We start from the raw sequence: 57,671 nt of genomic DNA on the forward strand, positions 1-57,671 counted from the left end.
TCTTTGTTGATGACCGGCTGGATCGCCGGGATGTTGTCGATTCGGTCTTTCAGCGAATCGGCGGTTTGTTCGAGGGTCGCCAGCGTGTACAGGTGTTCGCCGGCGCGTTTTTCGAGGGTATTGAGTTTCCCGAAAAACTCCTTGCCCAGTTCCTTGTTGGATTTGGTCAGCAGTTTTTCATGGGTTTCCCAGCGTTTTTTCTCGAATTCCGTGTCGAAATTGTACGGGTCGGATTCGAACAGCGTCCGGAACACCTGCTTGTCGCGGTCGATGACGTTGTACAGCACTTTCTCGACCGTCGCATAGCGTTCGCTCAGCGAATCGTATTCCTGACGCAGCTTGCGCGTGGAGTGTTTCATCTGGTACTCCAGCGGCGTGTCGAAAAAAAACGAGAAGGCGGCGTAATAGATGACGGCGATCCCGATCCACGCGAACAGATGGATTACGCCGCGCCAAAATTTCTTCTTGAATTTTTCGCGTTGCTCGTGCCAGCGGGGAACCAGCTCCTTGAATTTCGGGGTTCGTTTGTTATCCATCGGATTAATCGCCTTCGTAAGTCGTGTACTGCGCCGATTCGATGATCTTCTGGAATTCGGCTTCGGTCATGTCGCGGCTCAGGTAGTTGATCGGGTCGACATGGACACCTTTATATATAACTTCGTAATGCAGGTGGGGGCCTTTCGACAGTCCCGTATTGCCGACCTCCCCGATCTTCTCGCCGCGCTTCACCTTTTGCCCCGGCATCACTTCGATTTTGCTCAGGTGGGCGTAACGGGTTTTGTAGCCGAATCCGTGGTTCAGCAGGATCTGACGCCCGTATCCCCGCGTCCCTTCGTTGTTGAAGGCGACGAATCCGTCCCCGGTGGCATAAACCGGCGTTCCGATGTTCGATCCCAGGTCGACGCCCTGGTGTCCTTTCACCCGTCCTGTGATCGGGTGTACCCGCGTGCCGAACGCGCCGATGTTGCCGCGCAGTTTCCGGCGGTCGAGCGGCCAGATCGCGGGAATCGCTTCGGCCATCAGCGCTTTGTTTTTGGACAGCACCTCGAGTTCGTCGAGCGATTTGGACTCCAGGTACAGCATCCGGGTCATTGCGTCGAGGTCTCTCCACGTGCCGATCATCTCCGGCGTGTACATGTCTCCTTCCAGGAAGCTGTATTTCGTGTCGGGATAGGGCGTATAGATTCCGTGCAAGTTCAGCGAGTCGGCGGCGAACAGCGAGCGGTACACGTTGTTGTCGCGGTGACGCAGTTCCTGCAGTTTGGCGGTCGCCGCGCGGATTTTGTCGTTCAGGATGTTGTACTTCAGCATCAGTTCGTTGTTCCGTTCGCCGATGCGGTACATCTTCGGCGTGTAGAAGAAAAAGGAGAAAAGCAGGTTGACCACCGAAGCCAGGATAAAGCCGATCAGCACCTTCCGCAGAATCCGGTAGAACCGGATGCGGAACGGGATCGCCATCACCTCGTAGGTCAGGGTTTGTGGATTGAATTTATACCGCTTTTTTGCCATGCATTCGATGATCGGTCAGATATTGGGAGGCTTTCTTCCGGATGCCGCCGCAAGTTCGGACACTAAAAAAGTATTTTATCAACGGGAAATGTGACAAAATTAGACTAATTTACTTAATTTTGCAATTTCCTACAAGATAACGCATCGCAGTACGCAGATATTATAAGTAAGGTATGGATTCTAATCAAATCAGAAAAACTTTTCTCGATTTTTTCCGCAGCAAAGGGCATGTGATCGTGCCGTCGGCTCCGATGGTCGTCAAGAACGACCCGACCCTGATGTTCACCAACGCCGGGATGAACCAGTTTAAAGATTTGTTCCTGGGGAACTCTCCGATCAAAGACCGCCGGGTGGCCGATTCGCAGAAATGTCTGCGCGTGTCGGGCAAGCACAACGACCTGGAGGAGGTCGGCCACGACACTTACCATCACACGATGTTCGAAATGCTCGGCAACTGGTCGTTCGGGGATTATTTTAAGAAAGAGGCGATCTCGTGGGCGTGGGAGTTGCTTACCGACGTGTACGGCCTGCCGAAAGAGCGTTTGTACGCGACGATTTTCGAGGGGAGTCCCGATGAAAATATCGACCGTGACAACGAGGCCTACCAGTATTGGAAGCAGTTCCTGCCCGAAGACCATATCATTCTCGGAAACCGTCACGATAATTTCTGGGAAATGGGCGATACGGGGCCTTGCGGCCCGTGCAGCGAAATCCATTACGATCTGCGCTCGGACGAGGAGCGGGCCGCGTTGGACGGACGCGAGTTGGTGAACCGGGGGCACCACCTGGTCATCGAGATATGGAACCTGGTTTTCATGCAGTTCAACCGCAAGGCCAGCGGCGAACTGGAACTGCTGCCGGCCCGCCACGTGGATACCGGCATGGGCTTCGAACGGCTTTGCATGGTGTTGCAGGGCAAACAGAGCAATTACGATACCGACGTATTCCAACCGACGATCCGGCGTCTGGCCGAACTGTCCGGAAAAGTTTACGGTCAGGATCGCAGGGCCGATATCGCGATGCGGGTGGTTGCCGACCACCTGCGGGCGATTGCTTTCTCGATTGCCGACGGGCAGCTGCCGTCGAACGTGAAGGCCGGGTACGTGATCCGGCGTATCCTGCGCCGCGCCGTGCGGTACGGATATACTTACCTCGGTTTCAACGAGCCGTTTATCTGCCAGTTGGTCGACGGACTCGTCCGGCAGATGGGCGAACAGTTCCCCGAACTGGCGGCGCAGCAGGATCTGATTACCAAAGTGATCGCCGAGGAGGAAGCCGCATTCCTGAGGACATTGGCTACCGGGATCAATCTGCTCGACAATGTGATCAAAAAGGAACAGGCCGCCGGCAGCCGGGTGATCAGCGGCAGCGAAGCGTTCCTGCTGTACGATACTTACGGATTCCCGATCGACCTGACCGAACTGATCGCTCAGGAAAACGGCATGACGGTAAACGGCGAGGAATTCTCTGCCGAACTGCAGAAACAAAAAGAGCGTTCGCGCAACGCGGCGGCGGTCGATACCGACGATTGGGTCGAACTGTTCCCGATCGCCGAGAGTCGCTTCATCGGTTACGATACGCTCGAAAGCGACGTGCGGATTTCGCGTTATCGTCGCGTTACCGCCAAGAACAAGACTTACTATCAGTTGGTTTTCGACCAGACGCCTTTCTACGGTAATTCGGGCGGGCAGACCGGCGACCGCGGGTACATCGAGAGCGACGAACAGAAGATTCCGGTCACCGATACCCAAAAGGAGAACAACCTGACCGTCCATCTGGTCGATCGGCTTCCGGACGATCTTTCGGCGAAGTTCCGTGCGGTAGTGGACGGCGAAGCGCGGGCGAACACGGCGGCTAATCACACGGCCACGCACCTGTTGCATAAAGCGCTGCGTACGGTGCTCGGCGATCATGTCGAACAAAAAGGGTCGCTCGTATGTTCCGATTACCTGCGTTTCGACTTTTCGCATTTCCAGAAGGTAACCGACGAGCAGATCCGCGAAGTCGAAAAGTTGGTCAACCGGGATATCCGCAGCAACTTTCCGTTGCAGGAACGCCGCGAATACCCGATCGAAGAGGCCCGTAAACTCGGGGCCATGATGTTGTTCGGCGAAAAATACGGCGACCGCGTGCGGGTGATCCAGTACGGAAAGTCGGTCGAACTCTGCGGCGGAACCCATGTTCCTGCGACCGGCAGCATCGGTTTTTTCAAGGTCGTTTCCGAAAGCGCCATTTCGGCCGGCGTGCGGCGTATCGAAGCGCTGACGGGCGACCGGGCGATGGAATACGTCTATTCGCTTGAGGATACCCTGCGAGCTGTTCAGCGGTATGTGAATAATCCTTCGGTGACTCAGGCGATCAAAAAGCTGGTCGAGGAGAATTCGGAACTGAACAGACAGATGGAGCAGCAGCGCAAGGAGCGTATCCAATCGCTGGTGGCATCCATTGAGCCGAACCTGACCGAGGAGGACGGCGTCGTACTGGTCGCTCGCCAGTTGGATTTGATGCCCGACGTCATTAAAGGAATCGCTTTCGGGCTGAAGCCGAAATTTCCGAATCTCGTGTTCGTGACCGGATCGGCCTTCGGCGACAAGGTGACGTTGACGATTATGCTGGGCGACGAGATCGTGGCCCGGGGTGTGAATGCGTCGAAAGTGATCCGCGAGGCGGCTAAAGAGATCGGCGGCGGAGGCGGCGGGCAGCCGTTCTTCGCGACGGCCGGCGGTAAGAAACCCGAAGGACTCGAAAAGGCTATTTTCAGAGCCGTGGAATTGATCAAAGGAGAATTGAAATAAGTGGAAGAGCGGGAAACGGACAGGTTTCCCCGAAAAAAGAAAGACGATGGCAAACAAAGTATTACTGATGATTTTGGACGGCTGGGGCAAAGGCGATCACGGCCACGACGATGTGGTTTATTCGGCCGACCCGGTCTATATCAACGGCCTGGAGGCCAAATATCCGTCGGCGCAGTTGCTGACCGACGGCGAAAACGTCGGCCTTCCCGACGGACAGATGGGTAATTCGGAAGTAGGTCACCTGAATATCGGCGCCGGACGCGTCGTATACCAGGATCTGGTGAAGATCAACCGGGCCTGCCGCGACAATTCGATTCTGAAGAATCCGGAGATCGTGAAGGCGTTCACCTATGCGAAGGTGAACGGCAAGCAGGTGCATTTCATGGGCCTGCTGTCGGACGGCGGCGTGCACAGTTCGCTCGATCATTTGTTCAAGTTGTGCGATATTTCGAAAGAGTACGGGATCGACAAGACGTTCGTACACTGTTTTATGGACGGCCGCGATACCGACCCGCGCAGCGGAAAGGGATTTGTGGAGAAATTGCAGGGGCACCTGAAGCATTCGGCCGGAAAAATCGCTTCGGTCATCGGCCGTTATTATGCGATGGACCGCGACAAGCGCTGGGAACGGGTCAAGGAAGCTTACGACCTGATCGTGAAAGGCGTGGGCGAAAAGGCGACGGACGCCGCCGCCGCCGTGCAGAAATCCTACGACGAAGGGGTGACCGACGAATTTATCAAGCCGATCGTCTGCGTTGACGGACAGGGCGATCCGGTCAGTACGATCCAGGACAGGGACGTGGTGATCTTCTTCAATTTCCGCAACGACCGGGCGAAGGAGCTGACGGTCGTGCTGACGCAGGAGGATATGCCCGATTACGACATGAAGAAGCTGTCGCTGTACTATTGCTGCATGACCCCTTACGACGCCAAGTTCACCGGCCTGCGCATCCTTTTCGACAAAGACAACGTGGCCAATACGATCGGCGAATATGTATCGTCGCAGGGCCTCAGTCAGTTGCGCATCGCCGAAACGGAGAAATACGCGCACGTGACGTTTTTCCTGAACGGCGGCCGCGAAGAGACTTTCGGCGGAGAGGAACGGATTCTGATCCCTTCCCCGAAAGTGGCTACTTACGATCTGCAACCCGAGATGAGCGCTTATCAGGTAAAGGACGCTCTGGTCGAGCAGTTGAACAAGAAAAAATTCGATTTCATCTGCCTGAACTTCGCCAACGGCGACATGGTGGGACATACCGGCGTTTACGATGCGATCGTCAAGGCGGTCAAAGCGGTGGACGCCTGCGTGCGCGACGTGGTCGAGGCGGCGAAGGCGAACGGTTACGAGGTCGTCGTTATCGCCGATCACGGTAATGCCGACCATGCCGAGAATCCGGACGGAACCCCGAATACGGCTCATTCGTTGAATCCGGTGCCCATTATAGTGGTGTCCGACCGCGTCAAGAGCGTCCGCAACGGCGTGTTGGCCGATGTGGCCCCGACCGTGCTGAAATTGATGGGCCTGTCCCAGCCACCCGAGATGACCGGGAAAGTTTTGGTCGAAATGTAACGCATGAACGCCGTTTTTGATCTCTTGATTGAAAACGGCGTAATTTATACCTGCCGGATGGATCGCGTCATTGGGTATTTATAATTGGACGATCGGAGTCGTCTCGGAGAAGGGCGAAGGCAGCGCTTTCTGGGTCGAACTGCCTTGCCGGGTCAAACCGATCGAAAAGTAAGAGTAAAGGAACGGTTTTTGGGGCCGCCGCCGGTATTTTTTATCGAAGCCGGTTATAATTCCCCGATCAGCCCCCGGATGACGACCGATGCGCAGTGACAGCCGAACAGTGCGGGCATGTAGGATATCGTGCCGACATTGGATTTTTTGTTGGTTTCCTCGCATAGGATCATGGCGCCTTCGCGGACCGCTTCGGGTGAAAAAACGACCCGGAACCCCGTCCGGATTCCCGCTTTATGCAATCTTTTTCGCAGCATGTGCGCCAGCGGACAGTGATGCGATTTCGCAATGTCTCTGATTTCGATCAGCGTAGGATCGGTTTTGGCTCCGGCCCCCATCGAACTGACCAGCGGAATCCCGCGGTCGAGGGCTCCCTTGATCAGATTTACTTTCGGCGACAGCGTATCGATCGCATCGACCGCGTAATCGAACTTTCCTCCGTCGAGCAGCCGGTCGGTCGCTTCGTCCCGGACATACTCCCGGAGTACGGTCAGGCGCAACTGCGGGTTGATATCTTGCAGGCGAGCAGCCAGTATTTCCGCTTTCGGCCGTCCGACCGTACTATGCAGGGCGACCAGTTGCCGGTTGATATTCGTTTCCGAAACGTCGTCGGCGTCTACGATCGTCAGCGCGCCGATGCCGCTGCGGGCGAGCATTTCGGCGGCATAGGCACCCACGCCTCCCAGCCCGACCACCAGTACGCGCGCGTTTTGCAGCCGTTTCATCTTTTCGCTGCCCAGCAGCAGTTCCGTTCGTTCGAGCCAATGAGTCATGCGGCGAATATTTTTCGATAGTTTTTACGGATTTCGGCGGCCAGTTCCGCGACGGAGACTCCCCGGATCGCCGCCGCTCGTTCGTAGATGGAACCGATCCCGGCCGCGCTTTCGTCCGTTTCGAGGAAAAGACGGTCGGATGGGGTATTGCGCAGCGCGTCCGCCGTTTTCGAAGAACGGAATGCCGTTTCGCCGAACGACAGGTAATATCCCGCTTTCAACACCTGTCCGGCCAGTTGTTTCGATCCGGCGAATCCGTGGAAAACGGCCGGTATGTCGAACGGGCGCAGGGTCGGCAGCATTTCGTTGTAGGCTTTGACACAGTGCAAGATAACCGGCAGCCCGCGTCTGCGGGCGATCTCCAGTTGCCGAACCAGCCATTCGCGTTGTGCCGTTCGGTCGACCGATACGGCGTAGTCGAGCCCGATTTCGCCGATCGCCGCGCAGGGCAGCGTTTCGAGCTGCCGCAGTCCTTGCGGATCGGCTTTTTCGCTGTCCCACGGGTGGATGCCCGCCGAAAAGAGCGAACCGTCGGAAGGCACGGCATCCGTGCCGAGCCGTATCGACCGCAGGGCGGCGGCGTCCGGTTCTTTCCGGTGCGTATGGATGTCGATAAGCGGGTACATCTGCGAAAAATGATTAGCTTTGCGGAGCAAAGGTAATAAACGGTATCCAATGAGCAAACGGTCCCTCGTCTGGTTGGTGTGCGCGATCATCGTTACGGTTTCGGTCGGAACGTTTTCCGTGTACCGGATAATCCGGCATTCCGGGGCGCCGGACATCCCGGCGTGCGTTGCCGTTCCGGCTGAGGACGACCGACAGTTGACGCTGATCTTTACCGGAGACCTGATGCAACACCTTCCGCAGGTGCAGGCCGCCTTCCGACGAGACGGCGGAATCGACTACACCGCCTGTTTTTCGCGGTTGAAAAATTATTTCGCTTCGGCCGACTTCGTAATTGCCAATTTGGAAACCACGCTCGGCGGGGAACCCTATTCGGGGTATCCTCAGTTTCGCTCGCCCGGCGCGTTGGCCGGGGCGATGCGCCGGGTCGGTATCGACGTGGCCGTCGCGGCGAACAACCATATCTGCGACCGCGGCGGGGCCGGAATCCGTTCTACGCTCGATACGCTCGTGCAGGCCGGCCTGGAGTATACCGGGGTATTCGCCGATACGCTTCCCGATCCGGCCCGCCACCCGCTTTGGTTGCGGAAAGGGGATTTTCGGGTGGCATTGCTGAATTATACTTACGGGACCAACGGACTGTCCGTCCCGCGCGGTTATACGGTGAACCGGATCGATACGCTCCGTATCCGGCAGGATATCGCCGGCGCGCGCGGCAACGGGGCGACGCACGTGGTGCTGTTTCTGCACTGGGGCAACGAGTACGAGACGTTGCCGAATCGCTGGCAGCGCGACTTGGCCGCCCGGAGCCATCGCTGGGGGGCCGATCTGGTGATCGGTTCGCATCCGCACGTCGTTCAGTCGGTCGAAACGGTATCCGATTCGTCGGGCAGGATTTGCGGGGCGACCGTTTTTTCGATGGGCAATTTTGTTTCGAACCAGCGTTTTCCCGGTACGGACGGCGGCATATCGGTGCGGATCGGGCTGTCGCTCGGCGCAGACGGGCGGACGGCTTACCGTCCCGAGTACCTGATCCACTGGACGTCGATCTCATCCGACCCGGGGAGCCGCTCGGGGCATCGTTACGAGATCGTTCCGGCCTATTCCCGCGAAACGGTTTCGCCGCAACAACGGCCGGGGCTGGATCGCTTCGTCCGGCGGACGAGGGATTATATGCAGCGTTACAGTCGCGGCTTTACCGAGATAACGGACGATTACCGGAAAAGCGGGGACGCCGGAACGTTGCCCGGCGATTGACGATCGATTGTTGATAAATAGCGCCGGATTCGGCGACTGCATCCGTCCTGGAAAAGAAAAATAAAATAATTATTGTTATATTTGTAACGCAAAATTAAATTTTGTGTCGAACGCATGAAAAAATATTTGCTGTGTGGGGTGTTGTGCGCACTGCTGATCGGTGTCGCCGGTGCGAAAAATACGTCGAAACAGACCAAGGAGGACGGAAAGGATACCGGAGCCTATGTATTTGCCGATAAAGTGCTGGTGCCCGTGACGCCGGTGAAGGATCAGGCGAAGTCCGGCACCTGCTGGAGCTTTTCGGGCACGGCGATGGCGGAGAGCGAGTTGCTTCGTCGCGGGAAAGGCGTTTACGACCTTTCCGAAATGTGGATCGTCCGCCATACTTACCTCGAAAAAGCGATCAAATACGCCCGCCTGCACGGTAAGGCCAATTTCTCCGAGGGGGGGACGCTGGATGACGTCGTATACATCGTCGACCGTTACGGAATCGTGCCCGAGACGGTCTATTCTGGATTGAAGGACGGCGCGTCGAGGCACTCGCACGAAGAACTGAGCGTTGCTCTCAAAGCCTATACGGATGCGGTGATCGGGAATCCGTCCAAACGGCTTTCCGCGTCTTGGATCGACGGTCTGAACGGGATACTGGACGCTTACCTGGGCCCCTGTCCCGAAAAATTCGTTTACGACGGAAAAGAATATACTCCGAAAAGTTTTGCGCAGGAGCTGGGTATTCGCCGCGACGATTACGTAGTGCTCACGGCAATGACGCACCATCCGCTTTATACGGCTTTCCCGCTCGAAATACCCGATAATTGGAACTGGTCGCCGTTCTACAACGTGACGATGGAGGAGCTGGGCCGGATCGTCGACGTTTCGCTGCGGAAAGGATATGCGGTCAACTGGGCGTCCGACGTCAGCGAGAACGGATTCGGCTTCCGGGAGGGCCGTGCGATCGTTCCGGTCGAGTCGGCGGCGGAAATTCCTCCGGCGGACAGCGCGCGCTGGAAAGGGCTTACCGACGACGAGATCCGGAAACGGACGCTACTGAAAACGGGCGTGCTTCCCGAACGCCAAATCACGCCCGAAATGCGGCAACAGGCTTTCGATCGTTACGAGACGACCGACGATCACGGGATGCTGCTGGTGGGGATCGCGGCGGACCAGCACGGCCGGAAATTCTACAAAGTGAAAAACTCCTGGGGCGAAACGGGTTTGTATAAAGGTTATTTTTACGCTTCGGAACCTTTCCTGCTTTATAAAACGGTCGGTATCCAGGTACATCGCGAGGCGATTCCGCAGGATATAAAGGATAAGCTGGGAATCCGCTGACCGAAAAACGAATGAAAAAGACACCTTAATAAATTACTATCAATAATCTACCGAATATGTCGCAAGTCATAAAGTTGAAAAAAGGCCTTGATATCCGGTTGCAAGGGGAAGCCCGACGCGAGTTGACCCGGCTGCCGCTGGTACATGCCTATGCGCTGAAACCGGACGATTTCAAGGGGGTCATCCCGAAGATGCTGGTTCGGGTGGACGACGTCGTGAAGGCCGGAACGCCGCTGTTTTACGACAAGTACCGTCCGCAGGTGTTGTTCACCTCGCCGGTCAGCGGGAAGGTGACCGCCATAAACCGCGGGGATAAGCGTAAGATCCTCGACGTGGTGATCGCTCCGACCGCTGAACAGGTTTACGAGCCGTTCGAGGTTCCCACCGAAGAGTCCGCCGACAAGGAAAACGTCACTTCGGCGCTGTTGAGTTCCGGTCTGTGGCCGATGATCGTTCAGCGTCCTTACGGAATCATCGCCGATCCGGGACAGACGCCGAAAGCCGTTTTCGTTTCCGGATTCGATTCGGCGCCGCTGGCTCCCGATATGAATTACGTATTGGAGAAAGAGTTGGATAATTTGAATACCGGTTTCGCCATGCTGTCGAAGCTGACGCCGGGGAAAGTCTACCTGGGTTTGAAAGCCGGAGCATCCGGGGTGTTGGATCGGGTGAAAGGCGTGGAAGTGCGCGCGTTCGACGGGCCGCATCCGGCCGGGAACGTGGGCGTTCAGATTCACCATATCGATCCGATCAACAAAGGCGACCTGGTGTGGACGGTCGATATTCAGCACGTGGCGATGATCGGACGGTTTTTCCGTACCGGCCGGGTCGATATGAGCAAGATCGTTGCGCTGACCGGTTCAGAGACGACCGATCCGCGCTATTTTAGCGTGCTGTCGGGCATTCCGGTCGGCAGCATCGCGCGCCAGGTCGAGATCCGTCCGCAGCGCGCGGGCGATCGGGTGCGCCTGATCAGCGGCAACGTGCTGACCGGTAAAAAGGTGGAACCGGACGGATACCTCGGATTTTACAGCAACCAGGTGACCGTGATCCCCGAAGGGAACAAATACGAGTTCCTCGGTTGGGGTATGCCGCGGCTGGATAAGTTCTCGGTGTCGAAGAGTTATTTCTCGTGGCTGACGCCCCGCAAGCGTTATAATCTCGATACCAACATGAACGGCGGCGTCCGCGCTTATGTGGTAACCGGGCTGTATGACAAATACCTGCCGATGGACATCTATCCGCTCTATCTGTTGAAGGCGATTCTCGCCGGAGATATCGACAAAATGGAGAACCTGGGCATCTACGAGGTGGTCGAGGAGGATTTCGCGCTGTGCGAATTCGTCGATCCGTCGAAAACCGAGATGCAGGATATCGTCCGCCGCGGGATCGAACTGATGATCAAAGAGCTTAACTAACCTGAACGACCCATGAAAGGATTAAGAAATTTTATAGATAAGATCAAGCCGAACTTCGAAAAGGGCGGCAAGTTCGAAAAACTTCATTCGACGTTCGATGCTTTCGAGACGTTCCTGTTCGTACCGAATCACGTAACCCGCAGCGGCAGCCATATCCGCGACAGCATCGACCTGAAACGGGTGATGATCGTGGTGGTCGTGGCATTGATGCCGGCTTTGCTGTTCGGGATGTACAATACCGGATTGCAGCATTTCCGGGCCATCGGCGCGGGTGACGCTCCGTTCTGGACGTGTTTTTGGTTCGGTTTGCTGAAAGTGCTGCCGATCATCATTGTCTCGTACGTGGTCGGTCTGGGGATCGAATTTATTTCGGCGCAGATTCGCCATCACGAGGTGAATGAAGGGTTTCTGGTCAGCGGAATGCTGATTCCGCTGGTGATGCCGGTCGACGTGCCGCTGTGGATGGTGGCCGTTGCGACCGCTTTCGCCGTGATTATCGGCAAGGAAGTATTCGGCGGTACCGGAATGAATATCTTCAACCCGGCCTTGCTGGCCCGGGCGTTTATTTTCTTCGCTTATACGCCCTATATTTCAGGCGAAAAGATCTGGATCGCCGGCCTGACCAAAGGCGAGGGCGTCGTAGACGGTTTTTCGGGGGCGACTCCGCTGGCCGATGCGGCGTCGGCCGTGCTGACCGGCTCGCAGCAGATACACTGGACGCAGGGCGGTCCGCTGGACTGGTTCCTCGGGACGATACCCGGATGTATCGGCGAGACTTCGACGCTGGCGATCCTGATCGGCGCGGCGATCCTGCTGTGGACGGGCATCGCCAGTTGGCGCGTGATGCTCAGCGTGTTTGCCGGCGGCTATCTGATGGGCTTGCTGTTCAACTTGATCGGCGCGAATGCCTACATGGATATTCCGGCATATTACCACCTGATTATCGGCGGGTTCGCCTTCGGTGCGGTCTTTATGGCGACCGATCCGGTGACCGGCAGCCAGACGAACGTCGGCAAGTACATTTACGGATTCCTGATCGGGGTGATGGCGGTGCTGATCCGGGTGCTGAATCCCGGTTATCCGGAAGGCATGATGCTGTCGATCCTGTTTATGAACGCGGTGGCTCCGCTGATCGACTACTATGTGGTGCAAGCCAATATCCGTCGCCGGAACCGTCGTTTGAAATTAGCTAAATAGAGTAGGGGTATGAATAAGAACAGTAATACGTATATTATCACTTATGCTTCGGTCATGGTGGTGATCGTGGCGGCGGTGCTCTCGTTTGCTTCGCTGTCGCTGAAAAATATTCAGGCCGAGAACGTGAGAATCGAGAAAATGGGCGATATCCTGCGCTCGATCGGCGAAGGCGGCGATGCGGACAAGGCGCCGAACAAAGCGGCCTATATCAACGAGCAGTATAAAAAATACATCGTGGACAGTTATGCCGTCAACGTCGAAGGAGATAAGGTCGAAGGGGCGGACGCGTTCGCTCTGTTGACGAACCTGAAAGCCGAATACGACAAACCGGCCGCCGAAAGGGAACTGCCCGTATTCGTCAGCAAAAACGACGAGGGGAGTGTCAGCTACGTGATCCCGGTCTGGGGCGCCGGACTTTGGGGGCCGGTCTGGGGATATGTCGCGCTGGCGGACAACTGGGACACGGTCGAAGGTATCGTATTCGACCACAAGAGCGAAACGCCGGGGCTGGGCGCCGAAATTTCGACTGCGCAGTTCCAGGCTCAGTTCAAAGGGAAACAGATTCTCAAGGACGGTAAAGTCGTGGCGATCCGCCTGCAGAAAGGCGGCGCGCAACAGGGCGATCCTTATGCGGTGGATGCCGTTTCGGGCGGTACGCTGACCAGTATCGGCGTCGAGAACATGCTGAAAAGCTGCCTCGGCGATTATGACGCCTATATCCGGAAACAGCTTGCGGCGTCTCCGGGTAAAACGGCGGAAGTAGTAACCAATAATTCGGAAAACAATGAGTAGCCAGGAAAAAGAGCCGATTTTTTCGGTTAAGAATTTGAAGTTGCTGACCTCGCCGTTCGGTCAGAACAACCCGATCACGGTGCAGATACTGGGTATCTGTTCGGCGCTGGCGGTCACGGCGAAATTGAAACCCGCTTTCGTGATGGCGTTGTCGGTAATCGTCGTCACCGGGTTTTCGAGTCTGATTATTTCATTGATCCGCAAAGGGATCCCGTCGCGGATCCGGATCATCGTGCAGTTGGTCGTCGTGGCCGCGCTGGTGATTCTGGTGGATCAGGTGCTCAAGGCGTTCGTTTACGACGTCAGCAAACAGCTTTCGGTGTTTGTCGGGCTGATTATTACCAACTGTATCATCATGGGGCGGATCGAGGCGTTTGCGCTGGGTAACAAACCCTGGGCGTCGTTCCTCGACGGTATAGGCAACGGCCTGGGATACGGGCTGATCCTCGTGATCCTCGGCTTTGTCCGCGAGTTGCTGGGATCGGGCAGCATCTGGGGGTATCCCATTTTCGAGAAGCTCGGGCTTTACAGCGTAGGTTACGTCAACAACGGTCTGATGATCCTGCCGCCGATGGCGTTGATCTGCGTCGGCCTGATTATCTGGGTGCAGCGCAGCCGTAACAAGAACCTGATCGAGAAATAATAAAGCGAAGCACGTATGGAAAACATTATCAGCATATTCGTAAGGTCTATCTTCATAGACAACATGGTGTTCGCGTTCTTTTTCGGCATGTGTTCGTACATTGCCGTCAGCAAGAGCGTCAAAACCGCGATGGGACTCGGTATCGCCGTTATCTTCGTGATGGTGATGACCGTGCCGATCAATTACCTGCTCAACGAGTTTATCCTTTCTCCGGGAGCCCTCGGCTGGATAAATCCGGCTTACGGGCCGGGCGGCGAGAGCGAGATCGACCTGAGCTTCCTCAGTTTCATCGTTTTTATCGCCGTGATCGCGTCGTTCGTGCAGTTGGTCGAAATGGTGGTCGAGAAATTCGCGCCGGCATTGTACAATCAGTTGGGAATTTTCCTGCCGCTGATCGCGGTGAACTGCGCGATCATGGGCGGTTCGCTGTTCATGCAGGAGCGCGATTACGCTTCTCTGGGCGAAGCTACCGCGTTCGCGGCCGGTTCGGGGATCGGCTGGTGGCTGGCGATCATTCTGATGGCCGCTATCCGCGAGAGGCTGTCTTATTCGAACATTCCCGCCCCGCTGCGCGGCGCCGGGATTACGTTCATCCTGACCGGCCTGATGGGGATCGCCTTCATGACGTTCATGGGGATTCAGTTGTAAACCGTAAAATAGTGAAATAGAGATGGGATTATCAATCATTATAGCGATCGTAGCATTCCTGGTAGTAACCTTGATCCTGGTGGCGTTGCTGCTGTATGCCAAGGCGAAACTGACCCCTTCGGGAGAGGTTAAAATCGATATTAACGACGGCGAAAAATCATTGACCGTGGAACCCGGCAGTACGTTGCTGTCGACGCTCGGCAACAACGGCATATTCCTGCCTTCGGCTTGCGGAGGCGGCGGTTCGTGCGGCATGTGCAAATGTCAGGTGCTCGAAGGCGGCGGCGATATCCTACCGACCGAGGTGAACTTTTTCACCCGTAAGCAACAGGCCGAGAAGTGGCGCCTCGGATGCCAGGTAAAAGTGAAGGAAAACCTGAAGATCAAGGTGCCCGAAGCTGTCCTGGGCGTTAAAAAATGGGAGTGCGAAGTGGTGTCGAACCACAACGTGGCCACCTTTATCAAGGAGTTCGTCGTGAAGTTGCCCGAAGGCGAACATCTGAAATTCCGCTCGGGCGGTTATATCCAGATCGACATTCCGAAATACGATGAGATCAAGTTCAGCGATTTCGACATCGAACAGGAATACCATGAGGACTGGGATCACATGAAGATGTGGGGGTTGGTTACGAAAAATCCGGAGCCGACGTTCCGCGCTTATTCGATGGCTAACCATCCGGCCGAAGGGAATATCATCATGCTGAATATCCGTATCGCCACGCCGCCCTGGGATCGGGCCGCAGGGGCCTTTATGAAGGTGAACCCGGGAATTTGTTCGTCGTATATTTTCTCGCGCAAGCCGGGCGACAAAGTGACGATTTCGGGACCCTACGGCGAATTCTTCGTGAAGGATACTCCGAACGAAAAAATGTTTATCGGCGGCGGCGCCGGTATGGCGCCGATGCGCTCGCATATCTTCCATTTGTTCAAGACCGAGAAAATCGACACTCCTGTAACATTCTGGTACGGGGCGCGTTCTAAGCGTGAAATTTTCTACGAGGAGCAGTTCGAGGAGATCGAAAAAGAATTCCCGAACTTTAAGTTCCACATCGCGCTGTCGGAGCCGAAGGAAGAGGATAACTGGAAAGGCTACACCGGATTTATTCACCAGGTTATTTTCGAAAACTACCTGAAGAATCACGACGCGCCGGAAGATATCGAATACTACCTGTGCGGACCGCCGATGATGACGGCCGCAATGACCAAGATGCTCGACGGACTCGGCGTGCCGGAAGAGAATATTATGTACGATAACTTCGGGGCTTAATGTCCGGAAGGCGTTTGAACTGGAAGGCTGCCGGCGGTTGTTTATCGCCGGCAGCCTTCGTATAAATCGAGGGATTATTATGAAACGATTTTTAGGATTGTTTATCGTCGGGTTCTGCTCGGTGCTCTGCGCCTGCGGCTCCCGGCCGGAATCGCGGGTTCCGGTGATCGGAATTTCCGATTTTTGCAACGGAGGCACGGTGACCGTGTCGCGCACCTATTTCGATGCGGTATTGCGGGCCGGGGGAGTCCCCGTGTTGATTCCGCTGATCGGGGACGAACAGAAGCTGGACGGACTGTTGCAGTCGATCGACGGACTGATTCTGACCGGCGGCGGCGATGTCGATCCCGCCTATTTCGGCGAGGAGCCGTCTCCGCATCTCGGGCATGTCAATGCGCCGCGCGATACGTTCGATTTCAGGCTGATCGAACTGGCCGCCCGACATAAGATCCCGGTGCTGGGCATTTGCCGCGGAATACAGATGATCAACGTGGCCTTCGGCGGAACGCTGTATCAGGATTTGCCGTCGGAATATGCCGATACTTCGGTGTGTCACATGCAGGCGGTGCCGGGGTACGTACCGACGCATACCGTGCGTGTCGAGAAAGGCTCGTTTGTTGCAGTGGCGACCGGTATGGATACGTTGCGGACGAACAGTTTCCACCATCAGGCCGTCAAACGGGTGGCCGATGGATTCCGTGTGGCCGCTACGGCGACGGACGGCGTGGTCGAGGCGATCGAGGACCCGGACAGGGGGTTCTTCGGTACGCAGTTCCATCCGGAGGATCATACGGTCGCCGGGGATACCGTGATGGTGAAATTTTTTGAATTTCTGGTTCGCGAAGCGGGCAAAAAAGCCCGTTGATCCGCGGGCGTTAAAAAATGATACGATGAAAATTCTGACAGGATCGCAGATACGCGAGGCCGACCAGTATACGATCGAACACGAACCGATCGAGAGTCTCGCGCTGATGGAACGGGCTTCGGAAGTGATCGCCCAGTGGATTTGCAACAACATTCCGCAGGAGCAGCCTTTGGCTTTTTTTATCGGAAAAGGAAACAACGGCGGAGACGGCCTGGCGGTTGCGCGCATGTTGCACAACGTGGGGTATTCCTGTTCCGTGTACGTTTTGTTCGATAAGCGGCAACTGTCGGTCGAGTGCCGCTACAACCTCGAACGGCTGCCGCACGGCGTGCGGGTGCAGGGCATGGATCGGGTGGAAGTTGCCGAGGATGCGGTGGCGATCGACGCTTTGCTCGGTACGGGCGTCCGCGGCGGGCTCTCGGAGCCTGTTCGCGGCGCGATCGCCCTTGTCAACGGGCTCGGCTGCCGGGTGATTTCGATCGACCTGCCTTCGGGAATGTTGTCCGAATACGGCAATGCGGGGCGCGAGATCGTGTATGCCGACGTTACGCTGACGCTGGAGTTCCCGAAGCTGGCGCTGTTGCTGTCCGAGGCGGGGGAGGCTGCCGGCGAAATCGTTATTCTGCCGATCGAACTGGACGAGAACTATAAACGACAGGCACGGTCGCCGTATTATTATGCGGACGGTCGGTACGTATCGGAACTGGTATTGCCCCGTAGCCGTTTTGCCCACAAAGGAACCTATGGGCACGCCTTGCTGGTTTGCGGCTCGCAGGGCATGATGGGGGCTGCCGTATTGGCGACAGGGGCCGCGCTGCGTTCCGGATGCGGGTTGGTGACGGCGCATGTTCCTGCCGAAGAACGGTTCGTTCTGCATACGTCTTGCCCGTCGGCGCTGGTCAGCGGCGATCCGATGTCCGTGTTCTCCCGGTTGCCGGACGATATGACGAAGTACGCCGCCGTAGGGATCGGCAGCGGGGTGGGGAGGCACGACTTGTCCGTGCGGGCTTTCGAGGCGTTGTTGTCGTGCGGGATGCCGATGGTGATCGATGCCGATGCGTTGAATATGTTGGCGGCCCGTCCCGAATTGGCCGGGTCGATGCCTCCGGGATGCGTACTGACTCCCCATTTGGGCGAATTGCGCCGCTTGGTCGGAACGTGGAACGACGATCAAGACCGAATCGAAAAGGTGAGGACGTTCGCGGCGCGCTACGGATGCTGTATGGTCGTGAAAGGAGCGCATACGATGGTCTGCTCTCCGGACGGACAGCTTTATTTCAATGCGACGGGGAATCCGGGAATGGCCAAAGGAGGCAGCGGCGACGTGCTGACCGGCTATATCGCGGGACTACTGGCGCGGGGATACGAACCGCTGTCGGCGGCTTTGCTCGGCGTGTATGTCCACGGCGCGGCCGGCGATAAGGCTGCGGCCTATTACGGACAGGAGGGTATGAATGCCGCCGACCTGATCGATTTTTTGGGAGAGGCTTTGGCTGAGATTCAATAGTTTTTATTACCTTTGTACAATCATTAAAAAACAATAGGTTATGGCAAGTCTCAGAGGAATTAAAAACGATATCGATTACCTGGTGAGCGAGGTGATCTCGGATTGTTACATGGCTCTTTATTTCAACGATCAGAGCAAACGCGAGGGGATCGTCGCCGTCATCGAGGAGGCGGTCGATTTCCGTAACGAGATGATCCAGCGGGCCAATCATCCGGCCGATAAACAGAATAAAAGTCTGGTGAAGAAACATTACGCGCAGATGCGCCGGGATATGATGACCCGCATCGATGCCCTGTTCGGGAAGCTGAGCGATATCTGTAAATAACAGAAATTTCAGGCCGTTTTGCAGGCGGCCCGTATTTATCCTCCGTCCGGGTTGTCCGGACGGATTTTTTATGACCGCGCGTTCGGGTGTTTCGCCAGCACGGTGTGCGGAACGTCTCCGTGGGAGACGATCTGTATCGGGCAGTTGTAATTGTGCAGTTGTTCCGCCGTAATGATGTTCGAATCGTGTCTGTGCACGCGACGGTTGACGCAGACGATCGATCTGACGTAACTTGAGATCGTTCCCAGGTCGTGGGAAACCATTACGATCGCCATTTTTTCGTTGAAATGCTTCAGTTGCAAGTACAACTCTTTTTCGAACTGGTTGTCGACGAAATTGGTCGGTTCGTCGAGAATCAGCAGTTTCGGGTCGGAGATCAGGGCGCGGCACAGCAGCGTGCGCTGTATCTGTCCGCCGGACAGAGTCCCGATCGGTTTCCGGGCGATCTCTTCGATCCGGCAGGTGTGCAGCAGTTCGTCGGCTTTTTGCCGATCCTCGGCAGTGTACCGGCCGAGCAGTCGCTTCCTGGCCTGTAAACCCGATAGAACCACCTCCCGTACGGAGATCGGAAACGATTTGTCGATTTCGGATATCTGGGGTAGGTATCCGATCCGCCGGCATCCTCGGTTTTCGATCTCCGGGGCGTAAATGACCTCGCCGGAGTAGGGAACCGCCTTCAGGATAGCTTTTACCAACGTGGTTTTACCGCCTCCGTTCGGGCCGATCACTCCGATGAAATCGTCGTTCCAGATATCCAGGTCGACGTCGGTCAGTACCGGAACCTTGTCGTAGCTGACCGACACGTGATGCAGGGATACCAGTTTCATGGGTTCGCTATTAATTGGGCGATATGCAGTATATTGTCGGTGACGTTTCCGTCCAGCGGGTCGATCGCTACCGCTTCGAGTCCCAGTTCGGCGGCGATCGCATCGACCGTATTTTTGCTGAACTGCCGTTGGAAGAATACCTTCCCGATTCCGGAATTGCGGCCGGTTTCGATCAGGTTGCGGAGGTGCGCCGCCGAAGGCTCTTTCCCTTCGTTTTCGAGTGGAATTTGCGTCAGTCCGTAATCGTGCGCCAGGTAGGTCAGCGCCGGATGGAAGATCATAAAGGCGGTTTGCCGTCCGGCGAAAGTCTCTTGCAATGCGCGGTCCAGTGAATCCAATTGCCGGTCGAAACGTTCGTAACCGGCTTTGTATTCGACCGAGTCGGGATATAGTTCCGACAGTTGACCGTAGACGTTCTCTGCCATGATTTTCAGGCATTTCGGAGAGAGCCAGATATGGGGATCGGTTCCGTGTCCGTGATCGTGCGCTTCGTGCCCGCAGGTTCCTGCCAGCAACGGGACGTTTTCTGAGGTATTGATAACCCGGACGCTCGGCATATTCTCGCGGATGGCGTTTTCCAGGTTGCGTTCGAAATCGATCAGGCCGATATCGATGTATGCCAATGAATTGGCTACCTGCTTCATCTGCTCGGGCGTCGGCTCGTAGGTTTCGGGACTCGATCCGGGAGGAACCAGCACCCGGATGTCGAAATCGTTTCCGGCGATCTGTTCGGTAACGTAGCGCAGCGGTTCGATGCTGACTGTGATCCCTTTTTGCGGAGCGTTGTCGGGTGCAGTACAGGAATACATGCAGATTGTTGCGCAAATGATTGATATGTAATATTTTAATTGTTTCATTCGATGCGATTTAATGAAAGAGAGTTTATTGTCATAACCTCTGCATATGTCGTGCAAAAATAGGGAATTTATCGGTATGCGCCCAATGAAAACGGGTCGGGATCGCACAATTCCTGCGCCGAAAATCTGTCGTTTTCCGGTAAGGAGCAGAACTGCCGAAAGGTTTTTGTTCCCGGGCGTTCCGTTTCAGGGCAGAAACCGGTTGTGGATTTCGTGAAAAAAGAGTTCCTGTTCCCGCTTATTCGTACTGCCCAGATTTACCTGTATCAGCTTGATTGTCGGGCCGTAGCCATTTTCGGCCGAATTGACCGGGTCGTTCCGGTCGAATAGGTACAGTATTTTTCCGGCCAGCGTTTTCGCCCATAGCCAGGCTTCTTCGTTTATTTCGAAAGCTTCCAGTCGGTCTTCCAGCCGGATCGGTTTTGCCTGCTCGATCGTCTTTAGGAACGACCGTGGCTTATAGATAATTTTCAGTTGGTCCGTCCGGTCGATTGCAACTATTTTACGGCGTTCGTTCGTATTGAAGCAGTAATGGTCGAACCAGATTCTGATATCTTTGCTTCGGGATACCATCAAAAACGAGATCGGCCGATGGTCATATATGGAGTCGTTGTCGTCCCTGATATCTTCGTATCTACCGACGCCTTCCGTGACCGAATCGATCGGCAATGAGTTGCATATTAAGTATAGGTCGGATTTTGTCTGAGCCGGTCCCGTTTGCCATGCAATTACGTTGACAAACAGTATAAGAAGTAATTTTTTCATAGAGGGAGTATTTACTATAAAAATAATAAAAACAGCCGGAATGACGATGCATTTCGGCTGTTTCTATTTTGTTTTTCAATTATTCGGGTTGGATAACGGTTCCCTGTTTGGGTTCGTTGGTATCCAGCAGCATAACTTGTATCAGTTTGATCGTCGACCCGTCGCCTTCTTCGACGCAGTTGATCGGATCGTTCCAATCGAGTATGTACAGCACTTTTCCTTTCAGGTTATTTGCCCACATCCATGCTTCTTTGTTGTTTCTGAACGATTTCAGTTTTTCTTCCAGGTGGATCGGTTTCGCCCGTTCGATGGTACTGAGGAAAGTCCGCGGTTTATAGATGATTTTCAATTGGTCGTACCATTTGGGCTCTCTGATTTTACGCAGTTCGGTTAGATTAAAATTGACGTGTATAAAATCAATATTAATGTCTTTACTGTCAGAATGCATTAAGAACATAACGGCCCGATAATTATAGGTAGGATCGTCGTCGTCACTGGGGTCTTCGAATCTTCCGATCCCTTCGGTTATATGATCTTTCGATAATGAGCTGCAGGTCAGGTATGTATCGGAACCTGATTGAGCCGATCCCGTTTGCCATGCAAGTGCATTGACAAGTAGTATAAAAAGTAATTTTTTCATATTGATTGTTCCGTAAATGCAATATACTGATAATAATTAAAAAACAGAGCCGGTTGAAACCGGCTCTGAAGAAGAAAAACGTGATTTTTTAGTCCGGAAATACCAATTCCTCTCTGGGCTCATTGGTTGCTACCATTCTGACTTCGATTAATCGGATGGTTGTCCCATCTCCTTCTTCCCCCCAGTTCATCGGATCGCTTCCGTCGAACAGATAGATTGTCTTTTCTCTTAGTCCGTCTGCCCATGCCCAAGCCTCTTTTGCTGTTTTGAAGGTCTCTTTTATTCGATCTATATAGATCGGATTCGCTTTTAATATAGTGTTGTTATAGAATGATTTAGGCTTAATTAAGATTTGCATTTGGTAATCGTCTTTTTGAATGGGTCTTTCTTTCTTTAATTTGTCGAGGTTGAAACTATAATGAGTAAACCATATCGTATATCCTACGTTTTTAGATTCAAATAAAAAGGTAATAGGCGGATGATTATATACGGGATCGTTATCATATTTAATATCACCTCTCCACATTCCTTCCGAAATCTCGTTTTTAGAAGAGTTGCAGATGAGATATATGTCGGATCTTGTTTGGGCTGTGATATTTTGATATAAAGAACAAAACAGTATTGAATAAATGATTTTTCTCAATGATGTTCCCATAGTGACGATTTTGTGTTGTTGTTCGATAATTATAAAAATAATAAAAACAGCCGGAATGACGATGCATTTCGGCTGTTTTTATTTTGTTTTTCAATTATTCGGGTTGGATAACGGTTCCTTGTTTGGGTTCGTTGGTATCCAGCACCCTGACCTGTATCAGCTTGATCGTCGATCCGTCGCCTTCTTCGACGCAGTTGATCGGATCGTTCCAGTCGAGCATGTAGAGCACTTTTCCTTTCAGGTTATTTGCCCACATCCATGCTTCTTTGTTGTTTCTGAACGATTTCAGTTTTTCTTCCAGGTGGATCGGTTTTGCCCGTTCGATGGTACCGAGGAAAGTCCTCGGTTTATAGATGATTTTCAACTGGTCGTACCATTTGGGCTCTCTGATTTTACGCAGTTCGGTTAAGTTTAAATTAGAGTGCAAAAACCAGATACAGATGTCTTTACTATCGGAATTCATTAGGAACATGACGGCTCGGTAATTATAGAGAGGATTTTTGTCATCTCGGGAATCTTCGTACCTTCCGATACCTTCGGTTATGTTGCTTTTTGATAATGAGTTACAAGTCAGGTATGTATCGGAACCTGATTGAGCTGATCCCGTTTGCCATGTAATAACACTGGCAAATAGTATAAAAAATAATCTTTTCATATTGATTTGTTTTTTATTTTGCTTTTGCGTCGACAATTATTCCTTGATCGGAAAGAAATTTTTTGTAAAACCCTTGTTCTGGCTTAGTTAATTCATCTTTAAATACAGGGCTATCTTCCGTCCCGGCATATCTCAGCATTTCGTATTTCTCCTCGGTAAATCCTGGAAATAGCTTTTTAAGCCAGCTATTGATGTTTTGATCTTTCACCATTTTTTCGTGATGTTCATTGTCGTAATCTTTGAAAGATTTGTTCGGATTCATCCACTTCAGACTGTCGAACAGAATGACATGGACGACTTCGTGAAAAACCAGCATCCTTTTACCTAATGAAGATGCATCTCCGAACAATGTTTCGTCATAGGTCATTACATAGCCGTTGATTTGACGGGTCTGAGTATTATATCTTACGTTAGTCGTTCCCGCTTTGGAAATACGCCCGAATTTTATAGTCAGCTTCCCCTCAGCCTGAAGATTTCTGAGCATCTGGCTGCAAGCCCATGGAATGCCCAGGTTCACTTCGTTCCAGGCTGCGGTCAGTTGATCCGGTTTGGGATCCGAATGCCCTGCGGTGGGGATGTTATCGAGTTCTTCGCATTCGCCGTTGCAGAATTGGAACAGACATCCCGGATTCGTGCATTTGAATTCCCCGCCGTAACCGACGTCGATGCTTCCTTCCTGGGAGAAGCAGGTGCACGGGTGATGTTTGCAGATCGGGCAGCAGACGCATCTTTCCGAAAGGAATCCGCATACCGAACAATAGGAAGGGGTTACTTCGATCCCACATCCGTTCGGACAGACTCCCCAAACGGAGATCGAATTGCAGAACGGGCAGTATCCGAAACCTTCGTTGCCGTCGCTTTCCGAGTCGGAACTGCGGGTAACCAGAGCAAGGGTAGGGGTTGACATATACAGCCGGTCGATGACGTCCGTCGTATCGGCGTTTTCGTCGGTCGAACGCTGTCTCATGCCGACTTCCATCCGTCCTCCGTTGCGGTGCAGATAGGATGCGAGGTATCGGCCTTCCACGTCCGAAATAATTACATAACCCGAATAATCGCGGTCTCTCATAAACCGATAAGGGGTTTTCATGTCTTTCCGTTTGTTGTAGCAGGACGAATCCGGAATAAAGGTAGCGATAAAATAGCGTTTATTTCCGGTTTCGATGTTTTTTTGCAGAATCAATTTCATCGTTACGGTCGAGCCGTCGACGCTTCCGGCATGTCCGTCGGCTTTTCGCGGCGACCAGGCTTTCAGCGGAGTGCCTCCGACGCGCAGCGGAACTTCGAGGGTAACGACTTTGCCGTTTTCGTAGGTTTGCCGCAGGTCATTCCATAGAGGTGTCATTAGGGCGGCCTGTTCCACCTCGTTGAGTATCCCTTTGGTCGACTGTCCGTGACCGTGTCCGCAGTCTCCGTGTTCGTGTCGGCAGCCTATATGCACCATGCGCAGGTCTTCGGCCGTTTGTTCGAAATAGGCGCGGGCTTCCTGCGCCGGGAAATGTTCGGATGCCTTTTCTCCGACATCCCCTCCATAATCGCACGGATCGTTCGTGCAGCAATGGAAAAATAAGACGACGGCCGTAGTACCAGCCAGCCACCATAGTCGGTTCTTCATAAATTAAGTTTTGGTTCGTAAATAAATTTTAGGGTAGTTTTTTTCCGTTTCCAGGAAGGGAAGCGCGTAACTTCCCGATGCGATAGTTGATTTTTTACAAAGTTTCCACCTCCTTTTATTGATAAATTATTGTATATTATATGTTTGGATTACGAATATAAAAAGCAGGGGATCTATTTAGGTTCCTTATAAGAGTCTTTTTTATTCTTCGATGACGTAATCCTTAAGCATTATTTAACATAATATATATTATAATCAAAAATATTTCCGAATCGTAAGAGCGCCGCAAACGATCGAATCATGTATGAATTATGCAAATCGATTCAGAGATAACTGTCCGTATTTTCAGGCGAACCGCGATCGGTCGGCGAATCGTGAGATCGGCCGCCGACTCTTGTTATTATTAATGGGAGATCTTTTTTAGCATAAAATAAAGATGTCCGGAATATCGGGATGTAATCAATGAAATACCGGGCAAGAATCGTTTTCTCCGAACGCAATCCGGTCTATAAGGGAATCGTAGAAAGGTCTATCAGGGGTTACATTATGTTAAATTATTTTCTGTTTTTTACCGGGGCTTGTAAGAGATGCAGGTGCCGTTCTTCAGGAAGATTACGATGCGCTCGATGTCTGGCTCCGAGAACTCGGTTTTCGATATCTGTTTTTTTGTATCTATGGATGGATGGTTGGTTGGTACTTCCGGGGAAGTCGCACCGGGAGTTCCCGGAATCTTTCGTTCCGGTTGGCCGACCGAAGATTCCGTTGCCGGGATATTCGCCGTTTCAAAAAGATTCGCGGACAGCCGGAATTCCTGCGACGGATTCGGATTCGGCGAAGACGAAACATCCGGACGGTATGCGGAACCTTTCCCCAGTAGAAACCATTCCGGATTTACTTTCGGGAAACGTAACAGCATTTTTTCGATAAACTCGAAACTGGGTTTATTGCGTCCGCTGATGATGTGCGATATGGTCGCCGGTTGCACTCCCAGAATTTCAGCCAGACGGGAAGCCGATAGCTTCTCCATTTCCATAAATTTCAGCAATCTTTCCCGCATATTCGGATTTTTTACAAAGTTAAACAGTTTTACAAAAATAAACAAACCGTATTTCACGAATGTAAATACATATGTAAAAAAGGATAAGTTACATGTGTGAAATATTGGAAACGGAAGAAGACCTCGAAAAGGAAGGTCTTTTATTTAATATAAATTAATTATTTATTTTATATAATATATAATACTGGTTTTCAATGACTATAATCTTTAATTGTCGTTGTAATACGTCTTTTGCATGTCAGTTAAATCACGTTTCGATTGATTATATCATTATTAAGTTTATGTAATAAGATTTACAGTACTGATTTTTATGTATTTGTATATATAATATAAATATTTTTACATGAATTTATCGTGTTTGATATTTGATCTTTATTTCATATTTTACAGATGTATTTATAGTTGACAAAATCGAGTTGCATCGGGGTTTTGGTTACATTTATGATTAAACGCTCGGTATTTACAAGTGTTAATTTTACAAAAGTGGAAATACCAGGGCGGTTTTATCCTATTTTTTTACAAGAATAATCCCTACCCTGCCGGGACTTCGATTGGATTCTTATATGGAGAGATTTCCTGTTTAATTATGTTAAATAAAAAACGGAACCTCTTCAGGCTCCGTTTTTTGAATTTAAGTGTTTTATTATAAGCTGATTGTCTTTGCTATTCGTTGGAATTCCTCCGGGGTGAGTTGGAGTTTTTCCCGATGAAAATCGACGTCTTTTTCGCTGTTAATCGGTATCAGGTGGATATGGGCATGCGGAACTTCGAGCCCGAGAACGACGACGGCGACTTTTTTACAAGCTATATTAGCCTGTATTTTACGCGCGATCCGTTTGGCGAAAACCATCATGTCCGCCAGCGTCCGGTCGTCCAAGTCGAAAATATTGTCGGTCTCCTCTTTCGGGATGACCAGCGTGTGACCCTTTGCAAGCGGATTGATATCCAGAAATGCAAAATATCTGTCGTCCTCGGCTACCTTGTAGCACGGGATCTCCCCTTTTACGATACGTGTGAATACGGAAGCCATTTTTTACGGTTTTTGGTTCGGTTTAAATCAGTTTCATCTCCTGTTTGATCGATTCGATCTTACGTTCCATCGTTTGGCGCGTTTCTTCGAATTTATCTTCGCAGCACAATTCTCCCCGGACGCCGAAATAGAATTTGATTTTCGGCTCGGTGCCCGACGGACGGATTGATACGATGGTCGAATCCGCTGTGATGAACTGCAATACGTTCGATTTTTCCATATCGATGGGCGTTTTGCGGCCGCTTTTTACGTCGAGCGATTCTCCGGTCAGATAATCCTTCACGGTGATTACGGGCGATCCTCCGAGGCTTTGCGGCGGATTGTTCCGGTACTGGGTCATCATTCGGGCGATTTCCTCCTGTCCCTCTTTGCCCTGGCGGACGATCGAGACGAGCGCTTCGTCGAAGAAGCCGTATTTTACGTAGATTTCCTTCAGTAGGTCATACAGCGTCATTCCTTGGCTCTTGGCCCAGGCTGCGGCCTCTGCGGCCAGCGAACAGGCGCTGACGGCGTCCTTGTCGCGGACGAAATCTTCGGCGAGAAATCCGAAGCTCTCTTCTCCGCCGCAGACGTACTGCATTTTCCCTTCGAGGTTGCGGATGACCGTGGCGATATACTTGAAGCCGGTCAGGCATTCGAAATGTTTCACGCCGAACGATTCGGCGATTCGGGCGACCAGTTCCGTCGTAACGATCGTTTTGACGATGTACTCCCGGCCGTGAAGTTTTCCCAGTTCGCTCCACCTTCTTACGATATAATATACGAGCAGGGCGCATGTCTGGTTGCCGTTCAGCAAGATGTACGATCCGTCGCGGTCGCGCAGGGCCATCCCGATGCGGTCGGCGTCGGGGTCGGTGGCCAGGACGATCTCCGCCTGTTGCCGGGCGGCCAGGTCGATCGCCATTTTCATGGTCGCGCGTTCTTCCGGGTTCGGGGACGCTACGGTCGGAAAGTTGCCGTCCGGGATATTCTGTTCTTTTACCGTGACGACGTTCGTAAAGCCGAATTTGCGGAGCGATTCGGGGACGAGGATGACTCCGGTTCCGTGTATCGGCGTGTAGACGATTTTCAGGTCGTGATGGGCGGCGATGGCTTCGGGCGACAGCGACAGCGAATGAACGGCGTCGAGGTAGATCGCGTCGAAGGTTTCGTCGAGAATGACGATGTTGTCTTTGTGTCCGTTGGTGAGCACCTGATCCGGAGACGTGATCTTTTGCACCTCCGCGATGATGTTTTTGTCGTGCGGAGCCACTACCTGAGCGCCGTCGTTCCAGTACGCTTTGTAGCCGTTATACTCTTTCGGGTTGTGCGAGGCGGTGATGACCACGCCGCTGTCGCATTCCAGCTTGCGGATGGCGAAGCTCAGCTCGGGCGTCGGACGGAGCGAGTCGAACAGGTAAACCTTGAATCCGTTCGCTGCGAAGATGTCGGCGACGCGTTCCGAAAACAGCCGGCTGTTGTTGCGGCTGTCGTGCCCGATAGCGACCTTGATCTGCTTACCCGGAAAGGCTTTTTTCAGGTAGTTCGCAAGGCCTTGCGTAGCCATGCCGACCGTGTAGACGTTCATCCGGTTGGTGCCTACCCCCATGATGCCGCGCAGGCCGCCCGTGCCGAATTCGAGGTCTTTGTAGAAGCTCTCGGTCAGCTCGCCCAAGTTGTTATCCATAAGATATTTGACTTGCTTTTTCGTGTCTTCGTCGTAGTTTCCGGAGAGCCATTTTTCGGCTCTCTCCTTAACGATTAAATCCAAATTTCCACTCATAATCTTATTTGTTTTATTTATACGAATGCTTGTTTCGGTTGAAAAAAGTTATAAACAAAGATACGGATATTTTTTTGAATATTCTATATCAAACGGTTAAGTTTTGACTCTGCGGGAACCCTTATTTTTCTATATAAATATTTGCACAACAAACAATAGAGAAGAAAATTTTTTTTAATGAATTTATTTACAATTTTGTCTTCCGAAACAGACAGGATGATGATAGTTAATAACCAGACATACGGTGATGTGTGGCAAAGTTGTTTGACCCGTATCCGCGAGCATACCTCCGACGAGGAGTTCGCCAAATGGTTCAAGCCGATCGTGCCGCTTGATTTTGACGGGGTGACCTTGAAACTGAAGGTGCCTAATGAAAGTTATGTGTACCATATCGAAAAACACTTTATTCCGCTTTTGCGTCCGATCATTCACCAGATGTTTGGCTTGAAGACCAAGCTGCGTTATGCCGTGCCGCGTACCGAACAGAGCGCTCCTACCGTAGTGACGGATGCCGACATGACGGCCATCAATACGTTCGTCACGCAGTCCGATACGACAAATATAAAGAATCCTTTCGTTATTCCGGGGATTCGCCGGATCGTAATCGACCCGCAGTTGAATCCGAACTATACGTTCGATACGTTCGTGGAGGGCGAATGCAACCGACTTTGCCGTTCGGCCGGGCTGTCGCTGGCCGTGAATCCGGGCAATACGCCTTTCAATCCCTTATATATTTACGGAGATTCGGGGTTGGGAAAAACGCATATCGCGCAGGCGATCGGCATGGAAATCAAGCAGCGCAAGCCGCAGATGCAGGTGTTGTACGTGTCGATGAACAAATTCCAGGCGCAGTTCCAGAACGCCGCGCTGAAGGGGGAACTGAACGACTTCATTCATTTCTATCAGATGCTCGACGTCCTGATTATCGACGATATTCAGGAACTGGCCGGGAAGGATAAGACGCAGAACGCTTTTTTCAATATTTTCAACCACTTGCACCTGTCGAACAAGCAGTTGATCCTGACTTCCGATAAACCGCCCGTCGAGCTGAAAGATATCGAACAGCGGCTGATCACCCGCTTCAAATGGGGGCTTTCCACGCAACTGTTGCAGCCCGATTACGAAACCAAGGTGAAGATCATTCGTAACAAGGCCGTGAAGTTGAATGCGGAGGTGCCGCAGGAGGTGGTCGAGTTCTTGGCCGAGAATATCAACGCCAATGTCCGGGAGATCGAAGGGGCGCTTTCGTCGCTCGTGGCCAATGCCTCGTTCCTGGGCAAGAAGATTTCGATCACGCTGGCCCGCGAAATTCTGAAAGTATACGTGCAGTTCAATCAGCGGGAAATCACGATCGAGCATATCCGCAAGGTCGTTTGCGAATACATGGGACTCAGTGCGGAGGTGTTTAATTCTCCGAAACGGACGCGCGAGATCGCGCAAGCGCGCCAGATAGCGATGTACCTGAGCAAGCAGCACACGAAGGCTCCGCTGACGACCATCGGCGCGGCGATCGGCGGCAAGAACCATGCGACGGTGTTGCACGCCTGCAAGGCGATTTCGAATCTGATGGAGACGGACAAGGTGTTCTGCCACCAGGTGGAGGAGATCGAAAAGAAGGTGCTTGCGCGGTCGTAGCGCTTTTCGGAAAAAGGTGCGCTCCGTAGCGGGCGACGCGGTGAAAAGTTTTTCTGGCGTTATATTTGACCGGAAAAACTTTTTGACTTTCCCGGAAATGTGTATCTTTACGAACAATAGGCACCGGAATTTTTAAATGCGAAAGAAAATGGCAAAACTGAAAACGGGAGATCCCGCTCCGGCTTTCGAAGCGGTCGATCAGGACGGCAATATGAAAACGCTGGCCGATTACCGCGGCCGCAAGTTGATTCTTTATTTTTATCCGAAGGACAATACGCCGGGTTGTACGGCCGAAGCCTGCAGTCTGCGCGACGGGCGGGATACGCTGCGGCGAATGGGTTTCGAAGTGGTCGGCGTGAGTCCCGACAGCGAAAAGTCGCACCAGGGCTTTATCGCAAAGCAGGGGTTGAATTTTACGCTGTTGGCCGATACGGACAAAAAAATCGCGGAAGCCTACGGCGTGTGGGGCGAGAAGAAGTTTATGGGAAGGACGTTCATGGGGATTCTGCGGACGACGTTCGTGATCGACGAACAGGGCGTGATCGAGAAGATTTTCGATAAAGTGCGGACGAAGGATCACTTCGAACAGATCGTCGAAGCTTACCAGTAAAACCGGAAAAATTTGAAACAAGACTACTAAACGAAAAAATATGGCAGAAAAGGAGAAGCCTCAGGTGAATCCTGAGAAGCTCAAGGTATTGAGCGCCGTGATGGATAAGATCGAGAAGGATTTCGGGAAAGGCGCCATCATGAAAATGAGCGACCGGGCGGTCGACAAAGTCCCGGTCATCCCGTCCGGGTCGGTAACGATCGACCATGCGCTCGGGATCGGCGGGTATCCGAAAGGACGTATTATCGAGATTTTCGGCCCCGAATCGTCGGGTAAAACCACGCTGGCTATCCACGCGATCGCCGAGGCCCAGAAAGCGGGCGGAATCGCCGCATTTATCGACGCGGAACATGCTTTCGACAGCACGTATGCGCAGAAGCTCGGCGTGGATATCGACGACCTGCTGATTTCGCAGCCCGACAACGGGGAGCAGGCGCTGGAGATCGCCGACCACCTGATCCGTTCGAGCGCCATCGATATCGTGGTGATCGACTCGGTCGCCGCGCTGACGCCGAAGGCCGAAATCGAAGGCGAGATGGGCGAATCGAAAATGGGGTTGCAGGCGCGACTGATGTCGCAGGCTTTGCGTAAACTGACGGCCAATATCAGCAAGACGGGAACCGTTTGTATTTTCATCAACCAACTTCGCGATAAGATCGGCGTGGTTTACGGGAATCCGGAGACTACGACGGGCGGTAATGCGCTGAAATTTTACGCCAGCGTCCGGGTCGATATCCGCAAGGCTTCGGTGATCAAAGACGGAGAAGAACAGATGGGCGCGCGGGCGCGTGTCAAGATCGTGAAAAACAAACTGGCTCCCCCGTTCCGCAAAGCGGAATTCGATATCATGTACGGCGAAGGAATTTCGAAGATCGGCGAGATCATCGACCTGGGAGTGGATCAGGGAATTATCAAGAAGAGCGGCTCGTGGTTTTCTTACGGCGACAGGAAGATCGGACAAGGGCGCGATGCCGTCAAGGAGGCGTTCAAGGCCGATCCTGAGTTTGCGGCCGAGGTGGAGGCCAAAGTGCGCGAAGCGCTTGTCGCCGCCGGTTAGCGGGCGCGGGTGCGGTACGGCCGGCGGGAGACACAGCCTGATTCCGTCCGGGGCGTACCCGAAAACATGTTTTGTCTTGTCCTCGGCGGGCAAGGGATTGATGTCGGCGTATGTAAAACGGGAGATTGATGGGTTATTCGCAGGAAGATGAACGCATGATTGGCGAGCAGTTTGACAAACTGATGCGGAGTTGTGCCAAAATCTGTAAAAATGAATATGACAGGGATCTGATCAAACGGGCCTTTTTCTTGGCGAAGGAGGCTCACGAGGGAGTGCGCCGCCGTTCCGGGGAGCCTTACATCGTGCACCCGCTGGCGGTGGCCCGGATCGTCGTGGATGAAATCGGCCTCGGCGTCAAGTCGGTGATCGCGGCCTTGTTGCACGATGTCGTCGAGGATACCGACTATACGGTGGAGGATATCGAAAGCCGTTTCGGACCCAAAATCGCGCTGATGGTGGACGGACTGACCAAAATGTCGGGCGTTTTCAAAACCAGCGCTTCGGAGCAGGCGGAAAATTTCCGCAAAATGCTGCTGACGCTTTCCGACGACGTCCGGGTGATCCTGATCAAGATCGCCGACCGGCTGCACAACATGCGTACGCTGGAATCGATGCCTCCGCATAAGCAGATGAAAATCACCAGCGAAACGATCTATCTGTTCGCTCCGTTGGCTTACCGCCTGGGGTTGTTCGCGATCAAAAGCGAACTGGAGGATCTGTCGTTGAAATACCGTTTCCCGGAAGATTACCGGCAGATCGAAGCCAAGATCCAGGAAACCGAAGCCGACCGGTCGAAATTTATCGAAAAATTCAGTCAGCCGATTATCGAGAAGCTCAAGGGCAACGATATCGACTTCGAAATATCGGGGCGCGTCAAGTCGATCTATTCGATCTGGGCCAAAATGCAGCGCAAGCATATCGCTTTCGAAGAGATCTATGATCTCTTCGCGATTCGCATCGTGTTCCGGCCTTCGCCGCTGATTCCCGAAAAGTCGCAGTGCTGGCACATCTACTCGTTGGTAACCGATATTTACAAGCCGAAACCGGATCGGATCCGCGACTGGGTGAACATTCCGAAAGCGAACGGTTACGAGGCCCTGCACTCCACGGTGATGGGTCCCGACGGCGTGTGGGTCGAGGTGCAGATTCGTTCGCAGCGGATGGAAGAGATTGCCGAGCGGGGATTCGCCGCGCATTGGAAGTACAAATCGGGCGAGTTGTCGAAGGAGGAAGGCGAATTCGACCGTTGGATGAAGCAGGTGCGCGAAGCGCTGAACAGCCCGACGGACAATGCCGTCGAATTCCTCGACAATTTCAAACTGAGCCTTTATACCTACGAGATCGTCGTGTTTACGCCGAAAGGCGATTCGCGGACATTGCCTCAGGGCGCTACGGCGCTCGATTTCGCTTATGAGATTCATACGAAGATCGGCAACAGCGCGATGGGCGCCAAGATCAACCGGAAGATCGAATCGATTTTCGCACCGATCAGCAGCGGCGACCAGATCGAGATCATCACGTCGAAAAATGTGAAGCCGAAGGCCGAATGGCTCGATCATGTGATTACGACCAAGGCCAAGCAGTCGATCATGGTTTTCCTGAAAAAGGAGAATCTCAATAACATCGCTAACGGGATCGTGCTGTTCGAAGGAAAGCTCAAGGAGTTCGGCATCGTGCCGAGTGCCCGCGTGTTCCGGAAAGTGCTGCCTGCTTACGACTGCGCTACGAAGGACGAGTTTTACAGCAAGTTGGGGGCCGGCATCCTGAAACTGGACGGGATCGAAAAGATCCTGCGCGACAATCCTGCCAATAAGATTTTGAAATTCTGGACGTTGCAGATACCGAATCCATTCAAGTTCCTCGGAGGCGACGATAAGAAAAAAGGGAAAAAGGTAATTGACGGCGCATCGCCGGAGGATGCGGACGATCCGGAGTTCGAGATCGCCCCGTGTTGCAATCCGATTCCGGGCGACGAAGTTGTCGGTTACAGCAATCCCGATACGCACAAGATCGACGTTCACAAGAAAAACTGCAACGAACTGATTAAACTGGCTGCCCAGCACGGCAATCGTCTGACGCCGGTCACCTGGTCGAGCCACAAGGCGATGTCCTACCTGTCGATCCTCGAGTTGCGCGGAATCGATCGGATCGGGATCCTGATGGAACTGTCGCAGGTGATTACCGGCGAGCTGAACACGAACATCCGGGAGTTGCATATCCAGAGCCACGACGGTATCTTCGAAGGGCGGATCAGCCTCTATGTGAAAAATATCAAGGATCTGAAGATGATTATCGACAAGGTGATCCGGATCAAGGGGGTCGAGCAGGTAAACCGGGTGGAAAATAAAATCGAATAGCTATGGATCTGAAAGAGTTGCTTCCGGTACTTCTGATTACTGTCTTCGCAATAATTTCCGCTGCGAAAAAGAAAAAACAACCGGTTTCCGAAAGCGAGGAGCAGGCGGATACCGCTCCGTCCGATTCTCCGTGGGACGACCTGATGCGCGAACTTAAAAAAGGGGGCGGAGCCGATACGGAATCTGCGGCCGATTCGCGTCCGGTGCAGCGGACTGTTCCGGATGCGGACGCGCTGCCGACGGAGATGCTGTCTTACGACGACGAGGCGATCGAAGCGTTCGAGAACCGTACGGTCTTTTCGTACGACGACATGGTCGGAGATAACGCGCCGGAGCCGATGTCTACCGCGGATCAGGGGAATTCCCCTACTCCGCAGCTTGCTACGGAGCCGGAACCGGCTTCTTCCGAAAGGGCGTTTCCGGGCGGTTTCGATCCGAAAATGGCCGTGCTGTATTCCGAAATTCTCAAACCGCGTTTTTAAATTTTTTCAGCATGTATTCCGATGCGGATTCCGCCGAACCGATCCGGGCCGATTATTCGGACTCTTACAGTCTCGACGTAAACTCCGATGCGGAATTGCGTCCCGGGAAACTGTTGGAATCCGTTTTCTCCGATACTCCGCGCTGGGTGAACGGGCTGATGAAAATCCGTAATGCGCTCGTTGCGCCTTTCGGTTTGAAGACGGGAGAATCCCGTGTTTTCCGGAAAGCGATCGTCGAAGAATCGGAGCGGGAAGCGGTACTGTCCAATGACGATAAACATTTGATCTTTACGGTCTCGCTCAGCGTGCTCCCCCGTCCCGACGGGGTGCGGCGAATCAGTATTTCCACGGCGGTGCAATACCATAACCGGCTCGGCCGGATCTATTTCGCACTGATCCGGCCGTTTCATCGGATCATCATCCGCCGTATGCTGCGCCGGATCGCTTCATCGGTCGGCTGACGGCAGCGTCTCCCGGACAGGATTACTCTTTTTCGATAAAGGAGCGCTATGTGCGGTAGCCGTCTAACGGGGCGTGATGCACGAAGGTGCAATCAATTGAAACGAAAGTTGAATATCGTTTTGACAACTCGTTTTCGCAAAATTTAAGGGCGTAAAAAACAAAAGCGACATAACAGTCGCTTTTGTTTTGTTTGTGTACATAGTTTAACCCCTATCGGGTAATCGGTGTTTTATCGGGTTTGGGTCACTCCAACTTGACCCCCTGCCTTATTCGGCGACAACTTCCCATTTCAAATCGCCACCGCCTTCGATCGTCTGCCACTTGTAACCCGTGGCCGGTTCGTAAACGACCGAGGTTGTATGGTTATAAGCTTTGCCGCTGAATTTACCGCCTTTGAGAATTACGCTTCCGGTCGGCAGATCAACGTCATTGTCGCCCGACACGACAGCGCTCGTTCCCTCGATCTGCAACCCCCCCGGACCGGTCATTGGCTGCGGAAAACTCTCCGCCCGTAATCGTGACTTTCGCGCCGTTGGTTATATATAACGCATAAAAGGCATCTATCTGCCCCGGCGTATTTACCGTGTAATACTTGCCACTGCTGATGACCGCATCCTGACAACTTTCAATGGAGATGCCGCCCTGAATGCCTTTGACCTCGCAACCGTCGATTCTTACTTTCGAGCCGAACAGACGCATTGCGTAAGCCCAGTGCGTACCGTTATCCTTATTTGAGGAAGTAGATTCGAAATAACTGTCAACAAGGGTGATCTCTCCGCTGGCGACGTCGCGTCCCATACCGCAGACGGTGAACTCGCCCGAAATGATCCTGGCGTTCTTTATGGTTACATTCGCATCATTCCAATAAGCGATTGCCGCACTATTGTAAGGATGCCCCGTTGATGAGTTTCCATGCCAATGGTATTCGGGGTCGTTAATCAGGGTAACGCCGTCGATAACGCACTCTCCGCCCATGACATGGATCAGCGATTTCTGGTAGCCGTTACCCAGGTCGCTGTTGTCCTCCGAAGTATTGTCTATCGTACCCTCCCCGGTCAGAGTTAGGCCCTTTTCAGCCGTCAGGAAGTTGGTTATCTCGTGGTATATGAATAAAAGGAGGTGTAAACCTAAAAAGCAATGAAACATACTTTTGGCAATTTGTTGTGTGATATATATTTGCAATATTTATTTGGAAATCGTTTCTAATTTCCGTAAGTTTGCTGTTGTAAACCAAGAATTAAGCCCGAAGTTGTATCTTCGGGCTCTTGAAATACCACGCTCAGGTAAGCGTTTGTAAGCGATTGCTGCGGAAACGCCGTACCCGTCGCATTTCTTTCTCCCGGAGAGCTTGCTGTACCGATGGGTAGCTCCGGCGGAATTTATCGAAGGTGTCCCGCGAGAGATCGAAACGTTTGCATATGTCGGTGACGGATTTGTCCTGATGCAACATCCGGATAACGTGCTGCCGATTCTCGGTCAGCAGTTGAACTTCGTATAACTGCCCTTTCTGCGGCCAAGCACCACGCCTTCGGCTTTGCGTAGGGCCAGCGCCTCTCTGGTGCGCATCGAGATCAGGTTGCGTTCGATTTCGGCGACCAATCCGAATGCAAAACAAAGCACTTTACTGTTAATGCTGTTGTCGAATGTGTAACCCTCTTTGGTCGTGTAAAGATTGATCTCCTTTTGCAGGCACCTGCCCATGATCGCCATCACATCCGTGAGCGTCCGGCTCAGGCGCGAGATTTCCGTTACGATCAGCGTATCACCCCGTTTCATCTTACGGAGCAAAGTCCCAAGTTTGCGGTCCTGTTCCCGTTTGCTGCCACTGGCCACTTCCGTAACCCAGTTGTCTACGATCCAATTCCGACTCTCGGCGAAACGCCGGATCTCGTCCTGCTGGTTGCCCGGATTCTGTTTCCCGGTGCTTACCCGTAAATAACCTATTATCATATTTCGTTTGATTTTTCTGGGCAACGTCGCCCAGGCGCACAAGGTATGATTATGGTTGTACTTGCTGAATTTTCACCGTTTCCCGGCATACCGAGAAACGTATTGAATAACAGAGACCGGATCTAAATCACGCTTTACTACTCCCTGAAACACAAAAAGTCCAAAATAAATAATGAAATGATTACATCAGGTGGTAAGCGATGGATGCAGGAATCGTTTATTGAAACATGCCGTCACAAAGTAAATCGGGCAGAGAAGAGAAACAGTACAATTACCGGCTGATCTCCAGTTGTGTTCTCCCTGTGTTGGACGGCGAAAAAGTTCATATCGGCCGAATGTCCGCCACGCTTCGTTGCGAAAGGTGCCGAGATCGATTTTATATTTCGCGGTACGTTTTTATCCGTTTCCGAACAAAAGCAGCACACCTTAAAGGAATATCCGTATGAAAATGGGAGATTTAGTCCTGTAAAATTTTGGGCGTATGAAATATTATCGTATATTTGCACTCCCGAAAGGGTCTGATGGCCGAGTGGCTAGGCACAGCTCTGCAAAAGCTGCTACAGCGGTTCGAATCCGCTTCAGACCTCGACAAAGCCGCCTCACAGTGCACTGTGAGGCGGCTTTGTTTTAAATTTGTACGGCATTTTATTTGATGGAATTAAAAACAGATAGGACAATTTCCGTGATAATATCACTTAGCAATCATCAAAAAGGGTATGACAATAGCTGGGAGCATTTACAATCCCGAATCTGAGTAAAGAAATATGGACAAAATTAAAAGAATATAGATTCATAAACGATAGTGAATTTCCGGGAATCCGTGCAGATATTTTTATGCTTTTACCTCGTATTAACTGCTCCGCAATGGCAAACACATAAAATCAGAGCATCCCACATTCGGAGGGATGCTCTTTCATATAATTTGCGTATCGTTAAAAGATAGATTAAAAAGTTATATCGTAGTCTGTCTTCTTTAGTTATACAAGAAATTAGCGGTAGGTAAACGAATAGACGGCCGAATTCGTACCGCGATCCAGTTCGGTATCTTTTCTGTTTTTGATCTCGTATTTATATCCTGCTTCAGGGTATTCGGGATGGACGGGTTCATTACCTACCACGATGTCGTATTCATGCTTGATTTTGGCCACGGTTGCGTGTGCTGTGACCGAAGCGACCGTACCGTCGTCGTTAAAGACGTAATCCAGGCGCTCCTCCGTGTCCTCGACATAAGTGTAGTATTCGTAACTCTTATGAACCTTCACATTGGGCTCCGGATAGCCAGGAGTAGCGACAGAGGCTCCTTCATCGTCACTCCATCCGGTAAATATTGTCGTGTAACGGTCCATACCGCGACCCGCCAGGCGCAGCAGAGCCAAGCGCCCGAGCCGGCCCGGCACCTCTCCGTCTTCGGTTTCTTCCAATAGCATATCCGGTAAAAAGAGCATATTGATGTCCAGATTCAACTTGTCGTTCGGCGTCTGGTTGAAATATTGCTCGAACCCGGACACTTCGTCCGGCTGAGCTCCGTCGGAATAGGAACCGCCCGACAGCACACCGTCTTTATAGGTATACGTGTTCCACGTATTGGAGTAGGCGACGCGCGAGATACGGTCTTCGTCGTTATATTCTATCTCATAGGTGTAAAACTCATAATTATCTTCGTCATGGGAATAGGGATGCGATTTGCCCTGTCGGATGTATCCTTTGTCGTTCAGCAGGACGTCGTAGGTTTGTGTTCCGGCGTCCGACCACCGATCCTCGATGCGGAGACGATCCGGTGCCGAGTAGTCGATGTTGCTGACCAGTTGGCTCGAACCTTCCGGATCGTTGGTGGGGCGGATGTCGATCGTATATGACGAAACGCGATTATGGTCGTCGTATTCGAACGTATAGGTCGCCTCCTCTTCATCGTGATCCGAAGTGGGGAGTTGATTCCAATAAGTTACCGTGCGTTCGATCCGGCTGACAAGAGCGTAGCTCGAGGGATCGGGTACGACAGGTTCGTCGTTGCCCACCGTTACCGCGCAAGAGGCCGACACTTCTTTGTTAGAGGAAGAGGTAGCCGTAACGGTCGCCGTTCCGTCGGCTATCGCGGTGATTTCGCCGGTTACGGGATTTACGTCCGCAACGGCAGGGTTGCTGCTCGACCATACCACCGATTTGATCGTGGCGTCGGCAGGCTCTACGGTGGCGGTCAGCGTCGTTTTAGCTCCTGCATCCAACGAAAGTTCGGTTTTGTCGAGGGTAATCTTCGTCACTTTGACCGGCGGCTCGTTCTCGCTGCCGTCTTGCTTGGTTCCCTCCTGAACGACCGTTACGGTAAAGGTGTTGTTGCCCGAACGGATGGTAATCGTCGCCTCGCGCCGTTCTCCCGTATAGTTCTGGTCGATCTCGATGCGGAGCGTAATCGTCCCGGCCCCGCCGCTATAAGCCTCCTTGTCGCCGTTGTAGAGTTTCAGCCAGACTACGTTATTGCCGTTGTTGTCTGCAGCCCGTGTAACGGATTTTGTTTGTACGGATGCCAATGCCGAAGCCTGCGCCTGCACTTCGTTCACGGTCGCCGTCCAGGGGGCGCCGGCCGTGAACGAAAAGCCGCCGCCCGTACTCTCGTTATCGGCATAGGCGTTTTGTGTAAGTTGTTCTTGTGCGGGCGGAGTGAATGGCTCGCCTTCTCCGCCTTCGTTTTTGCTGCAACCGGCAAGAATCGCCGTTGAAAGCATCAATAAAAACAGATGTTTTTTCATTTGTATAAATCGGTTCCGCCCGTCCCCCGGCGGAGTTTTAGTTACACATAAAAAGACGTGGGACAGTACCTTTTTATCTGCTTCTGAGGTCTACCACAACCTGCGATCAAATAAATGAGTAAAGCCCACGTTTCCGCAGGCATTAACTTTACTCTTGATCGCTTTAAAAGTGGTAATTTCAGAAGCAAGAATAAAAGCTAACGCTTTTTATATTATGTCTTGTATATTTCCGTTTATGCCATAGGCTCGCCTTTAATTAATTGGTTTATCGCGGTAAATATACGAAAATTTGTCTAATATATTAATGAAATGCCGGGTTTAGGATTTATCTCATCCCCATTCCCCGACCCTGCTCGCGGTCTTTGATCTTGATTCCGATATGCTCCAAAAACTCTTTCGCCTTTTGCCGGAACCATCTCAGAATCGGTATTTGGTCGATGAACAGTTGAAACCCTCTGGGGCCTTTCTCATCCTTTGTGAGCCTCGCTTCGGCATTTTCTGCATCGAAATGTTGGGAGTGTTCGCTTGAATATAGACTACTGGAAAAACGGACGGGCCGCATGTTCACGAGATTACGGGCCTATCCGTCGGAGAACCCTATCGCTCGGCAATACTCTCCCCACTTGATAAGTTGAGGCGTTCGTCTTACTCTAACCTATTCAATGTTAAATTTAATACCCAAAACGCGAATTACAAAGAATTATCCGATTTACTTTGATTCAGATGAAATTCTATTGCCAGCCCAAGCCTGAAAAATCGTGAGCCGTTTATAAATATCTATTCTGACTAAAGCCAGAGGGAATATACATAGCATACGACCACGTTTGCGCTTTCATAGCAATAACGAACTCTTACATTTGTATTCCCTATATCCGATAGCGATTCAATTGCGGATTCTACCATTTACAAACGAAGCGCAATAGGTTCATCATTGCCAGACCCAATGCGGGTGCCACGGCAGTTGATATGGCCATCGAAAGTCCGTACATGCCCAGCCCTTCTCCCATGCGTTCATGCGGAATGATGTCCGTCACTCAGGTGGAGGAGGCGTTGCTCGATGCCGCGTGAAACAGTTTTCTTCTATCCGTATAAAATCAGATTGGCCGATTCATTGGTTTTCATATTGGATCTTCACGCCGGCGACGGCGCTTTCGTTCGGGTATTGTCTTACCGCCGAAGGAAGCGATAACCCCGACACATGTATATACTATCCTACCGGTTTCAGTCCCGTTTTGAATTACAAAGTTACTCCGCGGGGCCTTTTTATAATCCATAATTCGAAGGAGAGGAATTTCGTTGAACTGTCTGCATCGGATACTATGCCTTTGTTAAAGGTTGAGTTGCCTGATTACGTCGATGTAAAACGTCGATCGGTATTGGAGAAATATATGACTTCGTTGTGGAATTCATCGATTGCCTATCAAGAAGAACCGAAAATAGCCGTAAACGTGTCCCAGCTCGGAGATCTTTTGGAGATATATAAGCAGGGGCATGACGGGATCATTTCAATAATAGGCGAAGGAGGCGTACCGGACGTCATCCGGGGAGCGGATCGTAAAGAAATGATTGAACTTGTACGGCGAGGTAAAAATGTTCCGGATGGCTCTGATCAACTATTGGTATATGATCTTGACGGTACGATGCTTCGGAAATATAAATTGAATCGTCGCGTGAACGGATTCGATATAGATACGGTCAATCAGGTGCTGGTCATGGTGAATTCGAACACCGAAGCGCCGATGTATACTTTCCCGCTTCCGGAAGGGTTTTAGACCGTTTCTTATCTTTTTCAGACAGATTAAAGACACATATCAAATACGGATCTTTCGTCTTCCGCACGGTTTACCGACTCCGTTCGTATTTGCGGTGGAATACGGTCAGCAGGACGAAACCGGCCAGGGCGAAAGGCGCTCCGACCAAAGCCGGATACTGGTATCCCAATCCCGCATCCAGCGGCAATCCGCCGCAATAGGCTCCGATGGCGTTTCCGAGATTGAATGCTACCTGCACGCTTCCGGCGCCGAGCATTTCGCCGCCTTTGGAGTAGCGGATCAACAGAATTTGCTGCGGGCTCGATACGGCGAACAGTCCTGCGGTGCACAGACACATCAGCAGTGCGCCGAGCCAGGCCGTATGTGCGGTGAAGAACAGCAATAGCAAGATTACGAAGATCGATCCCTGCGAAACGGCGGCGACCCGGCCCGGAGTGAACCGGTCGGACAGACGGCCGCCGGTCAGGTTCCCCACGACCATACCGAAACCGGCCAGTATCATCAGCAGGGTCAGCCTGTCGGGGGAAAATCCCGAAACGTGCACTAACATCGGACTGACGTAGCTGTACCAGCAGAATACGCCGCCGTTGCCGAGCATCGTGGCGAAAATGAGCAGCCACGGGGCCGGTGATCGCAGGAAGCGGAACTGCCCCCGGAATCCCGTGTCCGGTAGATTTTCCACCGGCGGAATCCATCGCCAGATGTAGTAAAGGACGATCATTCCCCAGCATCCCACCAGCAGGAAAGTGACTCTCCATGAAAGCATCGAACTGAGCGCCGTACCCAGCGGAACGCCGAGCAGGTTGGCGATCGTCATGCCGGCTATCATGATGGAGACCGCTTCGGAGTCTTTCCCCTTGTCCGCCAGTTTTTCGGCAGCGATCGAACCGACCCCGAAATAAGCGCCGTGCGGCAGTCCCGAGACAAACCGAGCCGCCATCAGCGTCCAGAAATTCGGGGCGAGGGCCGCACAGACGTTTCCGGCCATGATGACGGCTACCAGTACCAGCAGGATGCGTTTCAATGGGTGTTTGCGGGCCAGGATCAGCATCGGGGCGCCTACGCATACGCCCAGCGCGTAGGCCGAGATCAGGTGTCCGGCTTCGGCGATGCTGACGTGCAGGTCGGACGCTATGTCCGGCAGAATCCCCATCATCACGAATTCGGCGATCCCCAGCGCCAGGGTTCCGAAAGCCAGCGCAATAAGACTCTTTTTCATCGACAGACGTTTTTCCGGCTGCAAAGGTAATAAAGCGAAGCGTCCCGGAGAAAAGATTTTATGAAACAAGCCAGTCCGTTCGCAAATGAACGGACTGGCTTGTTCGGATACGTTTTTTCTGGAGGATTATTCGTCCAGTTTGAACGTGATCAGCAATCCTTTGTGGTCGCTGGGCCAGTGTCCTCCTGCGGGGGCGATGAATTCGTCCTTGCTGTCGTTTTCCACCCGCTGGCTACGGACGATTGTGCCGGACGGCCCTACGATTTGGGCTTTCTCGACGCTGAGCCCCTGTCGGGGATAGTAATAAACGAAATCGATCCGGTCGCGTTCGTCGGCATCGCCGGCCCATACCAGCGTGCTTACGTCGACGTCTTTGTTATCGGCCGGCCAGGTAAGCCCCGGATAATCCACGACGTTCGGATACGTTTCGCGGTAAGCGTCGATGAATCCGTTGTCGTACATCAGCATGGAGCTCTGCCAGTTCACTACGCAGCCGTTGTGGTCCCATAGATCTTTCGTATCGGCCTGCCAGTCGAGGTGGGAAGGTTCGTTCAGGTCGCCTGCGAAGAAGACGAGCGCGCCTTTGGCGATCTCGTTTTTCGCATCGTCGATGAATTGCTGGGTCGACTGCGGACGTCCGGACAGCCGGTTGCGTTCCAGGATCAGGGCTACGTCCGTATTCGGGCCGGTAGCCATTTTGCTCCAGTCGCCGTTGTTGCCCCCGTCGTTGTACCCGCGCGGGTAGTAGCAGGAGTAATAGACGTAGTTGGCATGTGAGGGATAGACGGCGATTCTGCGGCCGTCGACATTGCAGACCCCTTTGAACATCCATTCGTTGATCTTCTGCGTTTCGGTAATCCGGTATTTCGACAGCAGTCCGCGGCCGTCCACGCGGCTTTGGTAATAGGTCAGCCCTTTTTGTTTCAGTGCGTCCACGAGCAGGGGCATGATCGCTTCGTCCCCGCCTTTGTACAGTTCGCAGAACGTAGCGAAATCGGGTTGCAGCGATACGATCTGGTCGACCAGCGCATTGAAAGCGTTCGGAACTTTCGTACATTCCATCCACAGGTTCAACTGCAGCAGCGTCAGCCTCGGCTCGCAGGCCTGCTTAACGGTTACCGTGACGTCGTTTCCTTTTGTCGGCGAGAACGTGATCGTGCCGGTACGTTCTTTGTCCGTATCGTTGGCCAGCACCTGGAACCGGATCGTGGAGTCTTTCATCGAAGATTTGGCTTCGGCCGGGAGAATCCATTTTTCGGCCGATTTGTCGATCGTGTGCTCGTATCCGACGTTTGCCGATACTTTGACGGCGATCAGCGTGTCGCCCGGTTTGAGGTTGAACAGTTGTTGTTCGATGACGACGCCTTCCTGGGTGTCCTGCGTGATTTTTATGCTTTTGCTTTCGGTGCCGCAGGTTACGGTCAGCGTCGCTTCGCGCGCTTCGTCGTAGGAGGTGTTTTTACCGACCGACAGGTTTATCTGGGATTTTCCGGCTTTTCCTTTCAGCGGAGTCGCATTGAGCCATTTGCCGCTTCCCGAAACGTAAACGACTTCGGCAGTCCACTCTCCCGGCGCTTCCAGCGGAACGTTTTTGTTGGCTCCGGCCACCGGAACCGCCCAGTCTTCTTCCGAAAACTGGAACGTGTAAGTTTCGCCCGGCGCTTCCTCGCTTTTACCGCATTCGTAGAACATGACGGACAAAACAGTCAACAAACTGTACAGAATTACTTTTTTCATCTAATTATTTTTTGATCGAAAATGTTGCATTTTTGTTAAAAAGTTTCACAAATATGCTAATTATTTTGCGTTTTTCGAAGATTTACTCTCGTTTTTAGCGGTCCGTTGCTCTTACCGATACGGCGATATGCAGCTTTTTCTTTTATGGTTCAGTACGTTGGAGGCCGTTGAAAAATGATCGTTTTGCAGGAATATATTTTTCATATCCTGTTTTTTTAACGTGTTTTTTTCCGATTTATTACCATCTTAACCGATAAAATATTTGGTTTTTTCGTTGAAACCTGGAGTCGTTCGACAATCTTTGTGAAAAAGTGTATCGCTGCCTTCGTCCGGGCGGGACGTTCGTTTTCTCGGTCGGGCATCCGGTCTTTACGGCGCAGGGACATGAAGAGTGGTATTGCCGGACAAGGTAATCGACTGCACTGGCCGGAGTTGTTTCAGTCAGGGGCGGCGCGTTTCGAACTTTCTCGGCGAACAGGTCGTAAAGTACCATAAAACGTTGACTACTTATGTAAACGGACTGATTCGACAAGGGTTCGGGATTACCGGGCTGGTCGAGCCCGAACCCGGCGAGAAATTGCTGAGAACCGTTGCCGGGATGAACGACGAGCTGCGTAGGCCGATGATGTTGATCGTATCGGCCGTTAAAGAGCGTTGAGGCGACGGACGTTTTCTGCGGGATGCGTCCGCCGGCTGCGTGTCAGAACATGATGCTGGCGCCGCCGCAGAGCGTGAGAACGTGCCGGATTCCTCCGCGTGGAACGAAACCGGAGGTGACGAGATCGTAGTCGGTAGAGAATTTCATCCCGAATTTGTGGTTGGCCAGGAACGTGACCGACAGGCCCGTTCCGAACCCGAATCCGTTCTTGTCGCCGATCCGGATGTCCGAAAGCCGACAGGAGGGATAGTGAACATATCCGGCGAGCAGTTTGCCGCCGACCAGCCAGCGGCAGGTCAGCGGATAGGAGAAAAACGGGCCGACGTACCCGGAGATCATGTCCAGCGATTCGTCCTGAAGGATTTTATCGACCGACAGGGGCATGTTGGAGATGGTCGCGCGTCCTCCGATCCCGATGTGGCGCGTGATGAACCAAGCGCCTTCGACGCCTGCCGTGCCTCCGGTCGAAAGCGACGCTTCGCGGCCGTCTTCCAGCGCGTAGCGTCCCGGTGTCAGGTTGAGTCCCAGGTAAAGCCCGAAAAACGAAGGTTTGTAACCCGGATCGAAAGGTCTGTCCGGCAGTCGCGCATACGTGATCCCGCGACCTTTGAAGATCAGGTCGGCCAGGTAATACCCCACTTCGGTAGACAGAATGCCGATGCCGGCCCCTACCAGCACGTCGCTCAGCCAGTGTTTGTTGTTCATTTGTCGTGACAGGCCGGTGAGCGTGGCCGCCGTATAGGCGCCGATGCTGTACCACGGACTGCGGGTCATGCCGTACTCTTTGTGCAGCATGGTCGCGGTCATGAAGGCCGTTGCCGAATGTCCCGACGGGAACGAGTGGCGGTTCGATCCGTCCGGGCGCATCACTTTGACCGTGTGTTTCAGGGTGTTGACCGCGATCGCCATCAGCGAGGCCGAAAATGCGTCCGAAACCAGCATTCGTCCCCAGGAGCTTCTTCCCTGTATGCCGCCGATTTTCAGCCCCAGCATGGCGATGGCGGGGGCGTATTGCAGGTAATCGTCGTAATGGTGTCGGAAGGAGGGCAGGAAGTTGTCGCGCAGGCTGTGGAAATGCGAGTCTTCCCCTGCCACGATCAGTCCCGCTGCGATCAGCGGGACGGCCACGTAGGTCATGCGGTAGGTTTGCGACGAAGTGAACCGGTCCCATTGGTCCCGCGCGGGCGCTGCGAGGGCCGGCAGCGAGTCCTGCAGGCATGTACGGCGATAGACGGACGGGATCTGCCCCGAACTTTCGTATCCGGCAATCAATATCATCATCATCCCCAAGAACAGATTCCGAGAGAGCGTTATGTAACGGGAAATACGGGTCACGGGACAATCGGGTGCGAAAAGACGAACCGCGCTCCCTCAGTGTATTCCGGATCGATCCAGATGTTCCCTCCGAACCGCAGTACGATTTGTTTACAAATAGCCAGGCCGAGACCGGTGCCTTGTTTGAATTCGTTCAGTTTTTCGAATCGGTTGAAAACCCGTTCCTGCCGTTCCCGCGGGATGCCGCATCCGGTATCGGAAACCGAGAACAGAATCCGCCGCTGCTCTTTTTGTATTTCGAATGCGAGCGCGATCGTGCCCTTTTCGGTGAATTTGCTGGCGTTTGTCAGCAGGTTGATCAGCACCTGCGACAGGCGTTGCGAGTCGGTCTTCAGGATAAAGGATTCGACGGGAGGATTAAAAACGCACTCCACGCCTTTTTTACGGCCGTGGGCGGTCGTCGAAATGACCTGCTGACAGATGGCGACGATATTCTCCGGATGCAGCGTGAAACTGATTTTCCCCGTCTCGAGCCTCGAAATATCGAGAATATCCCCGATCAGCGTCAGCAGCAGGTCTGAATTCTGGTTCACGATGCCCATGTATACGTTCCGGTCTTCTTCGGAAATGGATTCGTCGCCCAACAGGGCGGAGAATCCGACGATCGCATTCAGCGGCGTCCGGATTTCGTGGCTCATGTTCGCCAGGAACGCCGATTTCAGCATGTCCGATTCCTCGGCTTTCTCTTTGGCGGCGATGAGCTCCCTACCCCGGTTCTCCAGGCTGATTTTCAGTTTTTTGTTCCGGTAGTAGAGGTAATACAAGAAGGCGATGAACAGCGAGAGCACGATGAAAATAACGATCAGGATCAGGATGTACGATTCGTATTTCTGCAATCGCGCCTCTACGGTGTCTACGACGATACTACCCGACGGCAGTTTATATTCCGCGATTCCGAACTCCTTGAGTTTTTGCAGGTCGAAACGATATTCGTTTTCCGTCGGATCGAAATGTACCGCCCGGGGTTTCTTTTTATAGAAGTCGGCTATTTGCCCGGCTATTTCGCTGGCTCCGTTTTCGTATTTGGGGATGTAGCCTCCGATAGCCCCGCTGCCGATCCCCGAGCCGCTGACCGAAAAAACGGGCAGGTGGGGTTGATCGGCCAGGAGCGTTTTCAGCGAATTGTCCATAAAATACTGGCCGTCCTGACCTACCCGCCAGGTGCCGATCAGCAGCACCGATTTGCGCGGCAGCCGTTCGATGGCTGCATAGGCCTTTTTCTCCCCGTTCCGCCCGTCGATCAGGGTGAGGGTCAGGTCGGGATGGCTGCTCATTTCCTGCTTGACCAAAGCCTGCAGCGAAATACCCCCGTAGGTATTGTCCGATAGGAATGCGATGTTATCTACGTTCGGGTAGAGGGAACGGATCAGGTCGATGTTTTTGGCGATGTCGTACCGGTTGAGACTTCCTCCCCCGTTTCCGATGCTGTCCGCCTGCCGTATCATATCGACGGACTCGGGCATCCATTTATCCGTAACCGGACGGTTCCGGTCCGGGAGCGGAATTCCGTTCGTGCTGGCGTAGCATCCGAAAAACGGAATGTCCTGGGGAAAGCTGTCCAGGGAGACGAACGATGCCCATGCCTCCTGACCGAGCAGGATAACGGCTTTCAGCCGGTTCCTGTCGTAGCGCTCCAACACCGAGATAAGCCGGTCTTTCCACAGATTGGCTTCCGCTACGCTTTTGCAACCCAGATCTTCGATCAGAATTTCGAACGGAACGTTTTCGTTGGCGATCTTATGTTCGAAGTCGGATATGAAACTCGACATGCGTCTGGTATCCGGGTTGTACGACGCGATGATCAGGATGGTGCCCTGATCCCCGGGACTGTCGAGGCTGTTTTTGGCCGCGATGCCGATCGGAAACAACAAGCTGACGAAGAGCGCGGCCGTCGCGCACCCGACTATGAATTTCAGCTTATTGAGTCTTCTGACCGACATATTTTTCCCCGATTTGGTTAAAACGATATCCTGAGGCCGGCTGTCCAGGTAATGCCGAATCCGTACCATACGACGGCGGTTTCCCGCGTATGATCCGATCCGTCCAGTGCGTCGGATATGTATTTCCGGTTGAACAGGTTGTTCACGTTGCCGAAAAGCTGCCCCTGAAAAGTACCCATTTTGAAATCGTAATTGAGGTTCAGGTCGACCGTCGAATAATCCGGCAGCTTCCAGGCTTCCGCCCTGTCTTTTTCATCCGTGCGGTCGGCTGCGGCGAAATCGGCATAGTGGCGCCCGTAGTAGTTGAAGTCGACGCCGAGGGTCAGTCCCGATACCGGCATACAACTGAGCCCCAGCATCGCGCTCGTCTGCGGCGCGTTGCCGACATGCAGGTTCTTGATGTAGGCGTGGTATTCCCCGATTTTTTCGTTCTGTTCGTTGAACAGGGTGAAATTCACGTCGTTGGTCCAGCGCCAGTTCCCGATCGTAAAGAAGCCGTACACCCGCAGCCATTCGAGCGGCTGGTAGCTCGCTTCCAGTTCGATACCCATATGCCGCGCGTCGATGTTCGGGATACAGGCTCTGGGGCCGTTCCAACTGCCGATCGCCTTGGTCACGCTTTTGTCCATCCATTGGGTGTAGTAACCGTTCAGCATGACGCTCAGCGTCCGGTAATTGAATCCGTAGCCGATTTCGCCCGTCGCGATTTTTTCGGGGATCGGGTTCGACAGCGGCGTGTTGTCTACGAAGATGTTGTCCATCATCGGCGCTTTGGTTACGTAGCCGCCGTTGACGAATACGTTGTGCATTCCGTTGAAGCGGTAGTTGAAACCGGCTTTCACGCTGAACGGCACGAAATTGCTCCACGGGGTTTTTACGTTTGCAACGGGATAGGTCTCCTGGTTGCCGTACGTCCCGTATTTTCCGGGATCTTCGCGTTTGTAGGAGTGACTGGTCACGGAGGTCGAGACGAATGCCTTGTAGTGCTCCCGGTTGTATTCCAACTGGGCGAAAGCCCCCATCCACAGGATTTTGCTGAGATAGTCCTGGTTGACTTTGTCGCCTTCCCGCAGTTTCGTGTCCGGATCGCGCCATGCGAGTTTGTTGTCCTTGTAGTAGGCGCCTCCCAGCAGATCCGAAATCTTGTCGTAGTGATAGCCTTTATAATAACGCCCGTCGATACCGACCGTCAGTTTGAGCGATTTCGACAGTTCGTTCGTATAGGTGGACAGCAACCCGTACCAATCGTGCGAGTTGGTTCCCATCGTGAAGATGGCGTCCGAACCGTGGTCGGAGTTTTTGTTGTCTTCCATCACCGGCAGGTAGTCGATCAGTCCGTCCGGGGTCAGCGAAGTGTTTTCGTTGGGTCGTCCGGTCTTATAATTGTATTGCAGGCGGTTGGCGTCTTTGCCGTATACTTTTCGGCCTCCTCCCGTCGCATTGGAGACATAAACGGAGGTCGACAGCGTGGATTTGCCGTTGATCTGCCAGAAATGGTTCAGCGAGATTTGCGGCTTGTGGTATTCGTTATAGCCCGAATAGGTCGGAACGATCTGTCCGTTGATATAACCGTAACAGGTATTCATCCGGATGCCGTCTTTATGGAGGTCGTAATCTTCGATCGACTGTTTGTTGCTGCGCCGGTTATGCCACTGCGGCGCGCCGAAGGCCGTCAGCGACAGGATGTGGTTGCGTCCGAATTTTTTCGAAACGTTCGCAAAATAGCTCCAAGCTTCGAAATTCGTTCCTTTTACGTATCCGTCGCCCGTCGTGCGGGTTCCCATGATCGAGAAGGCCCACCCTTTCGGAAGCAGACCCGAAGAGAGGTTGAAGCCCATTTTCTGGTAACGGTCGTTTCCGATGCCGTAATACACGGAACCCTGCCGGTTGACTTCGGTGCTCTGGGTGACGATATTGACCGTCCCGCCGACCGAAAAGAGACCCAGTTTGGAGAGCCCGATACCGCGCTGTACCTGGATGCTGTTCGTAACGTCGGCCAGTCCCGACCAGTTCGACCAATAGACGCTTCCGTTCTCCATGCCGTTGACCGGGATGCCGTTGATCAGCACGGCGATGTTTTCCGAACCGAAGCCGCGCAGCATCAGCCGCGAATCGCCGAAGCCTCCTCCCTGCTTGGTCGCATAAATCGACGGCGTGGATTTCATGATTTCGGGAAATTCCTGATTGCTCAGTTTGGTCGCGATGTCTTTCGCGCTGATCGTCGACAGTACGACCGGCTCGACGCCTTTGTCATGTCCGTAGGAAGCCATTACTTTCACCTCTTTCAGTCCGATGGACAGGGTGTCCGCATCTTCCGGAATATTTTGGGCGCTTATGGCCGATACGCAGGACATGCAGAAGAACGGGAGCAGGAGTTTTTTCATTCACAGGAATGTGTAAGTACAATCGGTGCAAATTTAGAAACTTTTTCCGATTTACTGTGTCTTTTCGTCTTTCCTGCATGTCAATATTTTATCCGTTGATATACAAAAAGTTTTTCCGGATGGAATTAAATGCGGCCGGAGAATCTTTACGATCACTACAGGAGCGTTTTACGCCGAATCGTACCGGGTCGATTGCCGGAAGTGCGGAATAACAAAAAGCGGATGATTTTTCATCCGCTTTTTGTCGTTTTTCGATATATTGGAGCCGCTGCCCGTTTATTCGGAACGGAACGAAACCAAACGACATTTGCACCGGTTGAGCGTTTCGATACATTTGGCCACGTCCGTAGGACGGATGATCACGCTGGCCAGTTCCCCTTCGGAAAAGGCGTACATATATTCGATGAAGACCTGCTCGCGGGCCAGAATATCCAGCACCGGAGAGAGCGAGCCCGGCGTGTTGGGGCAGTTGATTCCCACCACGTCGGTGAGCGTCACCGCGAATTTAGCTTCGCGAAGCACCCGTTTGGCCGCTTCGACGTCGGAGACGATCATCCGCAGAATACCGAAATCGGCGGTCTCCGCCATGCTGAACGCATACATGTTGATGCCGTGTTCGCCCAGGATGCGGGCCACGTCGTTGATGCGTCCCGTCTTGTTTTCCAGAAATACCGATAATTGTTTGATCGTCATGATTATCCAGTTTTTAAGGTTTGTCTATTTGAGTACGCGTTTATCGATCACCCGTTTGCTTTTGCCTTCGCTGCGCTCGATGCTGTGCGGTTCCATCAGACGGATGTCGGCCCCGATGCCCAGCACGCTGTGCAGACGGTCGGCGATCCGTTTTTTGAGCGCCATCATCTGGCTGATCTCGTCCGAATAGAATGCTTCGCGCACTTCGACCTGCACCTGCAGCGTGTCGAGGTTGTTGACCCGGTCGACCACCAACTGATAGTGCGGTTCGAATTCCGGCAATTCCAGTACCACGCTTTCGACCTGGGACGGGAAAACGTTCACGCCGCGGATGATCAGCATGTCGTCGCTGCGGCCGACGATACGGCTCATCCGGACGTTCGTGCGTCCGCAGGCGCAGGGTTCGTAGGTCAGCGAACAGAGGTCTTTGGTGCGGTAGCGCAACAGCGGCATACCCTCTTTGGTCAGGGTCGTGAGCACCAGCTCGCCCTGCCCGCCGGCGGGCTGCGGTTCCAACGTGTTCGAATCGATGATTTCCGGATAAAAATGGTCTTCGACGATGTGCGAACCCGATTTGCAGCGGCATTCGTACGATACTCCGGGCCCCATGATCTCGCTGAGCCCGTATATATTGTACGCATCGACGCCCAGCTTCGCTTCGATCTCGCGGCGCATGTTTTCGGTCCACGGTTCTCCGCCGAGAATGCAGGTACGCAGCCGAAATTCGCTGCGCGGAATACCCGACTTGATGATTTGTTCGGCCAGGTACAGGGCGTAAGACGGCGTGCAGGCCAGCGCGGTGGAGCCGCAGTCGTGCATCAGTTGGATGTGCTTGGCCGTATTGCCCGTAGACATCGGGATGACGGTCGCTCCGAGGTGTTCCACCCCGTAGTGCAGACCCAGTCCGCCCGTGAAAAGGCCGTAGCCGTAGGCGACCGTGAACAGGTCGTCGCGCGTGGTGCCGAAAGCCGTCAGGCAGCGTGCGATCGACTCCGACCAGATCGAAAGATCGCGGTGCGTGTAACCGACCACCGTGGGTTTGCCGGTCGTCCCGGACGAGGCGTGCAGCCGGACGATCTCCGATTGGGGGGCGGCGAACAGCCCGTACGGGTAATTGTCCCGCAGATCCTGCTTGGTAGTGAAAGGCAGTTTGACGATGTCGTCGATCGTGTCGATGTCGTCGGGCGTAAGGCCCATCTGCTGCATTTTGTCGCGGTAGAAAGGGGTATGGTGGTAAACCCGGTGCACCAGCTTTTTGAGCCGGGCTCCTTGTAGCAACCGCATCTGTTCGCGGTCCATACACTCCTTCGTTTGATTCCAGATCATAATTTTGTAGATATTCCGCATCCGGCGATGCGGTGGGTTTTCATTCGGTTTTCAGGTTACAGCGGGTGGTCGGTTTTGAAGGCTTTGAGTCGCTGTTCGAGGATGTCGAACAGTTCGTCCGTCATCCGCGACGTGCAGGCGCGGATGCCTTCCTGCAGGCTGCCCGTGGTATTCAGCGTGATCGAGCTGATCCCGTAGTAGAGCAGTTCGCGCATCAGTTCGCCCGAAGTCATTCCCGGGTAGCCGATCGTGAAGAAGAATCCGTCGCCGATCGGTTGCTCGACGTCCTTGTCGTATACGACGTGAAAGCCGTTTTCGCAGAAAAGCCGCTTCATCTTTTCCGCCCGCCGGCCGTATTCCATCGTGTCGGCCACGAAATCGATCTGTCCGTCGCAGGCCGCTTTGTACATCGCCGCGAGGCCGAACTGTACCGAATGGCTGGCGCCGGAAGTGATCATGTACATGATCGCGTTGGTAAACGTGTTGCCGAAAAGTCCGGCTCCGTTGTAGCGTTCGGCCAGGGCCGGGTAACGGCGGTTGAAGAGTTTGTCGGAAATACATACGACGGCCATTCGCTGGCCGGCATAGCTGAATATTTTCGAGGCCGACAACATCAGCATGTAGTTGTCGGTGTAACGCGCTACGGTCGCCTGGAAAGGAGGTTCGAACGGACGGCTCAGATCGCGTCGGAAATCCATCGCGAAGTAGGCCAGGTCTTCGAGCACGATCGTGTCGTACTGCGTGGCCAGCTCGCCGATAATCTGCAATTCCTCCTCTTCGAGGCAGATCCAGGCCGGATTGTTCGGGTTCGAATAGATGATCGCCGAGATATTTCCCTCTTTCAGAAAGCTTTCCAGCTTGTCGCGCAACGCTGCTCCCCGATAGTTGAAAATGTCGAACTGGCGGTATTTGACACCCAGTATTTTCAATTGCGATTTCTGGATCGGGAATCCCGGGTCGATGAACAACACGGTATCCTTACCGGGCGAGCACTGGCTCGTGACGATGAACGAGCCGAACGATCCCGCGACCGATCCGGTAGTCGGAATACAGGCTTCCGGCGTGATGTCTACGTTCAGGAAGGCCTTTACGAAGCGCGAGGTTTCGCGTTTGAGCTCCGGAACGCCTTCGGCGGCCGGGTAGATGGCTGCGATACCGGTGTCGAGCGCCGCTTTTTCGGCGGCGATTCCTACCTGGTTGGGGCTCAGGCCCGGTACGCCCTGGTCCATCCGGATGAAAGGGATGCCCGTGCGCTGCTCCAGGGCCGAGGCCAGCAGCACTACCTGTCCGATCGTGGCCTGTGCCAGGTCGGTGATCTTCAGCTCGTCGACGATCGATTCGACCAGTTGTCGACTGAATACGCTATTTTGCATGTTTTTCGTTTTCGCTTTTTTACAGATGTTTCCGCATGATGTGCTCGGCGGCTTCTCGGCCGCATGTCAGCGCTTTGAGGTTCATCGCGACTACGTCGTCGCCTTTGCGTCCGAAAAAGCGGCGGATGCCGTCTTCGATTTTTTCGATCCCGATGCCCAGGATCGGCGACGCGGCGCCCAGCAGCACGACATTGGCGGCGCGCGGGACGTTGTTCTCTTTGGCCAGCGCATCCACGTCGAGCAGGATGACGCGCGGCAAGCGTTTCAGGTCGGCCAGCAGGTCGTCTACCTGCGGGTAGTTCGGAATGTTGACGAAAGGCGCGGCGTTGGTCACGATCCAGCCCGTGTCGGACAGGTAAGGCAGGTAGCGCAGCGCTTCCATCGGTTCGAGCGACAGGATCAGGTCGGCCCCGCCGCGGGCGATCAGGTCGGAACGGATCGGTTCGGACGAGATCCGCAGGTTCGATTGTACGTCGCCGCCCCGCTGGCTCATGCCGTGCACTTCGGCTTGCTTGATATGCAACTTTTCTTCCAGGGCCGCTTCGCCGATGATCGCTGCGATCGAGAGGATGCCCTGGCCCCCTACTCCGGACAGAATGATATCTAGTTTCATAGGTTTCAAGATTTGGTCGTTTTGTTTTGTCGGGCTTCTTTGTGGTGCCGTTTGAGGGTCTGGATGCATTCGCGGCGCGGGATGATGACCGAGACGCCCCGGTATTCGATCTCTTCGCGCAGGATGGCGGTGATCTCGTCCATATTTTTCGGCAGCGGAACCACCACGCGCACGTGGGCCGGATCGACCCCTACTCCGAGGCAAATCGCTTCGAGCTTGTTCGTCCCCGCGGAGTCCTGGCCGCCGGTCATCGCCGTGGTCAGGTTGTCGGAAATCACGACGGTGATGTTGGCGTTCGAATTGACCGCGTCCAGCAGGCCGGTGATGCCCGAATGGGTGAACGTTGAGTCGCCGATGACCGCTACGGCAGGCCACAGGCCGGCGTCCGCAGCGCCTTTAGCCATCGTGATCGAAGCTCCCATGTCGACGCAGGAGTGGATGGCGCGGAACGGGGGCAGCGCTCCGAGCGTGTAGCATCCGATGTCGCTGAATACCCGGTAATCCTTGTATTCGCGCACCACGCGGTTCAGCGCGTCGTACGTGTCGCGGTGCCCGCAGCCCGAACACAGCGCCGGCGGACGCGGGGTTACGTGTTCGCTCGGGGCGAAACCGGGCGCCGATTCCAGTCCCAGCGCCTGTTTGACATTGTCCGGGGTCAGCTCCCCGGTGCGGGGCACATCGTTGCTGAGGCGTCCGCGGATACGGACGGCGGTAGGCAGTACGCCGCGCAGTTGTTCCTCCACGAACGGCTGTCCGTCTTCCAGTACGAGGATTTCGTCGCAGGTTTCGGCCATACGGCGCACCAGCGTTTTCGGCAGCGGATACTGGGACAGTTTCAGTACCGGGAAATCGCATCCTGCCGGAAAGTTCTCCATCAGGTAGTTGTAGCCGATACCGCAGGCGATTACGCCCGTTTTCCGGTTCGGGCCGTCGGTATAGCTGTTGTAGGATGATTCGGCGGCGAGCGCTTCCAGTGCGGGCTGTTGTCCCAGCAATTCGCCGTAGCACCTGCGTGCGTTGACGGGCAGCAGCACCCAGTGCGCCGCGTCGTCCGGGAAACCGAGCTCGTTCTGTTCGCGGATGCGGCCCGGGCTAATGACGGCCCGCGAATGCGCCATCCGCGTGGTAATACGCATCAGTACAGGCAGTTTGTGCTGTTCGGAAAGATCGAACGCATAGGACATCATGTCGTAGGCTTCTTGCTGCGACGAAGGTTCCAGCATCGGCGTGAATGCGAATTTGCCGTAGAAGCGGGAGTCCTGTTCGTTTTGCGACGAGTGCATCGACGGGTCGTCGGCCACGAGGACGACCAATCCGCCGTTGGTGCCGGTTACGGCCGAGTTGACGAAAGCGTCGGCGGCTACGTTCAGGCCCACGTGCTTCATGCAGACGAGCGCCCGCTTGCCGACGTAAGAGACGCCCAGAGCGGCTTCCATCGCCGTTTTTTCGTTGGTGCACCAACGGCTATGCACGCCGCGCAGCGTGGCCAGTTCCGAGGTCTGGATATATTCGGTGATCTCCGTCGAGGGAGTTCCCGGGTAGGCGTACACGCCGGTAATCCCGGCATGAATGGCTCCCAATGCGACGGCCTGGTCACCCAGCAGCAATAATTTTTCTTCCATATTGATCGTGTGAGGTTAGCTGTTAGATATTCAGTGTGAAAGGATCGGCGTCCTGAAGCGCCGGGAATTTTTCGCGGAAGGTCGTCAGGGAGATTTTGTCCGCTTCGGCGGAGAGCGTCGCCGGCTGTCCGCCCGTGCCGGCATCGGCCAGCGGTTTGCCGAGGAAGTCGAGCAGTACAGTCCCTCCGCAGTAGTTGCAGTTCGGATCGTCTCCCACCCGGTTGACCCCGGCCACGTAGCAGACGTTTTCGATCGCCCGCGCTTTGAGCAGCGCGTTCCAGGCTTCTACGCGCGGCGTCGGCCAGCTGGCTACGTAGAGAATCATGTCGTAGTCGTCCCGGTTGCGCGACCAGACCGGGAACCGCAGGTCGTAACAGACTTGCAGCAGGATGCGCCAGCCTTTGTATTCCGCGATCACGCGCCGGTCTCCGCCGGTGTATTCCTTGTGCTCGCCGCCGTAAGTGAAGAGGTGGCGTTTGTCGTAATGTACCGTCGCACCGTCGGGACGGACGAAATAGAACCGGTTGAAGTAGCGGCCGTCCTGTTCTACGGCTACGCTGCCGGCCAACGCGGCTCCTTTCTTCCGGGCCGTCCGTCGCATCCATGCCAGAGTCGGCCCTCCGTCCGGTTCGGCGGCTTCGCGCGGGCGGGTGCAGAACCCGGTCGGGAACATTTCCGGCAGTACGACGAGGTCGGTTTCTCCGACCGCAAAGATTTCCCGTTCGAAACGGTTGCGGTTGGCGGCCGGATCGTTCCAGACGAGATCGGCCTGTATCAGGGTGATGTTCATAAATTTTTTCAAAAACGCTATATCTTACAAAAGTAAGATTTATATCCTGAAAAAAATAACAATCGGTTAAAATTTATTTGTCGGCTGCCGGCGTTTGATTCCCGGTTCAGGGATAAATTTCACGCCGGAAAGCGTTGAAAAACTATCGTAGGCGTATCCCGAATCAAACAAATGCGCCAAAATCACTCCAATCTTTGTAGCGTTCTGCATACCGATCCGTCCGCCGCGATACCCTCGATCACGATTTCCAAACGAGACTTGTTTTTGTCGTTGGTGTAAAACTCGATCGAACCCTTGCCGTCGTTCCCAAGTTGTAAATAGGGTTCCCAATAGAGTGTCGTCCTGCGATCCGGGGT

General features: G+C 53.4%; 50 protein-coding genes, 1 tRNA gene and 1 pseudogene (2 of these 52 cut by a window edge). 22 read left to right on the top strand and 30 right to left on the bottom strand.

All coding sequences use genetic code 11. The features are described 5' to 3' along the window. Positions 1-536 carry the 5' portion of a M23 family metallopeptidase gene (locus PGR91_RS05825; protein ID WP_118458847.1) on the bottom strand. 436 nt of this gene lie to the left of the window's left edge, so the window shows 536 of its 972 coding nt (coding positions 1-536); the start codon lies at positions 534-536; its stop codon lies beyond the left edge, outside the window. Positions 537-540: 4 nt separating this feature from the next. Continuing rightward, positions 541-1,509, bottom strand: a complete 969-nt coding sequence (locus PGR91_RS05830) for a peptidoglycan DD-metalloendopeptidase family protein (RefSeq protein WP_055203928.1) — start codon at positions 1,507-1,509, stop codon at positions 541-543. Between the two features lie 173 nt (positions 1,510-1,682). Here PGR91_RS05830 and alaS point away from each other — a divergent pair, with 173 nt between their 5' ends. Together alaS and gpmI are read left to right on the top strand one after the other, a co-directional pair. Beyond that, positions 1,683-4,304 (top strand): alanine--tRNA ligase, encoded by a 2,622-nt coding sequence (gene alaS / locus PGR91_RS05835; RefSeq protein WP_055203930.1) that lies wholly within the window; start codon positions 1,683-1,685, stop codon positions 4,302-4,304. Positions 4,305-4,350: 46 nt separating this feature from the next. Next, a complete protein-coding gene (gene gpmI, locus PGR91_RS05840) occupies positions 4,351-5,874 on the top strand; it encodes a 2,3-bisphosphoglycerate-independent phosphoglycerate mutase (RefSeq protein ID WP_118656513.1) in 1,524 nt (507 codons plus the stop codon). Between the two features lie 224 nt (positions 5,875-6,098). Here gpmI and PGR91_RS05845 read toward each other — a convergent pair whose 3' ends face one another. Together PGR91_RS05845 and PGR91_RS05850 are read right to left on the bottom strand one after the other, a co-directional pair. Beyond that, complete coding sequence (locus PGR91_RS05845) at positions 6,099-6,818, bottom strand: tRNA threonylcarbamoyladenosine dehydratase (RefSeq protein ID WP_182424239.1); 720 nt, start codon at positions 6,816-6,818, stop codon at positions 6,099-6,101. Beyond that, positions 6,815-7,444, bottom strand: coding sequence for a TatD family hydrolase (locus PGR91_RS05850; protein ID WP_172970762.1), 630 nt, complete (start codon positions 7,442-7,444; stop codon positions 6,815-6,817). The genes PGR91_RS05845 and PGR91_RS05850 overlap by 4 nt, the downstream gene beginning before the upstream one ends. A gap of 49 nt (positions 7,445-7,493) precedes the next feature. Between PGR91_RS05850 and PGR91_RS05855 the strand changes: the two genes are divergently transcribed. The 11 genes from PGR91_RS05855 to PGR91_RS05905 all read left to right on the top strand — a co-directional run bounded on the left by PGR91_RS05855 (position 7,494) and on the right by PGR91_RS05905 (position 18,693). Further along, positions 7,494-8,699: a CapA family protein gene (locus PGR91_RS05855; RefSeq protein WP_101570797.1), complete on the top strand. Its 1,206-nt coding sequence runs from the start codon at positions 7,494-7,496 to the stop codon at positions 8,697-8,699. A 114-nt stretch (positions 8,700-8,813) separates the two neighbouring features. Continuing rightward, positions 8,814-10,031 (top strand): aminopeptidase C, encoded by a 1,218-nt coding sequence (locus tag PGR91_RS05860; protein ID WP_118656517.1) that lies wholly within the window; start codon positions 8,814-8,816, stop codon positions 10,029-10,031. Between the two features lie 56 nt (positions 10,032-10,087). After that, positions 10,088-11,449 carry a Na(+)-translocating NADH-quinone reductase subunit A gene (locus tag PGR91_RS05865; protein WP_118656519.1) on the top strand — a complete coding sequence of 454 codons (1,362 nt, stop codon included), beginning with the start codon at positions 10,088-10,090 and terminating at the stop codon, positions 11,447-11,449. Positions 11,450-11,461: 12 nt separating this feature from the next. Then, a complete protein-coding gene (locus PGR91_RS05870) occupies positions 11,462-12,646 on the top strand; it encodes an NADH:ubiquinone reductase (Na(+)-transporting) subunit B (protein ID WP_101570792.1) in 1,185 nt (394 codons plus the stop codon). A 9-nt stretch (positions 12,647-12,655) separates the two neighbouring features. Beyond that, positions 12,656-13,438, top strand: a complete 783-nt coding sequence (gene nqrC, locus PGR91_RS05875; protein WP_101570790.1) for an NADH:ubiquinone reductase (Na(+)-transporting) subunit C — start codon at positions 12,656-12,658, stop codon at positions 13,436-13,438. Then, complete coding sequence (locus tag PGR91_RS05880) at positions 13,431-14,081, top strand: NADH:ubiquinone reductase (Na(+)-transporting) subunit D (protein WP_118458837.1); 651 nt, start codon at positions 13,431-13,433, stop codon at positions 14,079-14,081. Before nqrC ends, PGR91_RS05880 begins: the two co-directional genes overlap by 8 nt. A 15-nt stretch (positions 14,082-14,096) precedes the next feature. After that, positions 14,097-14,729, top strand: coding sequence for an NADH:ubiquinone reductase (Na(+)-transporting) subunit E (gene nqrE / locus PGR91_RS05885; protein ID WP_055203950.1), 633 nt, complete (start codon positions 14,097-14,099; stop codon positions 14,727-14,729). A 22-nt stretch (positions 14,730-14,751) separates the two neighbouring features. After that, on the top strand, positions 14,752-15,996 hold the full coding sequence (gene nqrF / locus PGR91_RS05890; protein ID WP_055203952.1) for an NADH:ubiquinone reductase (Na(+)-transporting) subunit F: 1,245 nt from the start codon (positions 14,752-14,754) through the stop codon (positions 15,994-15,996). Between the two features lie 79 nt (positions 15,997-16,075). Then, a complete protein-coding gene (locus tag PGR91_RS05895; protein ID WP_222613611.1) occupies positions 16,076-16,861 on the top strand; it encodes a gamma-glutamyl-gamma-aminobutyrate hydrolase family protein in 786 nt (261 codons plus the stop codon). A gap of 25 nt (positions 16,862-16,886) precedes the next feature. Continuing rightward, the gene (locus PGR91_RS05900) at positions 16,887-18,368 is read left to right on the top strand and encodes an NAD(P)H-hydrate dehydratase (protein ID WP_118656521.1); all 1,482 of its coding nucleotides are present in this window, start codon (positions 16,887-16,889) and stop codon (positions 18,366-18,368) included. A 40-nt stretch (positions 18,369-18,408) separates the two neighbouring features. Beyond that, positions 18,409-18,693 (top strand): hypothetical protein, encoded by a 285-nt coding sequence (locus PGR91_RS05905; protein WP_055203957.1) that lies wholly within the window; start codon positions 18,409-18,411, stop codon positions 18,691-18,693. Between the two features lie 68 nt (positions 18,694-18,761). Here the strand turns inward: PGR91_RS05905 and PGR91_RS05910 are convergent, their stop codons facing one another. The 10 genes from PGR91_RS05910 to PGR91_RS05955 all read right to left on the bottom strand — a co-directional run bounded on the left by PGR91_RS05910 (position 18,762) and on the right by PGR91_RS05955 (position 28,556). Then, positions 18,762-19,520 carry a metal ABC transporter ATP-binding protein gene (locus PGR91_RS05910; RefSeq protein WP_118656523.1) on the bottom strand — a complete coding sequence of 253 codons (759 nt, stop codon included), beginning with the start codon at positions 19,518-19,520 and terminating at the stop codon, positions 18,762-18,764. Continuing rightward, positions 19,517-20,377: a metal ABC transporter solute-binding protein, Zn/Mn family gene (locus PGR91_RS05915; protein ID WP_172970763.1), complete on the bottom strand. Its 861-nt coding sequence runs from the start codon at positions 20,375-20,377 to the stop codon at positions 19,517-19,519. Before PGR91_RS05915 ends, PGR91_RS05910 begins: the two co-directional genes overlap by 4 nt. 186 nt (positions 20,378-20,563) lie before the next feature. Beyond that, entirely contained in the window at positions 20,564-21,142 is a 579-nt protein-coding gene (locus PGR91_RS05920; protein ID WP_147387393.1) for a hypothetical protein, read from the bottom strand. A gap of 79 nt (positions 21,143-21,221) precedes the next feature. Then, positions 21,222-21,491 (bottom strand): hypothetical protein, encoded by a 270-nt coding sequence (locus PGR91_RS05925; protein WP_055203968.1) that lies wholly within the window; start codon positions 21,489-21,491, stop codon positions 21,222-21,224. A gap of 379 nt (positions 21,492-21,870) precedes the next feature. Then, the gene (locus PGR91_RS05930; protein WP_147387394.1) at positions 21,871-22,437 is read right to left on the bottom strand and encodes a hypothetical protein; all 567 of its coding nucleotides are present in this window, start codon (positions 22,435-22,437) and stop codon (positions 21,871-21,873) included. Between the two features lie 94 nt (positions 22,438-22,531). Then, positions 22,532-22,801: a hypothetical protein gene (locus PGR91_RS05935; protein ID WP_118656527.1), complete on the bottom strand. Its 270-nt coding sequence runs from the start codon at positions 22,799-22,801 to the stop codon at positions 22,532-22,534. A 304-nt stretch (positions 22,802-23,105) separates the two neighbouring features. Continuing rightward, entirely contained in the window at positions 23,106-24,707 is a 1,602-nt protein-coding gene (locus PGR91_RS05940) for a hypothetical protein (protein ID WP_118656529.1), read from the bottom strand. A gap of 568 nt (positions 24,708-25,275) precedes the next feature. Continuing rightward, on the bottom strand, positions 25,276-25,764 hold the full coding sequence (locus PGR91_RS05945) for a helix-turn-helix domain-containing protein (protein ID WP_055203977.1): 489 nt from the start codon (positions 25,762-25,764) through the stop codon (positions 25,276-25,278). Between the two features lie 643 nt (positions 25,765-26,407). Next, positions 26,408-26,794, bottom strand: coding sequence for an HIT family protein (locus tag PGR91_RS05950; RefSeq protein WP_055203979.1), 387 nt, complete (start codon positions 26,792-26,794; stop codon positions 26,408-26,410). Positions 26,795-26,816: 22 nt separating this feature from the next. After that, on the bottom strand, positions 26,817-28,556 hold the full coding sequence (locus PGR91_RS05955) for a phospho-sugar mutase (protein WP_055203981.1): 1,740 nt from the start codon (positions 28,554-28,556) through the stop codon (positions 26,817-26,819). Between the two features lie 219 nt (positions 28,557-28,775). Here PGR91_RS05955 and dnaA point away from each other — a divergent pair, with 219 nt between their 5' ends. The 6 genes from dnaA to PGR91_RS05985 all read left to right on the top strand — a co-directional run bounded on the left by dnaA (position 28,776) and on the right by PGR91_RS05985 (position 35,158). Continuing rightward, entirely contained in the window at positions 28,776-30,191 is a 1,416-nt protein-coding gene (gene dnaA / locus PGR91_RS05960) for a chromosomal replication initiator protein DnaA (RefSeq protein WP_055204531.1), read from the top strand. A gap of 148 nt (positions 30,192-30,339) precedes the next feature. Next, positions 30,340-30,801 (top strand): thioredoxin-dependent thiol peroxidase, encoded by a 462-nt coding sequence (gene bcp, locus PGR91_RS05965; RefSeq protein ID WP_055204532.1) that lies wholly within the window; start codon positions 30,340-30,342, stop codon positions 30,799-30,801. A 40-nt stretch (positions 30,802-30,841) separates the two neighbouring features. Continuing rightward, complete coding sequence (recA, locus tag PGR91_RS05970) at positions 30,842-31,858, top strand: recombinase RecA (protein ID WP_118656531.1); 1,017 nt, start codon at positions 30,842-30,844, stop codon at positions 31,856-31,858. Between the two features lie 128 nt (positions 31,859-31,986). Continuing rightward, positions 31,987-34,215, top strand: a complete 2,229-nt coding sequence (locus tag PGR91_RS05975; protein WP_101570771.1) for a RelA/SpoT family protein — start codon at positions 31,987-31,989, stop codon at positions 34,213-34,215. Positions 34,216-34,217: 2 nt separating this feature from the next. Further along, a complete protein-coding gene (locus PGR91_RS05980) occupies positions 34,218-34,697 on the top strand; it encodes a hypothetical protein (protein ID WP_101570769.1) in 480 nt (159 codons plus the stop codon). Between the two features lie 11 nt (positions 34,698-34,708). Continuing rightward, positions 34,709-35,158: a DUF2867 domain-containing protein gene (locus PGR91_RS05985; RefSeq protein ID WP_101570768.1), complete on the top strand. Its 450-nt coding sequence runs from the start codon at positions 34,709-34,711 to the stop codon at positions 35,156-35,158. Between the two features lie 267 nt (positions 35,159-35,425). On the opposite strand, the gene PGR91_RS05990 is transcribed toward PGR91_RS05985, so the two are convergent. The 3 genes and pseudogenes from PGR91_RS05990 to PGR91_RS06000 all read right to left on the bottom strand — a co-directional run bounded on the left by PGR91_RS05990 (position 35,426) and on the right by PGR91_RS06000 (position 37,109). Further along, entirely contained in the window at positions 35,426-35,602 is a 177-nt protein-coding gene (locus PGR91_RS05990) for a hypothetical protein (RefSeq protein ID WP_182424181.1), read from the bottom strand. Next, positions 35,586-36,305 carry a hypothetical protein gene (locus PGR91_RS05995; protein WP_182424180.1) on the bottom strand — a complete coding sequence of 240 codons (720 nt, stop codon included), beginning with the start codon at positions 36,303-36,305 and terminating at the stop codon, positions 35,586-35,588. The genes PGR91_RS05990 and PGR91_RS05995 overlap by 17 nt, the downstream gene beginning before the upstream one ends. A gap of 133 nt (positions 36,306-36,438) precedes the next feature. Then, a pseudogene (locus PGR91_RS06000) lies at positions 36,439-37,109 on the bottom strand (recombinase family protein). Between the two features lie 515 nt (positions 37,110-37,624). Between PGR91_RS06000 and PGR91_RS06005 the strand changes: the two are divergent. After that, positions 37,625-37,695 (top strand) — tRNA-Cys (locus tag PGR91_RS06005). A gap of 403 nt (positions 37,696-38,098) precedes the next feature. Here PGR91_RS06005 and PGR91_RS06010 read toward each other — a convergent pair. Continuing rightward, a complete protein-coding gene (locus PGR91_RS06010) occupies positions 38,099-39,853 on the bottom strand; it encodes an Ig-like domain-containing protein (RefSeq protein WP_220452160.1) in 1,755 nt (584 codons plus the stop codon). A 1,376-nt stretch (positions 39,854-41,229) separates the two neighbouring features. On the opposite strand from PGR91_RS06010, the gene PGR91_RS06015 reads away from it, so the two are divergent. Next, positions 41,230-41,625, top strand: a complete 396-nt coding sequence (locus PGR91_RS06015) for a hypothetical protein (protein ID WP_147387395.1) — start codon at positions 41,230-41,232, stop codon at positions 41,623-41,625. 70 nt (positions 41,626-41,695) lie between these two features. Here the strand turns inward: PGR91_RS06015 and araJ are convergent, their stop codons facing one another. Together araJ and PGR91_RS06025 are read right to left on the bottom strand one after the other, a co-directional pair. Then, complete coding sequence (gene araJ, locus PGR91_RS06020) at positions 41,696-42,844, bottom strand: MFS transporter AraJ (protein ID WP_101570746.1); 1,149 nt, start codon at positions 42,842-42,844, stop codon at positions 41,696-41,698. Between the two features lie 126 nt (positions 42,845-42,970). Next, a complete protein-coding gene (locus PGR91_RS06025; RefSeq protein ID WP_055204024.1) occupies positions 42,971-44,581 on the bottom strand; it encodes a BACON domain-containing protein in 1,611 nt (536 codons plus the stop codon). A gap of 499 nt (positions 44,582-45,080) precedes the next feature. On the opposite strand from PGR91_RS06025, the gene PGR91_RS13565 reads away from it, so the two are divergent. Further along, a complete protein-coding gene (locus PGR91_RS13565) occupies positions 45,081-45,239 on the top strand; it encodes a hypothetical protein (RefSeq protein WP_153498025.1) in 159 nt (52 codons plus the stop codon). A 42-nt stretch (positions 45,240-45,281) separates the two neighbouring features. Here PGR91_RS13565 and PGR91_RS06035 read toward each other — a convergent pair whose 3' ends face one another. The 10 genes from PGR91_RS06035 to PGR91_RS06080 form a co-directional block, all read right to left on the bottom strand. Next, positions 45,282-46,523, bottom strand: coding sequence for a phosphatase PAP2 family protein (locus PGR91_RS06035; RefSeq protein WP_101570742.1), 1,242 nt, complete (start codon positions 46,521-46,523; stop codon positions 45,282-45,284). Positions 46,524-46,570: 47 nt separating this feature from the next. Continuing rightward, positions 46,571-48,514 carry a sensor histidine kinase gene (locus tag PGR91_RS06040; RefSeq protein WP_101571587.1) on the bottom strand — a complete coding sequence of 648 codons (1,944 nt, stop codon included), beginning with the start codon at positions 48,512-48,514 and terminating at the stop codon, positions 46,571-46,573. A 17-nt stretch (positions 48,515-48,531) separates the two neighbouring features. Further along, complete coding sequence (locus PGR91_RS06045; RefSeq protein ID WP_118656537.1) at positions 48,532-50,898, bottom strand: TonB-dependent receptor; 2,367 nt, start codon at positions 50,896-50,898, stop codon at positions 48,532-48,534. Positions 50,899-51,174: 276 nt separating this feature from the next. Next, positions 51,175-51,591, bottom strand: coding sequence for an ACT domain-containing protein (locus PGR91_RS06050; RefSeq protein ID WP_055204030.1), 417 nt, complete (start codon positions 51,589-51,591; stop codon positions 51,175-51,177). 24 nt (positions 51,592-51,615) lie between these two features. Then, positions 51,616-52,917 (bottom strand): phenylacetate--CoA ligase family protein, encoded by a 1,302-nt coding sequence (locus PGR91_RS06055; protein WP_118458662.1) that lies wholly within the window; start codon positions 52,915-52,917, stop codon positions 51,616-51,618. Between the two features lie 56 nt (positions 52,918-52,973). After that, positions 52,974-54,290: an aminotransferase class I/II-fold pyridoxal phosphate-dependent enzyme gene (locus PGR91_RS06060; RefSeq protein ID WP_101570738.1), complete on the bottom strand. Its 1,317-nt coding sequence runs from the start codon at positions 54,288-54,290 to the stop codon at positions 52,974-52,976. A gap of 19 nt (positions 54,291-54,309) precedes the next feature. After that, complete coding sequence (locus PGR91_RS06065; protein WP_118656539.1) at positions 54,310-54,903, bottom strand: indolepyruvate oxidoreductase subunit beta; 594 nt, start codon at positions 54,901-54,903, stop codon at positions 54,310-54,312. Positions 54,904-54,908: 5 nt separating this feature from the next. After that, entirely contained in the window at positions 54,909-56,525 is a 1,617-nt protein-coding gene (locus PGR91_RS06070; RefSeq protein WP_055204036.1) for a thiamine pyrophosphate-dependent enzyme, read from the bottom strand. Positions 56,526-56,547: 22 nt separating this feature from the next. Then, positions 56,548-57,315, bottom strand: coding sequence for an amidohydrolase (locus tag PGR91_RS06075; RefSeq protein WP_055204037.1), 768 nt, complete (start codon positions 57,313-57,315; stop codon positions 56,548-56,550). Positions 57,316-57,497: 182 nt separating this feature from the next. Further along, a protein-coding gene (locus tag PGR91_RS06080; protein WP_118656541.1) for a hypothetical protein crosses the window boundary here: on the bottom strand, positions 57,498-57,671 show its final stretch. 2,394 nt of this gene lie beyond the right edge of the window; 174 of the gene's 2,568 nt are visible here — the last part of the coding sequence; the start codon falls outside the window, past its right edge — the gene reads right to left on this strand; it ends in the stop codon at positions 57,498-57,500.

It is taken from the genome of Candidatus Alistipes pullistercoris, from assembly GCF_027665465.1.
Lineage (GTDB): Bacteria > Bacteroidota > Bacteroidia > Bacteroidales > Rikenellaceae > Alistipes_A > Alistipes_A hominis.

What these genes read in the sequence shown, in the direction of transcription:
- PGR91_RS05930 (WP_147387394.1), bottom strand. Translation starts at nt 22,437, where the DNA reads ATGGGAACATCATTGAGAAAAATCATTTATTCAATACTGTTTTGTTCT.
- PGR91_RS06065 (WP_118656539.1), bottom strand. Translation starts at nt 54,903, where the DNA reads ATGAAACTAGATATCATTCTGTCCGGAGTAGGGGGCCAGGGCATCCTC.
- PGR91_RS05905 (WP_055203957.1), top strand. Translation starts at nt 18,409, where the DNA reads ATGGCAAGTCTCAGAGGAATTAAAAACGATATCGATTACCTGGTGAGC.
- PGR91_RS05880 (WP_118458837.1), top strand. Translation starts at nt 13,431, where the DNA reads ATGAGTAGCCAGGAAAAAGAGCCGATTTTTTCGGTTAAGAATTTGAAG.
- PGR91_RS06075 (WP_055204037.1), bottom strand. Translation starts at nt 57,315, where the DNA reads ATGAACATCACCCTGATACAGGCCGATCTCGTCTGGAACGATCCGGCC.
- PGR91_RS06060 (WP_101570738.1), bottom strand. Translation starts at nt 54,290, where the DNA reads ATGCAAAATAGCGTATTCAGTCGACAACTGGTCGAATCGATCGTCGAC.
- PGR91_RS06025 (WP_055204024.1), bottom strand. Translation starts at nt 44,581, where the DNA reads ATGAAAAAAGTAATTCTGTACAGTTTGTTGACTGTTTTGTCCGTCATG.
- PGR91_RS05950 (WP_055203979.1), bottom strand. Translation starts at nt 26,794, where the DNA reads ATGGCTTCCGTATTCACACGTATCGTAAAAGGGGAGATCCCGTGCTAC.
- PGR91_RS06040 (WP_101571587.1), bottom strand. Translation starts at nt 48,514, where the DNA reads ATGTCGGTCAGAAGACTCAATAAGCTGAAATTCATAGTCGGGTGCGCG.
- recA (WP_118656531.1), top strand. Translation starts at nt 30,842, where the DNA reads ATGGCAGAAAAGGAGAAGCCTCAGGTGAATCCTGAGAAGCTCAAGGTA.
- gpmI (WP_118656513.1), top strand. Translation starts at nt 4,351, where the DNA reads ATGGCAAACAAAGTATTACTGATGATTTTGGACGGCTGGGGCAAAGGC.
- PGR91_RS05920 (WP_147387393.1), bottom strand. Translation starts at nt 21,142, where the DNA reads ATGAAAAAATTACTTCTTATACTGTTTGTCAACGTAATTGCATGGCAA.
- PGR91_RS05945 (WP_055203977.1), bottom strand. Translation starts at nt 25,764, where the DNA reads ATGCGGGAAAGATTGCTGAAATTTATGGAAATGGAGAAGCTATCGGCT.
- PGR91_RS05865 (WP_118656519.1), top strand. Translation starts at nt 10,088, where the DNA reads ATGTCGCAAGTCATAAAGTTGAAAAAAGGCCTTGATATCCGGTTGCAA.
- nqrC (WP_101570790.1), top strand. Translation starts at nt 12,656, where the DNA reads ATGAATAAGAACAGTAATACGTATATTATCACTTATGCTTCGGTCATG.
- nqrF (WP_055203952.1), top strand. Translation starts at nt 14,752, where the DNA reads ATGGGATTATCAATCATTATAGCGATCGTAGCATTCCTGGTAGTAACC.
- PGR91_RS06035 (WP_101570742.1), bottom strand. Translation starts at nt 46,523, where the DNA reads ATGATGATGATATTGATTGCCGGATACGAAAGTTCGGGGCAGATCCCG.
- araJ (WP_101570746.1), bottom strand. Translation starts at nt 42,844, where the DNA reads ATGAAAAAGAGTCTTATTGCGCTGGCTTTCGGAACCCTGGCGCTGGGG.
- nqrE (WP_055203950.1), top strand. Translation starts at nt 14,097, where the DNA reads ATGGAAAACATTATCAGCATATTCGTAAGGTCTATCTTCATAGACAAC.
- PGR91_RS05830 (WP_055203928.1), bottom strand. Translation starts at nt 1,509, where the DNA reads ATGGCAAAAAAGCGGTATAAATTCAATCCACAAACCCTGACCTACGAG.
- PGR91_RS05915 (WP_172970763.1), bottom strand. Translation starts at nt 20,377, where the DNA reads ATGAAACAATTAAAATATTACATATCAATCATTTGCGCAACAATCTGC.
- alaS (WP_055203930.1), top strand. Translation starts at nt 1,683, where the DNA reads ATGGATTCTAATCAAATCAGAAAAACTTTTCTCGATTTTTTCCGCAGC.
- PGR91_RS05870 (WP_101570792.1), top strand. Translation starts at nt 11,462, where the DNA reads ATGAAAGGATTAAGAAATTTTATAGATAAGATCAAGCCGAACTTCGAA.
- PGR91_RS05910 (WP_118656523.1), bottom strand. Translation starts at nt 19,520, where the DNA reads ATGAAACTGGTATCCCTGCATCACGTGTCGGTCAGCTACGACAAGGTT.
- PGR91_RS05850 (WP_172970762.1), bottom strand. Translation starts at nt 7,444, where the DNA reads ATGTACCCGCTTATCGACATCCATACGCACCGGAAAGAACCGGACGCC.
- PGR91_RS05895 (WP_222613611.1), top strand. Translation starts at nt 16,076, where the DNA reads ATGAAACGATTTTTAGGATTGTTTATCGTCGGGTTCTGCTCGGTGCTC.
- PGR91_RS05975 (WP_101570771.1), top strand. Translation starts at nt 31,987, where the DNA reads ATGGGTTATTCGCAGGAAGATGAACGCATGATTGGCGAGCAGTTTGAC.
- PGR91_RS05985 (WP_101570768.1), top strand. Translation starts at nt 34,709, where the DNA reads ATGTATTCCGATGCGGATTCCGCCGAACCGATCCGGGCCGATTATTCG.
- PGR91_RS06070 (WP_055204036.1), bottom strand. Translation starts at nt 56,525, where the DNA reads ATGGAAGAAAAATTATTGCTGCTGGGTGACCAGGCCGTCGCATTGGGA.
- PGR91_RS05900 (WP_118656521.1), top strand. Translation starts at nt 16,887, where the DNA reads ATGAAAATTCTGACAGGATCGCAGATACGCGAGGCCGACCAGTATACG.
- PGR91_RS05980 (WP_101570769.1), top strand. Translation starts at nt 34,218, where the DNA reads ATGGATCTGAAAGAGTTGCTTCCGGTACTTCTGATTACTGTCTTCGCA.
- PGR91_RS05955 (WP_055203981.1), bottom strand. Translation starts at nt 28,556, where the DNA reads ATGAGTGGAAATTTGGATTTAATCGTTAAGGAGAGAGCCGAAAAATGG.
- dnaA (WP_055204531.1), top strand. Translation starts at nt 28,776, where the DNA reads ATGATAGTTAATAACCAGACATACGGTGATGTGTGGCAAAGTTGTTTG.
- PGR91_RS06045 (WP_118656537.1), bottom strand. Translation starts at nt 50,898, where the DNA reads ATGAAAAAACTCCTGCTCCCGTTCTTCTGCATGTCCTGCGTATCGGCC.
- PGR91_RS05995 (WP_182424180.1), bottom strand. Translation starts at nt 36,305, where the DNA reads ATGTTTCATTGCTTTTTAGGTTTACACCTCCTTTTATTCATATACCAC.
- PGR91_RS05845 (WP_182424239.1), bottom strand. Translation starts at nt 6,818, where the DNA reads ATGACTCATTGGCTCGAACGAACGGAACTGCTGCTGGGCAGCGAAAAG.
- PGR91_RS05940 (WP_118656529.1), bottom strand. Translation starts at nt 24,707, where the DNA reads ATGAAGAACCGACTATGGTGGCTGGCTGGTACTACGGCCGTCGTCTTA.
- bcp (WP_055204532.1), top strand. Translation starts at nt 30,340, where the DNA reads ATGGCAAAACTGAAAACGGGAGATCCCGCTCCGGCTTTCGAAGCGGTC.
- PGR91_RS06050 (WP_055204030.1), bottom strand. Translation starts at nt 51,591, where the DNA reads ATGACGATCAAACAATTATCGGTATTTCTGGAAAACAAGACGGGACGC.
- PGR91_RS06055 (WP_118458662.1), bottom strand. Translation starts at nt 52,917, where the DNA reads ATGATCTGGAATCAAACGAAGGAGTGTATGGACCGCGAACAGATGCGG.
- PGR91_RS06010 (WP_220452160.1), bottom strand. Translation starts at nt 39,853, where the DNA reads ATGAAAAAACATCTGTTTTTATTGATGCTTTCAACGGCGATTCTTGCC.
- PGR91_RS05860 (WP_118656517.1), top strand. Translation starts at nt 8,814, where the DNA reads ATGAAAAAATATTTGCTGTGTGGGGTGTTGTGCGCACTGCTGATCGGT.
- PGR91_RS05855 (WP_101570797.1), top strand. Translation starts at nt 7,494, where the DNA reads ATGAGCAAACGGTCCCTCGTCTGGTTGGTGTGCGCGATCATCGTTACG.